Source organism: Streptomyces sp. NRRL F-2664, assembly GCF_000719345.1.
Taxonomy (GTDB): domain Bacteria; phylum Actinomycetota; class Actinomycetes; order Streptomycetales; family Streptomycetaceae; genus Streptomyces.
The window spans coordinates 1-56,281 of the sequence record NZ_JOFX01000017.1; the positions used below are offsets into that span (position 1 = coordinate 1).

49 protein-coding genes, 1 tRNA gene and 2 pseudogenes (1 of these 52 cut by a window edge) are annotated in these 56,281 nt (G+C 74.7%); 25 read left to right on the top strand and 27 right to left on the bottom strand.

Going from position 1 to position 56,281, the window contains the following annotated elements; genetic code table 11:
- Positions 1-138, top strand: a pseudogene (locus IF89_RS44635) (ABC transporter permease); the annotation flags it as partial.
- A gap of 5 nt (positions 139-143) precedes the next feature.
- On the top strand, positions 144-899 hold the full coding sequence (locus IF89_RS0116650; RefSeq protein ID WP_030767825.1) for a sirohydrochlorin chelatase: 756 nt from the start codon (positions 144-146) through the stop codon (positions 897-899).
- Between the two features lie 34 nt (positions 900-933).
- Here the strand turns inward: IF89_RS0116650 and IF89_RS0116655 are convergent, their stop codons facing one another.
- The 4 genes and pseudogenes from IF89_RS0116655 to IF89_RS0116670 form a co-directional block, all read right to left on the bottom strand.
- On the bottom strand, positions 934-1,935 hold the full coding sequence (locus tag IF89_RS0116655; RefSeq protein ID WP_030767828.1) for a ketopantoate reductase family protein: 1,002 nt from the start codon (positions 1,933-1,935) through the stop codon (positions 934-936).
- A 146-nt stretch (positions 1,936-2,081) separates the two neighbouring features.
- Positions 2,082-2,657, bottom strand: a complete 576-nt coding sequence (locus IF89_RS0116660; protein ID WP_030767831.1) for a DUF1697 domain-containing protein — start codon at positions 2,655-2,657, stop codon at positions 2,082-2,084.
- 29 nt (positions 2,658-2,686) lie between these two features.
- Positions 2,687-3,933: pseudogene (gene mgt / locus IF89_RS0116665) on the bottom strand (macrolide-inactivating glycosyltransferase).
- Positions 3,934-6,339, bottom strand: a complete 2,406-nt coding sequence (locus IF89_RS0116670) for an FUSC family protein (protein ID WP_063831307.1) — start codon at positions 6,337-6,339, stop codon at positions 3,934-3,936.
- A gap of 300 nt (positions 6,340-6,639) precedes the next feature.
- Here IF89_RS0116670 and IF89_RS0116675 point away from each other — a divergent pair, with 300 nt between their 5' ends.
- Positions 6,640-7,503 (top strand): aminoglycoside phosphotransferase family protein, encoded by an 864-nt coding sequence (locus IF89_RS0116675; protein WP_030767838.1) that lies wholly within the window; start codon positions 6,640-6,642, stop codon positions 7,501-7,503.
- A 39-nt stretch (positions 7,504-7,542) separates the two neighbouring features.
- Complete coding sequence (locus tag IF89_RS0116680) at positions 7,543-8,328, top strand: alpha/beta fold hydrolase (protein WP_030767841.1); 786 nt, start codon at positions 7,543-7,545, stop codon at positions 8,326-8,328.
- Positions 8,329-8,370: 42 nt separating this feature from the next.
- Here IF89_RS0116680 and IF89_RS0116685 read toward each other — a convergent pair whose 3' ends face one another.
- Together IF89_RS0116685 and IF89_RS0116690 are read right to left on the bottom strand one after the other, a co-directional pair.
- Positions 8,371-9,108, bottom strand: a complete 738-nt coding sequence (locus IF89_RS0116685; protein WP_030767844.1) for a 3'-5' exonuclease — start codon at positions 9,106-9,108, stop codon at positions 8,371-8,373.
- Positions 9,109-9,207: 99 nt separating this feature from the next.
- The gene (locus IF89_RS0116690; RefSeq protein ID WP_030767847.1) at positions 9,208-10,485 is read right to left on the bottom strand and encodes an SAV2148 family HEPN domain-containing protein; all 1,278 of its coding nucleotides are present in this window, start codon (positions 10,483-10,485) and stop codon (positions 9,208-9,210) included.
- A 286-nt stretch (positions 10,486-10,771) separates the two neighbouring features.
- Between IF89_RS0116690 and glgX the strand changes: the two genes are divergently transcribed.
- A complete protein-coding gene (gene glgX, locus IF89_RS0116695) occupies positions 10,772-12,886 on the top strand; it encodes a glycogen debranching protein GlgX (RefSeq protein WP_030767849.1) in 2,115 nt (704 codons plus the stop codon).
- Here the strand turns inward: glgX and IF89_RS0116700 are convergent.
- Complete coding sequence (locus tag IF89_RS0116700; protein ID WP_030767851.1) at positions 12,871-14,139, bottom strand: MFS transporter; 1,269 nt, start codon at positions 14,137-14,139, stop codon at positions 12,871-12,873. The two genes, glgX and IF89_RS0116700, sit on opposite strands and share 16 nt — an antisense overlap.
- 82 nt (positions 14,140-14,221) lie before the next feature.
- Between IF89_RS0116700 and treY the strand changes: the two genes are divergently transcribed.
- Both treY and IF89_RS0116710 read left to right on the top strand, forming a co-directional pair.
- A complete protein-coding gene (gene treY / locus IF89_RS0116705; RefSeq protein ID WP_051807127.1) occupies positions 14,222-16,513 on the top strand; it encodes a malto-oligosyltrehalose synthase in 2,292 nt (763 codons plus the stop codon).
- A gap of 191 nt (positions 16,514-16,704) precedes the next feature.
- Entirely contained in the window at positions 16,705-18,099 is a 1,395-nt protein-coding gene (locus IF89_RS0116710; RefSeq protein WP_063831308.1) for a M14 family zinc carboxypeptidase, read from the top strand.
- Positions 18,100-18,183: 84 nt separating this feature from the next.
- On the opposite strand, the gene IF89_RS0116715 is transcribed toward IF89_RS0116710, so the two are convergent.
- Positions 18,184-18,747, bottom strand: coding sequence for a DUF1707 and FHA domain-containing protein (locus tag IF89_RS0116715; RefSeq protein ID WP_030767859.1), 564 nt, complete (start codon positions 18,745-18,747; stop codon positions 18,184-18,186).
- 111 nt (positions 18,748-18,858) lie between these two features.
- Between IF89_RS0116715 and treZ the strand changes: the two genes are divergently transcribed.
- On the top strand, positions 18,859-20,607 hold the full coding sequence (gene treZ, locus IF89_RS0116720) for a malto-oligosyltrehalose trehalohydrolase (protein ID WP_030767861.1): 1,749 nt from the start codon (positions 18,859-18,861) through the stop codon (positions 20,605-20,607).
- Positions 20,608-20,617: 10 nt separating this feature from the next.
- Here treZ and IF89_RS0116725 read toward each other — a convergent pair whose 3' ends face one another.
- Together IF89_RS0116725 and IF89_RS0116730 are read right to left on the bottom strand one after the other, a co-directional pair.
- Positions 20,618-21,757 (bottom strand): aminopeptidase P family protein, encoded by a 1,140-nt coding sequence (locus tag IF89_RS0116725; protein WP_030767863.1) that lies wholly within the window; start codon positions 21,755-21,757, stop codon positions 20,618-20,620.
- Complete coding sequence (locus tag IF89_RS0116730; RefSeq protein ID WP_030767866.1) at positions 21,754-22,599, bottom strand: LysR family transcriptional regulator; 846 nt, start codon at positions 22,597-22,599, stop codon at positions 21,754-21,756. The genes IF89_RS0116725 and IF89_RS0116730 overlap by 4 nt, the downstream gene beginning before the upstream one ends.
- Before the next feature lie 77 nt (positions 22,600-22,676).
- Between IF89_RS0116730 and IF89_RS0116735 the strand changes: the two genes are divergently transcribed.
- Complete coding sequence (locus IF89_RS0116735; RefSeq protein WP_078628344.1) at positions 22,677-23,522, top strand: glutamine amidotransferase-related protein; 846 nt, start codon at positions 22,677-22,679, stop codon at positions 23,520-23,522.
- A 73-nt stretch (positions 23,523-23,595) separates the two neighbouring features.
- Positions 23,596-23,668: transfer RNA gene (locus tag IF89_RS0116740), tRNA-His, on the top strand.
- An 81-nt stretch (positions 23,669-23,749) separates the two neighbouring features.
- On the opposite strand, the gene IF89_RS0116750 is transcribed toward IF89_RS0116740, so the two are convergent.
- Positions 23,750-24,508, bottom strand: coding sequence for an alpha/beta fold hydrolase (locus IF89_RS0116750; protein ID WP_030767872.1), 759 nt, complete (start codon positions 24,506-24,508; stop codon positions 23,750-23,752).
- Between the two features lie 201 nt (positions 24,509-24,709).
- On the bottom strand, positions 24,710-26,770 hold the full coding sequence (locus IF89_RS0116755; protein WP_030767875.1) for a phosphocholine-specific phospholipase C: 2,061 nt from the start codon (positions 26,768-26,770) through the stop codon (positions 24,710-24,712).
- A 325-nt stretch (positions 26,771-27,095) separates the two neighbouring features.
- Between IF89_RS0116755 and IF89_RS0116760 the strand changes: the two genes are divergently transcribed.
- The 5 genes from IF89_RS0116760 (at position 27,096) to IF89_RS0116780 (ending at position 32,706) form a co-directional block, all read left to right on the top strand.
- Positions 27,096-28,118 (top strand): 3-oxoacyl-ACP synthase III family protein, encoded by a 1,023-nt coding sequence (locus tag IF89_RS0116760; RefSeq protein WP_030767878.1) that lies wholly within the window; start codon positions 27,096-27,098, stop codon positions 28,116-28,118.
- A gap of 5 nt (positions 28,119-28,123) precedes the next feature.
- The gene (locus IF89_RS0116765) at positions 28,124-28,858 is read left to right on the top strand and encodes a glycosyltransferase (RefSeq protein ID WP_030767881.1); all 735 of its coding nucleotides are present in this window, start codon (positions 28,124-28,126) and stop codon (positions 28,856-28,858) included.
- Complete coding sequence (locus IF89_RS0116770; RefSeq protein WP_043194038.1) at positions 28,858-30,336, top strand: class I adenylate-forming enzyme family protein; 1,479 nt, start codon at positions 28,858-28,860, stop codon at positions 30,334-30,336. Before IF89_RS0116765 ends, IF89_RS0116770 begins: the two co-directional genes overlap by 1 nt.
- A 187-nt stretch (positions 30,337-30,523) precedes the next feature.
- Positions 30,524-31,762 (top strand): cytochrome P450, encoded by a 1,239-nt coding sequence (locus IF89_RS0116775; protein ID WP_043194039.1) that lies wholly within the window; start codon positions 30,524-30,526, stop codon positions 31,760-31,762.
- Positions 31,759-32,706 carry an NAD-dependent epimerase/dehydratase family protein gene (locus IF89_RS0116780; protein ID WP_199820517.1) on the top strand — a complete coding sequence of 316 codons (948 nt, stop codon included), beginning with the start codon at positions 31,759-31,761 and terminating at the stop codon, positions 32,704-32,706. The genes IF89_RS0116775 and IF89_RS0116780 overlap by 4 nt, the downstream gene beginning before the upstream one ends.
- Here IF89_RS0116780 and IF89_RS0116785 read toward each other — a convergent pair.
- Genes IF89_RS0116785 through IF89_RS0116800 form a run of 4 tightly spaced genes read right to left on the bottom strand, consistent with a single transcriptional unit; the run spans position 32,663 to position 36,474 of the window.
- Positions 32,663-33,274, bottom strand: coding sequence for a GTP-binding protein (locus IF89_RS0116785; RefSeq protein ID WP_030767893.1), 612 nt, complete (start codon positions 33,272-33,274; stop codon positions 32,663-32,665). The genes IF89_RS0116780 and IF89_RS0116785 overlap by 44 nt on opposite strands.
- The gene (locus IF89_RS38040; protein ID WP_043194040.1) at positions 33,261-33,635 is read right to left on the bottom strand and encodes a DUF742 domain-containing protein; all 375 of its coding nucleotides are present in this window, start codon (positions 33,633-33,635) and stop codon (positions 33,261-33,263) included. The genes IF89_RS0116785 and IF89_RS38040 overlap by 14 nt, the downstream gene beginning before the upstream one ends.
- Positions 33,635-34,054 carry a roadblock/LC7 domain-containing protein gene (locus IF89_RS0116795; RefSeq protein ID WP_030767900.1) on the bottom strand — a complete coding sequence of 140 codons (420 nt, stop codon included), beginning with the start codon at positions 34,052-34,054 and terminating at the stop codon, positions 33,635-33,637. Before IF89_RS0116795 ends, IF89_RS38040 begins: the two co-directional genes overlap by 1 nt.
- Positions 34,051-36,474, bottom strand: a complete 2,424-nt coding sequence (locus IF89_RS0116800; RefSeq protein ID WP_051807128.1) for a sensor histidine kinase — start codon at positions 36,472-36,474, stop codon at positions 34,051-34,053. The genes IF89_RS0116795 and IF89_RS0116800 overlap by 4 nt, the downstream gene beginning before the upstream one ends.
- 367 nt (positions 36,475-36,841) lie before the next feature.
- Between IF89_RS0116800 and IF89_RS0116805 the strand changes: the two genes are divergently transcribed.
- Positions 36,842-37,162 carry a hypothetical protein gene (locus IF89_RS0116805; RefSeq protein ID WP_030767906.1) on the top strand — a complete coding sequence of 107 codons (321 nt, stop codon included), beginning with the start codon at positions 36,842-36,844 and terminating at the stop codon, positions 37,160-37,162.
- A 96-nt stretch (positions 37,163-37,258) separates the two neighbouring features.
- Here IF89_RS0116805 and msrB read toward each other — a convergent pair whose 3' ends face one another.
- From msrB to IF89_RS0116825, 4 genes are all read right to left on the bottom strand, one after another.
- Positions 37,259-37,672, bottom strand: coding sequence for a peptide-methionine (R)-S-oxide reductase MsrB (gene msrB / locus IF89_RS0116810; protein ID WP_030767909.1), 414 nt, complete (start codon positions 37,670-37,672; stop codon positions 37,259-37,261).
- A 23-nt stretch (positions 37,673-37,695) separates the two neighbouring features.
- Positions 37,696-39,093 (bottom strand): UDP-N-acetylmuramate--L-alanine ligase, encoded by a 1,398-nt coding sequence (gene murC, locus IF89_RS0116815; RefSeq protein WP_030767912.1) that lies wholly within the window; start codon positions 39,091-39,093, stop codon positions 37,696-37,698.
- A gap of 58 nt (positions 39,094-39,151) precedes the next feature.
- Positions 39,152-39,619: a hypothetical protein gene (locus tag IF89_RS0116820; protein ID WP_043194042.1), complete on the bottom strand. Its 468-nt coding sequence runs from the start codon at positions 39,617-39,619 to the stop codon at positions 39,152-39,154.
- Between the two features lie 137 nt (positions 39,620-39,756).
- Complete coding sequence (locus IF89_RS0116825; RefSeq protein WP_030767917.1) at positions 39,757-40,539, bottom strand: pyrimidine reductase family protein; 783 nt, start codon at positions 40,537-40,539, stop codon at positions 39,757-39,759.
- Between the two features lie 108 nt (positions 40,540-40,647).
- On the opposite strand from IF89_RS0116825, the gene zapE reads away from it, so the two are divergent.
- Positions 40,648-41,679 (top strand): cell division protein ZapE, encoded by a 1,032-nt coding sequence (zapE, locus tag IF89_RS0116830; RefSeq protein ID WP_420706926.1) that lies wholly within the window; start codon positions 40,648-40,650, stop codon positions 41,677-41,679.
- 65 nt (positions 41,680-41,744) lie between these two features.
- Positions 41,745-42,170, top strand: coding sequence for an OsmC family protein (locus tag IF89_RS0116835; RefSeq protein ID WP_030767923.1), 426 nt, complete (start codon positions 41,745-41,747; stop codon positions 42,168-42,170).
- Positions 42,171-42,224: 54 nt separating this feature from the next.
- Here IF89_RS0116835 and IF89_RS0116840 read toward each other — a convergent pair whose 3' ends face one another.
- Entirely contained in the window at positions 42,225-43,304 is a 1,080-nt protein-coding gene (locus IF89_RS0116840; protein WP_234327781.1) for an amidohydrolase family protein, read from the bottom strand.
- A gap of 39 nt (positions 43,305-43,343) precedes the next feature.
- Entirely contained in the window at positions 43,344-44,663 is a 1,320-nt protein-coding gene (locus tag IF89_RS0116845; RefSeq protein ID WP_051807129.1) for a cytochrome P450 family protein, read from the bottom strand.
- A 304-nt stretch (positions 44,664-44,967) separates the two neighbouring features.
- On the opposite strand from IF89_RS0116845, the gene IF89_RS0116850 reads away from it, so the two are divergent.
- The 3 genes from IF89_RS0116850 to IF89_RS0116860 all read left to right on the top strand — a co-directional run bounded on the left by IF89_RS0116850 (position 44,968) and on the right by IF89_RS0116860 (position 47,911).
- Positions 44,968-45,525 carry a hypothetical protein gene (locus tag IF89_RS0116850; RefSeq protein ID WP_030767929.1) on the top strand — a complete coding sequence of 186 codons (558 nt, stop codon included), beginning with the start codon at positions 44,968-44,970 and terminating at the stop codon, positions 45,523-45,525.
- A 27-nt stretch (positions 45,526-45,552) separates the two neighbouring features.
- Positions 45,553-46,914, top strand: a complete 1,362-nt coding sequence (locus IF89_RS0116855; protein WP_030767931.1) for an alkaline phosphatase PhoX — start codon at positions 45,553-45,555, stop codon at positions 46,912-46,914.
- Positions 46,915-47,002: 88 nt separating this feature from the next.
- Entirely contained in the window at positions 47,003-47,911 is a 909-nt protein-coding gene (locus IF89_RS0116860) for a polysaccharide deacetylase family protein (RefSeq protein ID WP_030767932.1), read from the top strand.
- 55 nt (positions 47,912-47,966) lie between these two features.
- Here the strand turns inward: IF89_RS0116860 and IF89_RS0116865 are convergent, their stop codons facing one another.
- Genes IF89_RS0116865 through IF89_RS0116875 form a run of 3 tightly spaced genes read right to left on the bottom strand, consistent with a single transcriptional unit; the run spans position 47,967 to position 50,118 of the window.
- On the bottom strand, positions 47,967-48,617 hold the full coding sequence (locus tag IF89_RS0116865) for a hypothetical protein (protein ID WP_030767933.1): 651 nt from the start codon (positions 48,615-48,617) through the stop codon (positions 47,967-47,969).
- Complete coding sequence (locus tag IF89_RS0116870) at positions 48,614-49,429, bottom strand: ATP-binding cassette domain-containing protein (protein WP_030767935.1); 816 nt, start codon at positions 49,427-49,429, stop codon at positions 48,614-48,616. The genes IF89_RS0116865 and IF89_RS0116870 overlap by 4 nt, the downstream gene beginning before the upstream one ends.
- 14 nt (positions 49,430-49,443) lie before the next feature.
- The gene (locus IF89_RS0116875) at positions 49,444-50,118 is read right to left on the bottom strand and encodes an AIM24 family protein (protein ID WP_030767937.1); all 675 of its coding nucleotides are present in this window, start codon (positions 50,116-50,118) and stop codon (positions 49,444-49,446) included.
- Positions 50,119-50,189: 71 nt separating this feature from the next.
- Here IF89_RS0116875 and IF89_RS0116880 point away from each other — a divergent pair, with 71 nt between their 5' ends.
- The 4 genes from IF89_RS0116880 (at position 50,190) to IF89_RS0116895 (ending at position 55,269) form a co-directional block, all read left to right on the top strand.
- Positions 50,190-50,939: an aminoacyl-tRNA hydrolase gene (locus IF89_RS0116880; RefSeq protein ID WP_030767939.1), complete on the top strand. Its 750-nt coding sequence runs from the start codon at positions 50,190-50,192 to the stop codon at positions 50,937-50,939.
- A gap of 118 nt (positions 50,940-51,057) precedes the next feature.
- The gene (locus IF89_RS0116885; RefSeq protein WP_030767942.1) at positions 51,058-52,446 is read left to right on the top strand and encodes a DUF692 family multinuclear iron-containing protein; all 1,389 of its coding nucleotides are present in this window, start codon (positions 51,058-51,060) and stop codon (positions 52,444-52,446) included.
- Entirely contained in the window at positions 52,443-53,495 is a 1,053-nt protein-coding gene (locus tag IF89_RS0116890; RefSeq protein ID WP_107047297.1) for a TIGR04222 domain-containing membrane protein, read from the top strand. Before IF89_RS0116885 ends, IF89_RS0116890 begins: the two co-directional genes overlap by 4 nt.
- Before the next feature lie 103 nt (positions 53,496-53,598).
- A complete protein-coding gene (locus IF89_RS0116895; RefSeq protein ID WP_030767946.1) occupies positions 53,599-55,269 on the top strand; it encodes an alpha/beta hydrolase in 1,671 nt (556 codons plus the stop codon).
- Positions 55,270-55,382: 113 nt separating this feature from the next.
- On the opposite strand, the gene hemQ is transcribed toward IF89_RS0116895, so the two are convergent.
- Together hemQ and hemG are read right to left on the bottom strand one after the other, a co-directional pair.
- On the bottom strand, positions 55,383-56,096 hold the full coding sequence (gene hemQ / locus IF89_RS0116900) for a hydrogen peroxide-dependent heme synthase (protein WP_030767948.1): 714 nt from the start codon (positions 56,094-56,096) through the stop codon (positions 55,383-55,385).
- A 4-nt stretch (positions 56,097-56,100) separates the two neighbouring features.
- On the bottom strand, positions 56,101-56,281 hold the final stretch of the coding sequence (gene hemG, locus IF89_RS0116905) for a protoporphyrinogen oxidase (protein WP_051807139.1). 1,304 nt of this gene lie beyond the right edge of the window; only the last 181 of its 1,485 coding nucleotides appear in the window; the start codon falls outside the window, past its right edge; the stop codon is at positions 56,101-56,103.

The window sequence follows — 56,281 nt, forward strand, 5'->3', positions numbered from 1 at the left end:
CGCAACAACATCGACCTCCCCGGCGTCTTCCTCGCCATCATCCTGATCCTCGTCGTCGGCATCGCCATCGACCTGCTGATCTTCAGCCCCGTCGAACGCTATGTGCTGCGCAGCCGCGGCCTGCTGGTGAAGAGCTGACCGGCATGGCGCCCGCACTGCTGGTCATCGCCCACGGCAGCCGCGATCCGCGGCACGCCGCGACCGTGCACGCCCTCACCCGGCGGGTGCGGGCGCTGCGGCCCGGTCTGCGGGTGGAGACGGCCTTCCTGGACTTCAACGCCCCGCGGGTCGAGCAGGTGCTGTCGGCGCTGTACGCCGATGGTGTCCGCGACGTGGTGGCCCTGCCGCTGCTGCTGACGCGGGCCTTCCACGCGAAGGCCGACGTCCCGGCGGCACTGTCGGAGGCGCTCACCCGGCTGCCGGGCCTCTCCGTCTCGGTGGCGGACGTCCTGGGCCCGTCCCCGCTGCTCGTCGACGCGCTGGAACGCCGGCTGTCCGAAGCCGGCCTGACCCCGGCGGACCGCACCACCACCGCGGTGGTGCTCGCGTCCGCCGGCTCCACGGACCCGGAGGCGATCGCAGTGATCGCTGACATCGCGCGGGAGTGGCGGCGCACCGGTTGGTGCGCCGTGCGGCCTGCGTTCGCCTCCGCCGCGCTCCCCCGTACGGAGGACGCCGTACGGGCCCTGCGGGCCGAGGGCTTCGCCCGGGTGGCGGTGGCGCCGTACGTCATCGCCCCCGGCCGGCTCCCGGACCGCATCGCGGCCGGCGCGGAGGCCGCGGGCGCCGATGTGCTGGCCGAAGTCCTGGGCGCCGCTCCGGAGCTGGGCCTCCTGCTGCTGCGCCGCTACGACGCGGCGGCCGCGGCGCCCACCCGGCTCCCGGCACTGACGGCCTGAGCGTCCGGGGAGCCGACGGCGGTGCCGGCGCCGGTCAGGCGCGGGCCGCTGCTTCGTCGGCGAGGGCCGTCAGGTCCGCGACCGACATCGCTCCGGGCGGCAGGCCCTCCCGGGCGAAGATGTTCGCGGCGTGCCGCAGGACGTCGTTGACCGGGGTGGGAACGCCGTGCAGGCGGCCCAGCAGTGAGATCTCGCCGTTGAGGTAGTCCGCTTCCACCGAGCCGGTGCCGCGCGCCAGGCTCTGCCAGGAGGACCCGCCCCGCACGCCCGGCGGCTGGTCGACCTTCCCGTCGCGGGCCTGCGTCTGCTCGGCGTCCGAGGCATGGGCGATGCCGGCCGCCGCGAAGGCGGCCTTGGCCTCGCGTGCGGCGCGGGCCAGCAGCGCCGCCTTCGCGGGATCCGGTTCGGGGCCGGTCGTCGCCTGGATCGCGTTGCCGAGGTTCCCCAGGAGCTTGGCGTACTTCCACCGCATGACGTCGTCGACCACGGGCGCCTCGAAGCCGGCCCGGGCGAGGTCGCCCGAGACGGTCCGGCTGAAGGCGTCGGCGCCGCCCGCGGCCCGGCCCAGGTGCAGGATGCCGGTCAGCGGGGCGCACAGCGCGGTGACGACGCCGGGCTCCAGGAAGGTGGCGGGCAGCCAGACGCACACGCCGTACACGCGCGCGAAGCGCCGCAGCGCGAGCCGCTCGCTCTCCACGCCGTTCTGCGCGCAGAGCACCGGCAGGCGCTGCGCGGCCGTGCCGCCGCCTGCGACCTCCGCGTCGCCCCACGCGTCGAGCGCCGCGATGGCGTCCTGGGTCTTCACGGTCAGCAACAGCACGTCGTCCGGGCGCAGTTCGCCCATCTCGGCCGGTCCGGTGACCACCGGCAGCCGGTGCACGCGGGGGCCGTCCGCCGTGGTGAGCCGCAGCCCGTCGGCCCGCAGGGCCTCCGCGTGTGCGCCGCGTGCGACGAGGACGACCTCGCCGCCGGCCTGCGCGAGGCGTCCGCCGATGGTGGCGCCCACGGCGCCCGCGCCGATGATGATGTACCGCATGCCGACGAGCCTGGCACACCCCGCCGACTCCGTCTCCCCCGGGGCCGGTCGCAGGTCCCCGCCCGCGCCGGGGCAGGACGGGTTCGCGGCGGCGGCCCGGTCGGTCGGGACCGGTCGGTTCGGGTCGGTCGGTCGGTTCGGGTCGGTCAGGTCGGGTCGGTCAGGTCGGGTCGGGTCGGGTCGGTCAGCTCCACCAGTTTGGTGACGGTGTTCCAGTTGCGGGTGGTGGCGTCGATGCCCTTGACGACGGCGGGCCGGGTCAGGGCCTCGGCCAGTTTGGAGCGGCCGAGGCCGTCGGGGACGTGGAGGTAGAGGACGCGGTCGCCGAGCCGGTACTCCTCGGGGAGGAACGCGGCCGCGTCGAGCGCGGCGAACCGCTCGGGACCGGGCTGCTCGGAGAAGAAGGTGGCGTGGAGCTGCTTGCCCTCCAGCTCGGCCGCCGGGAACGGGCAGGCGTCGACGACGGCGCGCAGGTAGGCCCCGTCCATCACCAGGCAGGCGACCCGGAAGCCGAAGTGGGCTTCGATGGCGCCCTCCAGCTCCCGGGCGAGCGCCACCGGGTCGGTGTTCGCGCTGCTGAAGACGGCGTTGCCGCTCTGCAGGTAGGTCTGGACGCTGCCGTGGCCGAGGCCTTCCAGCAGGGAGCGCAGCTCCGCCATCGGGACCTTCTTGCTCCCGCCGACATTGATCCCGCGCAGCAGCGCCGCGTACGTCTTGGTCATGGGGGCACCTTAGGGCGCGGCTGCGACAGTCAGGCGGGTTCGGGCAGTTCGGCCTCGATGAGGTCGGCGGCCTGGCGGGTGCCGCCCTCGGTCGCCATCGCGGCCCGGATCTCCTCGGCGCGGGCGGCGACGGCGGGGTCGGTGACGAGGGAGAGGACCGCCTCGCGGAGGGTTGCCGCGTCGGCGTCGGCCATCGGAACGTGCCGGGCCACGCCCAGGGCGGCCAGCATGTCGGCGTTGCCGAACTGGTCGACGGCCTGGGGGACGGCGACCATCGGGGTGGCGGTGGCGAGTCCTTCCTGGCTGCCGCCCGCACCGGCGTGGGTGATGAAGGCGTCGGCCTGGCGCAGGATGTCCAGCTGGGGCACCCAGCGGTGGACCTCGACGCCGGGGGGCACCTCGCCGAGGTCGGCCTCGTCGGTGAACCTGCCGATCTGGAGGACGACGTACCAGTCGGGCAGGTCCGCGAAGGCTTCGATGCAGGCGCGGTAGAAGACGGGCTGCTTGGTGAAGGTCGAGCCGAGCGAGACCAGGACGATCTTCTTGCCGTAGGCGGCCGCGGGCCGGGTCCAGGTGCCTTGGCCGGCGCTGTGGTCGCCCCGGCAGGCTCCCACGAAGGTGTGCACGCTCTCGTCGACACGGTCGGCGTGGGGCTGGAGGGCCCGGGGGATCAGGACGAGGCTGCGGCGGGGGCGGCCCTGGAAGCGGTCGACCTGGTCGCCGAGGCCGTTCTCGGTGAGCCACGCGGCGAACCTCGCGTAGTAGGCCTGCCCGCGCTCGGAGGCCTTCAGCTCGGCGAGCATCGGCTCGGCCACCTCCTGTTCGTACCCCTCCCAGGCGACGAGGTTCGGGGAGAGGGAGACGGCGGGGACGCCCCAGCGGTGGGCGAGGACGGGGGCCGGGTAGGAGGTGATGTCGTGGATGACGAGGTCCGGTTCGTCCCCGTCGAAGGCGGCGGCGAGCTGCGGGAGGACCTGGACCGCGTCGTCGAGGAACGGCTCCAGATTGTCGATGAGTTCGGTGCCCCACGCCTCGGGATCGTCGTCGGTGGGGAGGGTGGAGGTGTAGACGACGGGCGTGGCGCCGGTCTCGGCGACCTTGTCGGCGAACGAGGCGGGGATGGCGTAGCTGACGCGGTGGCCGCGGGCCACGAGCTCGCGGATCACCTCGATGCTGGGGTTCACGTGGCCGTGGGCGGCGATGGAGAACATGGCGATGTGGGCGGGCTTGGCTGAGGTCATGCCCCGACCATAACGAGACGAGACGTCTCGTGCAACTATTTCCGCGGTGGGGCCGCCCCTGCACGGCACGGTGCCAGCACGCGATCGACGTCGACGGTGAGCGACTCCAGCCACGCAAGGGCCCCGAAGTACCGCGAAGGCGCCACGCTCTCGGGCGTATCGGGATACCCCTGACCGTCGGCCGGCGCCTCCGGGTCGGCCGCTTCCGGATCGGCCGCCTCCGGGTCGGCACCTGCCGTCGGCGCCGGTCCGCCGCCCGCTCCGCCGGAGGCTGCGGCGGCACCCGGCCCGGCGGCCGTGCCGGGCGGGGAACCCCCGGCCCGGGCCGGTTCGGCGGCCGCCGAGGCGGTGTCCGGCTCGGGCGGGGCGCCGGCGCCGGAGGCCGGCGCCGCCGACAGGGACGGCGCCGGGACGGGCGCCGCCGGGGTGGCGGCCCGGGCTCGCTGCGCGGCGGCATAGATCTGCGCGACCAGGGCGGCGGTACGGCCGCCGAGACGGTCTCGGTGGACCAGGTCGAGGACGGGCCCGGAGCGGGCGAGCAGCCGGCGTGAGCCCCACAGCACGTGGTGGCCCGTCATCATCGCCGCCTGCCAGTCCGGAGCCCCCGGCGCCGGCGCCCTCGGCTCGCCCTGGCGTTGCGCGTACGCGCTCTCCGCCAGGGCCAGCGCACGCCGGAGCGCCCGGTCGTCCGGCACCGCCCCCGGCATCCCCGCCACCACCGCGGCCGTGGTGCGCTCGACCGCCTCGGCCTCCCGCTCCAGGAGTTCGGCGACCGCCCGGTGCAGCTCGGCCTGGGCTCCGCGCGGCCATGCCAGCAGTCCGAAGACGACACCGATCATGCTGCCGATGAGCACGTCCATCAGCCGGACCTCGGCGAGCCGCCAGGTCACCGGTGCGAGCTGCGCGAAGACGAAGGACACGACGAGGGTGAACATCCCCTGGGCCCACCCCACGCCGCGGACCGGTCCGACCCGGAACGCGACGACCATGATCACCGGCAGGACGACGGCGTAGACGGTGGTCCGCCCGCCGACCAGGGCCAGTACGCCGGCGGCCGACAGCGCACCGAGCAGCGTCCCGGCCAGTGCCTGGCGCACCGTGGCCCTGGTCTGGGCGGCGGTGGTCCGGGTCAGGCTGAGGACGGCCAGCATCGCCCAGAAGCCGTGCGGCAGGGACTCCACGCCGGCGACGGTCCGTGCGGCGCCGAGCGCGAGGGCGATCCGGACGGCGTTCTGGAAGTACACGGACCGGGGCCCGGCGTGGGCCAGCAGACGGTGCCCCCACAGCTGCGGCGCACTGCGGCCCGCGTACCAGAAGCGGATGGCGTCGACCCCGCCGGGGATGCGTGCGCGTCGGCCGCGTACCGCGATTTCCGAAGCCGTGTCGAAGGCCGCGGCGGCGTCCGCGACCTCCAGCAGCGCGGCCCGGCGCCGGCCGCGGGCGGCCGTCAGGCCGTGCTCCTCGTGCTCGGCGCGGTCGCCGGCCTCCTCGCGCAGCCGCCGCAGCCTCATGGCCTCGCCGTGCGCGCCGCCACCGTGCGCACCGTCACCGGCTCCGCCGCCGACATGACGGCCGTCGCGACCGCCGCCGGTGCCGGTGCCGGCCAGGAGGTCGGCCGTTGCGGCCGCGGCCCGGCCCACCGCATCCAGCAGGTCCGCCCCCGGCTTCAGCGGTGCCTTGCCCGGCGGCGGCGCCGGCAGGTGCTGCATGCGCCCGAGGAGCGTGCGGGCGGCCAGGCCCGCATGGGCCAGGGCCCGGTCGCGCAGGCCCGGCCCCGCCGGACGGTCGGCCTCGTCGACCCGCAGGGGGCGCAGCGCCTCGCCGGCGGCATGCAGGTCCGCCACGGTCGCCGCGGACAGGGTGTACGGCGCGCGGCCCAGCTCGTCCGCGCAGCGCGCGGCCACCCGGCCGGCCTCGGCGGCCCGTTGCCGGTAGGTGGGGCCGCGGGGTTCGGGCAGGACGAAGAGTTCGGCGAGGACCAGCAGGACGAGCCCGAAGGTGACGCCGAGGAGCCGCGCGCCGAGGGTGTCCGGGGCGTAGGGCGGGAAGCTCGGCATGATGTACAGCAGTTGCAGCCCCGGATTCGCGCCCGCCGCGCGGGGGCCGGCCGCCGCCACGAAGGCCAGGGCGAAACCGATCACCAGCATGCCGGCCACGGCGCTCCAGGTCCGTACCGCGAGGAAGGTGCCTGCGGCCACCAGCAGCCACACCGCGGGCATGGTCCGGGCCATGACGGCCGCTCGCTGTCGGCCGGTGCCGGGGATGTGGGAGAGCGCCGCCATCGACACGACGCCGAAGAGGGCGTACGTGGCCGCCACGGGCTGGTCCAGCCCGTAGAGGAACAGGTAGAAGCTGCCGCATGCGGCGAGGGTGGTGCGGATCGCGCGCCGCGCCACCGTCCCCGGGCCACGGCCCGCGCGTCCGTCGCGTTCGGCGCCCACCACTCCAGCATCGGGCCGTCGGCAGGATGCCACCACCCGCCGGGCGGCCGGCGCCCGGACATGCCCCGGGGAGGGGTCGGAGCCGGTTTCCCGGGTGCGGCGGCGCGGGTGCCCGGTCCCCCCGCCTCCTGGGCCGGGCGGTCGCGGCGACGCCCGCCGATCCGCCGTGGATCACGCGCAGTCCGGCCGGACACCGGACCGGGCGCCGCCGGCGCCGGTGCCGGTGCGGCCGCGAAGAAGCCGCAGGCGCGGTACGGCCCGCTCGGCGCCCCCTCCGGCCGGAGTGGTAGAACGGCCCGCATGGACGAAGGGCGGGCGAGGGACGTACTGGCGGCGGCGGGCCTCACCGGGGGCGCGGCCCCGGAACCGGCGCTGCTCGCGCTCGGCGAGAACGCCGTGTTCGCCGTCGGCGACCTGGTCGTCAAGGTGGGCCGGGAGGCCGCGCTGCTGGAACGCGCCGCGCGGGAACTCGCGGTGGCCGACTGGTTCGCCGCGTCGGGTGTCCCCGCGGTCCGGGCGGCCGAACCGGAGCCGCGGCTGGTGGACGGGCATCCGCTGACCCTGTGGCACCGGCTGCCCGACGCGGTGCGGCCGGCGGGTCCCGAGGACCTGGCGGTGCTGCTGCGGGCCGTCCACGCGCTGCCCGCACCGCCGTTCACCCTGCCGGGCCGGGACCTCCTCGGCGGGGTGGAGCGCTGGCTGCGCCTGGCCGGGGACGCCGTCGACCCGGCCGACGCCGCGTACCTGCGCTCCCGCCGGGACGCCTACGCCGACGAGGTGGCGGCCCTGACCCCGCACCTGCCGCCGGGCCCGATCCACGGCGACGCCCTGCCCCGCAACGTCCACGTGGGCCCCGACGGCCCGGCGCTGGTCGACCTGGAGACCGTGTCGGCCGACCTGCGCGAGCACGACCTGGTGGTGATGGCCCTCTCCCACGACCGGTACGGCACTCCCCCGGCCGAGTACGGGGCGTTCGCCGCGGCGTACGGGTGGGACGTCCGCGACTGGGAGGGCTGTGCGGTCCTGCGCGGTGCCCGCGAAACGGCCTCCTGCGCCTGGGTGGCCCAGCGCGCACCCGTCGACGCGGCCGCCCGCACCGAGTTCCGCCGCCGCGTGGCCTCCCTGCGCAGCGGCGACGCACGAGCGCGTTGGCACGCCTTCTGAAGGCTGGTGGGCAGCCCGCCGACCTGCGAACATCTACGGATGATCACACTCTCCGACGACCTCGGGCACCTCTCTTACGTCGTCACCGGCGACGGCCCGCCGGTCGTCCTCGTGCACGCCGGCATCGCAGACCACCACATGTGGGACGCGGTCGTGCCCGCCCTGGCGGAACGGCACACCGTCATCCGCTACGACCTGCGCGGGTTCGGGCAGTCCGCGCCGCCGAGCGGTCCGTTCACCGAGACCGACGACCTGCGCCGGCTCCTGGACCACTTGGGCCACGAGCGCGTCCGGCTCGTCGGCGCGTCCTGGGGCGGGCGCGTGGCCCTGGACTTCGCCCTCACCCACCCGGAGCGCGTCCACTCCCTCGCGGTGCTGGCCGCGCCGTGGCGGGGCTACGACTGGGGCGCGGAGATGATCGCGTACGACGCGGCAGAGACGCAGGCCCTGGCCGCGGGCGACCTGGACGCGGCGGTCGCCGTCAACCTGGACATGTGGGTGCGCGGTCCGGCCCGTTCGTGGGACGACGTCGCCCCCGGACTGGCCGACCGGCTCCGCGGACCGGTCCGCACCTCGCTCGTGAACCAGGACGTCGTCGGGGAGCACTCCCAGGGCGGCGCCCGGGCCGACGTCTCGACGCTCTCCGTCCCGACGCTGGTCGGGATCGGGAAGCTCGACGTCGCCGACTTCCAGGACATCGGCCGGCGCTACGCCGCCGAGATCCCCGGCGCCGTTCTCGTCGAGTTCCCGACGGCCGCCCACCTCATCGCGCTGGACGCCCCCGACGCCCTCACGGCGGCACTGATCCCGTTCCTCGCCCGCTGACAGCCTGCGCCCCGTCAGGGCGGGCCCGTCAGGCCGGGCCCGTCAGGCCGGGAGCAGGGCGCGCAGGGGCCAGGCCGTGTCGATCACCGCGTCCGGGGTGCCCTGGCGGCGCAGGTAGGACTGGAAGTCCCGGGCCCACCGGGCGTGCCAGGTGCTCTGACGGGCGTGCAGGTCGGCCGGGGTCAACCCGGCCACCTGCGGGTGCCGTTGGGCTATGGCGCGGGCCACGTGGACCGCGGCCAGCGCGTCGGCGCCTGCGTCGTGGGCCTCCTCCAGGGTGACCCCGTACACCCCGCAGACCGCCTCCAGGGTCCGCTTGCCGCGCCGGAAGCGGTCCACGGCGCGGTCGATGGTCAGCGGGTCCACCACCGGTCCGGTCTCCTCGCCACCCAGCCGGTCGGCCAGCGACGGCAGCCCGTGCCGGGCCAGTTCGGCACTGAGCAGGGTCAGGTCGAAGGCCGCGTTGTACGCCACGACCACCGCGCCCGTGCGCCAGTGGGCGACCAGCGTCTCCGCGACCTCGTCGGCCACCTCGCGCACCGGACGGCCCTCGGCGACGGCCCGCTCCGTGCTGATCCCGTGGATGGCGGAGGCCCCCTCCGGGATCGGTATCCCGGGATCCGCGAGCCAGCCCCGCCGCTCGTGCACCGTGCCGCCGCGCACCTCGACGACGGCCGCCGTCACGATCCTCGACTCGCCCGGCTCCGTGCCGGTCGTCTCCAGGTCGAACCCGATCAGCACCCGGCCGTGCCATCCCCCCGTACCGCGCTGGTCCTCCACCCCGTGTCCCTCCCCCGTACACCTTCGGTCAACGGGTTTCAGCCTGCCACGGGCCACTGACAAGCCCGCCGACGGGCCCCTCGGCGACGGGCGCGGGGGTCACGACACCGGGCGGGAGTCCTCCCACATCGACTCGAACTCCTCCCGGTAGGTGGTGAACAGGCCGTGGTCGGCGTCCTTGGGCACCCCCCGGCCGCCTCCGCGCAGCACCATCACCGGCGATTCCATGCCCCGTGCCCGCCGCAGGTACGACTGGACCACCGCGATGCCCGAGGACTTCCCCTCCACCAGATAGGCGGTGAAACGCGGCGTCTCGTCGAAGACGTGGATCTCGAACCGCGAGGGGTCCCGCAGCCCTGCCCGGACGCGGCGCACGTGCAGGATGTTCATCTCCACCGAGCGGCTCAGCTCGCCCTTGCGCAGCCCCAGCTCCCGCTCGCGCCGTTTGACCGCGCTGCTCGCCGGGTTCAGGAACAGCAGTCGGACCCGGCAGCCCGCCTCCGTGAGCCGGACGAGTCTTCGCCCCGAGAAGTTCTGCACGAGCAGGTTGAGGCCTATCCCGATGGCGTCGAGCCGCCGCGCGCCCCCGAAGAGGTCCTCCGCGGGGAGGTTGCGCTGGAGCCGCACCCGGTCGGGGTGGACCGAGACGACGTCCGCGTACCGGTCGCCCACCAGGTCCTCGACGGCGTCGATCGGCAGCCGGTCCGCGGCGGGGCTGCCGGAACCCCCGCCCAGTACCTCCAGCAGCCGTGCCGAGGCCCGTTCCGCCTGCTCCAGCACCGGACGCGACAGCGCCCGGTTGCGGGAGACGACGTTGCGGGTGACCTCCAGTTCGTCCAGGGCCAGCTCGATCTCGCGCCGGTCGTCGAAGTACGGCTCGAAGCAGGGCCAGTGCTGGGCCATCAGCTCGCGCAGCTGCGGCAGGGTCAGGAAGCTCAGCACGTTGTCGTCGGCGGAGTCGAGGAGGTAGCCCTTGCGGCGGCTGACCTCGCGTACGGCGACCGCCCGCTGCACCCACTCCTGCCCGGCGGGCCCGGCGGCCGCGACGACCCAGTCGTCCCCGCCGTGCACCGGTTCGTAGATCGGCCGCAGCACCGCCCCGACCACCGACCGCAGCCGCTGCTCGATCAGGTTGAGCCAGATGTACGCCCGGCCGGCCCGCTGCGCCCGCGTACGGACCTCGCTCCAGGCCTCCGCGCCCCAGTCCAGTTCGGCGCCGGCCCGCTCGCTGCCTGCCTCCGCCGCCCCGCCCGCCAGGGAGACCGCCCCCGCCGGGATCCCCGCCGGCGCCCCGCCGGGGACACCCCCAGAGGAGTCCGCCGGGCCACCCTCGTGACTGCTGTCACCAGGGGGCAGCTCCAGACCTCCCGAGCTCACCCGTGCACCGCCTTCTGCGTCTGGACGCCCGTCTCCAGTGATCACGGAAGGGTATCCCGCGCGCGCCGCCCGGTGCAGCCCGATGGCCGGCACACGGACCGTCCATTGACGCATTGTCCGATGCACCGACAGTCCGCTGACCCTACTGTCCGCTCTGCGGGTCACCCGGTAGGACCACTCCCAAGTCCGCGCTTGCGGCCCCTCTTTCGGGGAAGATCTGGCAGTGACGCGGTCCACGCCGGATCATCCGGGAACGTCTTCGACACCGAGGGAAGAGTCGTTGTCTATGCAGGTCTGGCCAGGACAGGCGTATCCCCTCGGGGCCACCTACGACGGCGCCGGCACCAACTTCGCCGTCTACTCGGAGGCAGCCCGGCGCATCGAGCTGTGCCTCCTCCACGACGACGGTTCGGAGACCGCCGTCGAGCTGCGGGAGACGGACGCCTTCGTCCGCCACGCGTACCTGCCCGGCATCATGCCGGGGCAGCGCTACGGCTTCCGCGTGCACGGCCCCTACGAGCCGGAGCGCGGCCGGCGCTGCAACGCGGCCAAGCTGCTGCTGGACCCGTACGCGCGGGCGATCAGCGGCAGCGTGAACTGGAACGAGGCGGTGTACGGGTACCACTTCGGGCGCCCGGACTCCCGAAACGACCTGGACTCCGCCCCGCACACCATGAGCTCGGTGGTGGTGAACCCGTACTTCGACTGGGCCAACGACCGGCCGCCGCGCCACGAGTACCACCACACCGTGCTGTACGAGGCCCACGTCAAGGGACTGACCATGCGTCATCCCGAGCTGCCCGAGGAGCTGCGCGGAACATACGGGGCGCTCGCGCACCCGGCGGTGATCGGCCACCTGACCAAGCTCGGGGTCACGGCGCTGGAGCTGATGCCGGTGCACCAGTTCGTCAACGACCACCGGCTGGTCAACGACGGGCTGAGCAACTACTGGGGCTACAACACCATCGGTTTCTTCGCCCCGCACAACGGCTACGCGTCGGGTGACCGCGGCCAGCAGGTGCTGGAGTTCAAGTCGGCCGTGCGGGCCCTGCACGAGGCGGGCATCGAGGTGATCCTCGACGTCGTCTACAACCACACCGCCGAGGGCAACCACCTGGGTCCGACGCTGTCCTTCCGCGGGCTGGACAACGCCTCCTACTACCGGCTGTCGGACGATCCGCGGCACTACATGGACACCACGGGCACCGGGAACTCGCTGCTGATGCGCTCCCCGCACGTCCTCCAGCTGATCATGGACTCGCTGCGCTACTGGGTCACCGAGATGCACGTGGACGGCTTCCGCTTCGACCTCGCGGCGACGCTGGCCCGGCAGTTCCACGAGGTGGACCGGCTGTCGTCGTTCTTCGACCTGGTCCAGCAGGACCCGGTGGTCAGCCAGGTGAAGCTGATCGCGGAGCCGTGGGACCTGGGCGAGGGCGGCTACCAGGTGGGGAACTTCCCGCCGCTGTGGACGGAGTGGAACGGCAAGTACCGGGACACGGTGCGGGACTTGTGGCGCGGACAGCCGCGTACGCTCGCGGAGTTCGCGGGACGGCTGACGGGATCGTCGGACCTCTACCAGGACGACGGGCGGCGCCCGCTGGCGTCCATCAACTTCACCACCTGCCACGACGGGTTCACCCTGAACGACCTGGTCTCGTACAACGAGAAGCACAACGAGGCCAACCGCGAGGGCAACCGGGACGGCGAGAGCCACAACCGGTCGTGGAACTGCGGGGTGGAGGGCCCGACCGAGGACCCGGAGATCCTGGCGCTGCGCGAGCGGCAGATGCGCAACTTCACGGCGACCCTGCTGCTGTCGCAGGGAGTGCCGATGCTCAGTCACGGCGACGAGTTCGCCCGCACGCAGGACGGCAACAACAACGCCTACTGCCAGGACAACGAACTGTCGTGGGTGAGCTGGCCGGAGCCCGGCAAGCCGGTCCCGCCGCTGCTGGAGTTCACCCGGCGGATGGTGTGGCTGCGGCGCGACCACCCGGTGTTCCGGCGGCGCCGGTTCTTCCACGGGCGGCCGGTGGAGGGCACCCACGACGAGCTGTCCGACATCGCCTGGTTCACACCGCACGGCGAGGAGATGCGGGCCCGCGACTGGCAGGCGCAGCACGCGCGGGCGCTGACGGTGTTCCTCAACGGGGAGGCGATCTCCGAGCCGGGCAGTCGCGGGGAGCGGATCACGGACGACTCGTTTCTGCTGATGTTCAACGCGGACCCGGATCCGCAGGAGTTCACCGTGCCGCCGGGGCACGGGGCGCAGTGGAGGCTGGTGGTGGACACCTCCCGGGCGGAGGTGCTGCCACCCGGTACCGGGCCGCAGTACGCGGCCGGCGACCGGGTGGCGCTGACGGGGCGGTGCCTGGTGGTGCTTCAGCGGCCGGCGTAGGCGGGGCCGGGCTCCTGGCCCGGGACGGCGAGCGGGCCCGCCGCGGCGGGCTCGCGGGCCGTCGGCACGCGGGTGGCGAGTGCGAGGCCCAGGCTCAGTGCGGCCGCCCCCACAGCCACGGCGAAGGCCCCGCCCGGGCCGTACCGCTCCGCGAGGCGCCCGGCGACGACGAGTGCGGCGGCCTGCCCGGCCACCAGGCTGCTCGCCGCGAAGGCCATGGCGGTGCCGAGCCGGGACGGCTCCACGGCCCGCTCGGTCAGGGCGAAGGCGGTGATCAGATGCGGGGCGTAGGCGGCCCCGAGCACGGTGACGACCGCGTACAGCGGCCACAGGCCGTCGGTGACCAGCAGCGGCGCCGAGAACACGAGGGCGGCGCCGGTCGCCACCCGCCAGCGCAGCCGCAGGCCGAAGCGTGCGGGCAGCGCGCCGAGTGCGAGGCCGACGGCGGCGCTGACGACGCCCATCGCGGAGTACACGACGGCGGCCTGGTCCGGGACGCCGAGGCGGATGGTGAGCGCGGTGATGCCGGCCTGGCAGGCGCCGAACATCACGCCCTGCAGTGCGAGGGAGCCGCGTACGGCGTGCACCACGGCGGGCGTCCGCGCCCGGCCGGCCGGCCGCCGCTGGGGTGCCGGGGAGCCGGGGGTGGCGGAGGCGGTGGGGTGCAGGGCGAAGACGCTGCCGAAGACGGCCACGAGTCCGGCGGCGCCGGCCAGCGCGAAGGCGGGGTGTGCGAGCAGCGCGGCGAGCCCGACCAGGGCGGGCCCGAAGACGAAGGAGACCTCGTCCAGGGTGCCTTCGAGCGCGTGGACGGCGCCCACCACGTCCTCGTCGGCGCCGGCACGGTGGGCCAGGGCGACGGAGCGGGTCCGCGCGAGCGGCCCGATCAGCGGTACGGAGGCGCCGGTGAGGGCGCCGACCGCGGCGAGCGGAAGCGTCGCCAGGTGGGTGAGGGCACCGGCGACCAGGGCGGCCGTGGCGACGGCGTTCACCGCGGCCGCGGCCAGCACGACGGGCCGCTGGCCGTGCCGGTCGGCGAGCCGGCCGAGGACGGGTCCGAACAGGACCTGGCCGACGGAGAGAGCCCCTCCGACGATGCCGGCGGTCGCCAGGGAGCCGCTGGTCTGCGCGACCAGCAGGAAGCTCCCGAACTGGGACATCGCGACGGGCAGCCGGGCGAGGAAGGAGACGAGCGGGAGTAGGGGCCCGGTCAGGGCGATGACTCTTCGATAGGTGTCGACGGTTCCAAGCACTTGATCGACACTAACGCGGTGCAGTCACTCGGATGCATTGGGTCATGGCACGGAATCCGGCAGGTTGGGTACGTACGTTCTCATGAGCCAGCCGCATCCGACCCCCGCACCGGCATCCGATGGTCCGACCCCTGTCGCCCCGGCGTCGACCTACCGTCTCCAACTGCGCCCGGACTTCCCCTTCGCGGCGGCCGAGGCGGCCGTGCCGCACCTCGCCTCGCTCGGCGTGTCGCATCTGCACCTGTCCCCCGTCCTGGAGGCGGCGCCCGGGTCGACCCACGGGTACGACGTCACCGACCACTCGCGCGTACGGGCCGAACTCGGCGGAGAGGCCGGCCTGCGGTCGCTGGCCGGGGCCGCCCGCGCGCACGGGCTGGGCCTGGTCCTCGACATCGTGCCCAACCACATGGCGGTGCCGACGCCGCTGCGGCTGAACCGGGCCCTGTGGGAGGTGCTGCGGGACGGGCCCGCCTCGCCGTACGCCCGCTGGTTCGACATCGACTGGGAGGCGGGCGGCGGGCAGGTGGTGCTCCCCCTGCTGCCCGGCCCGCCCGACACCTGCGAGCTGCGGGTCGACGGCGGGGTGCTGCGCCACGGGGAGCAGGAGTTCCCGCTGCGGGAGGGGACCGAGGGGCTGGCGCTGCCGGAACTGCTGTCGGCGCAGTGGTACCGGCCCGTCTGGTGGAGGGAGACCGCTGCCACGCTCAACTACCGGCGCTTCTTCACCATTTCCGAGCTCATCGGGGTGCGGGTTGAGGACCCGGAGGTCTTCACGGCCACCCACGCGAAGGTACTGGAGCTGGTCCGCGACGGGGTCGCGGAGGGGCTGCGGATCGACCACGTGGACGGACTGGCCGATCCGGAGGAGTACCTGCACCGGCTGCGGGCCGCGGCGGGCGACGGCTGCTGGGTGGTGGTGGAGAAGATCCTGGCCCGGCACGAGCGGCTGCCGGCCGGGTGGCCGGTGGCGGGCACCACCGGCTACGACGCGCTGCACCGGGTCGACGGGGTGTTCACCGATCCCGGCGGCGCGGCCGAACTGGCGCGGCAATACGTGGAGTTCACCGGGCTGCCGTCGTGGCGGGAGACCGCCCGGGACTGCGCGCGGGAGGTGCTCACCGGCGACCTGGCCGCCGAGCTGCGGGCGCTGGAGCGCCGTGCCGGGGCGGAGCTGGCCGTGGCCGTGAGGGAGTTGCTGATCGCCTTCCCCGTCTACCGTCCCTACCCGGGCGAACCGGAGCTGCCGCCGCAGGCCCTGGAGCGGGCGGCGCAGGCGGCCGGCCCGGCCGCGGTTGCCGGGGTACGGGAGCTGATGCTGCGCGACCCGGCCTTCGCCGCCCGCTTCGCGCAGACCTCCGCGGCCCTGCGCGCCAAGTCGTTGGAGGACCGCGCGTTCTACCGGTACGCGCCGCTGCTGTCGGCGACGGAGGTGGGCGGGGAGCCGGGGTGTCCGGCGGTGTCGCCGGAGGAGTTCCACGCGTACTGCGCCGCCCTGGAGCGTGACTGGCCCTCGACGGGCACGGTGCTGTCCACGCACGACACCAAGCGCAGCGCGGACGTCAGGGCCCGGATCTCCGTGCTGTCCCAGGCTCCGGAGGCGATGGCCGGGCCGGACGGCCCGGCCGGCGGGGAGGCTGCCCGCGACCCCCACCTGGCCTGGGTGGCCCGGCAGACCGCGCTGGGGCTCGGCCGGGTCCCGGAGGCGGTGCCGCGGATGGCCGACGCCCTGCTGAAGGGGGCCCGGGAGGCGGCCCTGCACACCAGTTGGACCGACCGGAACGAGAAGTACGAGGAGGGCGTCCCGGCCTGTGCGCCGGCCCCGCTCGACCTCCCCGCGGACCTCGCGGAGGCCGCCCGCGCGAACCTGCTGGGCATGGCGCTGCTGCACCTCGCCATGCCCGGCGTCCCGGAGGTCTACCAGGGCGCGGAGACCGAGTACCGGGCCCTGGTCGACCCGGACAACCGGCGCCCGGCACACTTCCCCCGGGAGGCGCTGGCACGGCTGGACGCGGGGGCCGAGCCGGTCGGCCCGGCCGAGGAGAAGCTGGCCCTCACGGCGGCGCTGCTGCGGCTGCGCCGCGACCGCCCGGAACTGTTCCGCGGCTACGCCCCCGTCGCGGCCCGGGGCCCGGCGGCCGGTCACCTGCTGGCCTTCACCCGCGCCCCCGGCCTGCTGGTGGCGGCCACGCGGCTGTCCCACCGGCTGGCGGCGTCGGGCGGCTGGCGCGATACCCGGCTGGACCTGCCGCCCGGCACGTGGACCCCCGTCCTGCCCGCCCGTACCGATGGGGGCACCGGCGCGGCGTACAGCGGTTCGGCCGAGGTGGCGTCCCTGCTGGCCGGCCACCCGGTGGGCCTCTGGCTCCGCCGCTGACGGCCCGCCCGCGGCCGGCCCCGGAACGGCGGGGGCGGCCGGGTCGGCACCAGGGGTGGCGGCGGCGGCCGGAACCCCCGGTGCAGCCTTGGCCAGGGATTTTCCTGGAAATCGGGGGAAATGCGGGGGCCTCACAGCAGTAGGCGGCGGGCCCGGCGGGCATGGCATCCCATGTGAATCTCCTCCGTGACATGTGCTACCCCACTCCGCAGGAACTCGGGCTGGCCGCCCGCGCTCTGGCGGACGAACACCCGAGCGAGGTAGGACTCCGCCAGGCCGGCACCTCGCGGGCCGGGCGGCCGATCTGGGTGCTGTCCGTAGCGGCGACCGCCCGAGCCGTCGCAGCCGTCGAGGACGGTCCCGGCGGCCCGGGCGGATCCCGCGCACCCGGCGCTCCCAGCCGCTCCGGCGGACCCGGTGGCAGCGTCGGCGGCCCGGGGTGCGGAGGCGTCCGTGACGTGCTCGTCGTGGCCGGGGCGCACGCCAACGAGCCCGTCGGCGGCGCCACGGCACTCTCGCTCGTCCGCCGGCTGCTGCGCGACCCGGCGCCCCGGGCCGGCTGCCGCTGGCACTTCCTGCTCTGCGCCGACCCGGACGGCGCGGAGCTGCACCGCACGCCCCGCCCGTACTCGCTCCTGGACTACCACCGGTACTTCTTCCGGCCGCCGGGGCCCGAACAGCCCGAGTGGGCGCCGTCCTTACTGCCCGCGGACCGGCTGCCGCCGGAGACCCTCGCGCTGACCGCGCTCATCGACGAGCTGCGGCCCGTCCTCCAGGTCTCCCTGCACGCCACCGATCTCGGCGGCACCTGGGTGCAGCTCACCCGGGACATACCCGGCCTCGCCGAGCCGTTCGCGAAGTCGGCCGCCGAACTGCGCATCCCGGTGGAGAACGGGGCCTCGGACGCCGCCGGGTGGCCCTCCCCCGGGCCGGGGATCTTCGTCATCCCCCAGCCGGGCAGCGAGGCCGCCGGCGCCTTCCACCCCGAGGACACCCGGCTGAGCACCTGGTACCACGCCCATCGCTACGCCGGCACCACCGCGATCGTCGAAGTCCCCATGTGGGCCTCGGACCTGGTGGACGATCCGGCTCCGCACCCCGACGCGCGCGGCGCCCTGCGGATGCTCGCCGCGCGCCTCACGGCGGACGCCGCGCTGGTCGGCGCGGCCCGGGAGCGGGCCCGCGGCCTGGACCTGCCCGGCCCCGGCGGGCCCGAGGACCCGGCGGCGGCAGCGCTGCTGCGCGCGGTGGACTGGACGCTCGCGCTGATCCCCCGGATCACGGCGGAGTGGACCGGCCCCGGCGCCCCGGCGGAGGCCACGACGGCGTACATCGCCAGCATCGACGCCTTCGGACGGCGGCTGTCGCTGCGCGCAGCGGCGATGCTGCTGCGGGTCCTGCGCGCCGAAGGACATCCTGCGGCCCCGGGGCTGGACCGGCTGGTCACGGGGTGGTGCGAGGAGTTCGCGACGCGGTTCGGCGCCCGCTGGATCCCGGTCGCCACCCAGGTGGAACACCAGTCCCGCACCGTCCTGGCCGCCTACGACAGACTCCTGGCGTCCGCCCGCGCCACGGACAGGACGTAGGGGAACGTCGGGTGCGAGGCTTCTCGTACGGATGTGTTCGGCGGCGGCGGGGCGGGCTCGGTGCGCACCGGCCGCCGGCCGCCGTCAGCCCGCCGACAGTCGGAAGGTCATGTTGCCGAAGCCGACCTGGTCGCCGTCGCGGACCACCGCGGAGCCCGTCACCCGGCGCCCGTTGACGGTGGTGCCGTTGGTGGAGCCGAGGTCCTTGAGCACCCACACCCCGTCGCGCAGACTGAGTTCGGCGTGCATCCGGGAGACGGTCTCGTGGCTGAGCCGCAGCCCGTTCCCCGGGTCGCGGCCGATCCTGAGGGCCGCCGCGCTCGGGTGCGGCAGCAGCAGTTTCGGCAGGCGCTCGGCCGTCCAGGCGCGCCGGACACCGGCGGACACCGCGGAGACCCGGCCGACCCAGCCGAACAACCGCCGTGTCCACGGACTTTCGGCGGCCTCCCTGGTCTGGAGGTCCGCGGTGAGGACGGCGAGGTCCTCGGAACGGCGGGCCACGAGGGCGAGTTCCATGCGGCGCAGGAAGGTGTCGTGGGACAGCTTGCCGAGGGCCGCACCCTCCCTGAGCTGGCCCAGCGCACGGTCTCGCTCGGCGTCCGACAGCCGCGGCGCGGGGAAGGCAGGAAGTTCGAAACTCGACGTCACAGGGTGATTGTCGGCCCGTCGGGGGCGGAGTGTCCAGAACTCCCCCGCGACGCCCGGAATGATGGGCACGATGGGCATGCTGGACACCGCCGACAGACGAGGGGGCCGCCCGTGCAGTTCGAGGTGTGGGCACCGCTGACGGGCCGGGTCGCGCTGCGGCTCGACGACGCGACATACGACATGGCACCCGATCCGGACCGGGACGGCTGGTGGACCGCGCAGGCCCCCGCGGAGGACGGCAGCCGCTACGGCTTCCTCCTGGACGGGGACCCGTCCCCGCGGCCCGACCCGCGCGGCCGGCGGCTGCCCGACGGGCCCGACGGCCTGTCCGCCGTCGTGGACTTCGAGGCCCTCGCCCGGCGGCGCACCCCGTCACCGGGCGTCCCGCTCCAGGACGCGGTCCTGTACGAACTCCACGTCGGCACCTTCACCCCGGAGGGCACCTTCGACGCGGCCGCGGCCCGCCTCGGCCACCTCACTGCCCTCGGTGTCACGCACGTGGAGCTGATGCCGGTGTGCTCCTTCGCCGGCCGGCACGGCTGGGGCTACGACGGGGTCGCGCCGTGGGCGGTCCACGAGCCGTACGGCGGCCCGGCCGGACTGGCCCGGTTCACCGACGCCGCGCACGCGGCCGGACTGGGCGTGATCCTCGACGTGGTGCACAACCACCTCGGCCCGTCGGGCAACCACCTGCCCGCCTTCGGCCCGTACTTCACCGACACCCACCACACCCCGTGGGGTGCCGCGGTGAACCTGGACGCGCCCGGCTCAGACGAGGTCCGCGCCTACCTCACCGGCAGCGCGCTGGCCTGGCTGCGCGACTACGGGATCGACGGACTGCGGCTCGACGCCGTGCACGCGCTGGCGGACGGGCGGGCGCTGACCTTCCTGGAGGAACTGTCCGCGGCGGTCGACGGTCTCGTGGCGGAGACCGGCCGCCCGTTGTTCCTGATCGCCGAGTCCGACCGGTGCGACCCGCGCACCACCACCCCGCGCGCCGCCGGCGGCCTGGGCGTGCAGGCACAGTGGAACGACGACTTCCACCACGCCCTGCACTGCGCGCTGACCGGCGAGTCCCAGGGCTATTACGCCGACTTCGCCGAGGCCCCGCTGACCGCCCTGGCCAAGACGCTGACCCGGGTGTTCTTCCACGACGGGACCTGGTCCTCCTTCCGCGGCCGCACGCACGGCCGGCCGGTGGACCACCGCCGGACTCCCGCGCACCGGTTCGTCGGCTACACCCAGACCCACGACCAGATCGGCAACCGGGCGCTCGGCGACCGGCTCTCCGGCTCCCTCTCCCCCGGCCTGCTGGCCTGCGCGGCGACGGTGGCCCTCACCGGGCCCTTCGTACCGATGCTGTTCATGGGCGAGGAGTGGGGCGCGCGCACCCCGTGGCAGTACTTCACCGACCACCCGGACCCGGAGCTCGCCGAAGCCGTACGCAGTGGCCGGCGCCGGGAGTTCGCGGCGCACGGCTGGAAGGCCGAGGAGATCCCCGACCCGCAGGACCCGGCCACCCGGGACCGCTCCTGCCTGGACTGGTCGGAGCCCGAACTGCTTCTCCACGCACGCCTGCTGGACTGGTACCGCACCCTGGTCGCGCTCCGCCGCACCCACCCGGACCTGCGCGACCCGGACCTGGCGGCGGTCCGGGTCGCGCACGACGAGGAGCGGCGCTGGCTCACCTTCCGGCGGGGCGACGTACGGGTGGCGGTGAACCTCTCCGCCGAGCCGGTGACGATCGCGCTGGGCCGCAACGGGGTGCGGGTGCTGGCGTCCTGGGATCCGCTGGAGCACCCCGGTCCGGACGGGCGGATCCACCTGCCGGGAGAATCGGCGGCGGTCCTCGGCCCCTGACGGCGCCGGCCTATTCGACGACCGCAAGGTCACGCGGGGCGTTGTTGAGGCGGCGCCCGCCGTCCTCGGTGACGGTCACGATGTCCTCGATACGGACGCCGAACCGGCCCGGGAGGTACACGCCCGGCTCCACCGAGAAGCACATGCCGGGCACCAGTGGCTGCTCCTCGCCCTCGACCATGTACGGAGGCTCGTGGGTGGTGACGCCGATGCCGTGGCCGGTGCGGTGGATGAAGCGGTCGCCGTAGCCGAATTCGGTGATCACCGCCCGTGCCGCCCGGTCCACCTCCTGGCAGGCGACGCCCGGCCGGACCGCCGCCACACCGGCCTGCTGGGCCTCGCGGACGATGTCGTGGACGCGCTGCTCCTCGGCGGTGGGCTCGCCGACGTGCACGGTGCGGGAGATGTCGGAGCCGTAGCCGAAGCGCAGGCCGCCGAAGTCCAGGACCACCATGTCGCCGGGGCGGATCACGCGGTCGGCGGCCTCGTGGTGCGGGTTCGCCCCGTTGGGGCCGGAGCCGACCACGGTGAAGTCGACGCGGGAATGGCCGTGCGCCCGCAGCAGGTCGGCCAGGTCTGCGGCGACGTCGCTCTCCCTGCGGCCGGCGAAGGGGAGGTGGAGGACCTGCGCGTAGGCGGCGTCCGCGGCGGCCGCCGCGGCGGCCAGCCGCTCCAGCTCCCGCGGGTCCTTCACGGCGCGGAGCATCGGCAGGCAGTCCGTGAGCGGCGCGCAGGTCGCGCCCGGCAACGCCTGCTGGATGCCGAGGAGATGCAGGGCCCACGTGTTGTCGCTCACCCCGAAGCGACCGCGGAGGTCCAGCAGCGGGGCGGTCAGGGCGTACGGGTCCTGCCCGTCGGCCCAGTCCCGCAGGGTCAGCGCGGCGGCTCCGGGTGCCTGGGCGGCGTCGGGCGCCTCCAGGGCCGGCACGACGAGTACCGGTTCCTTCCCGGCGGTCAGGACGAGGAGGGTGAGGCGTTCGGTCTCGGCGGTGGGGCGGTATCCGGTGAGGTGGGTCAGGTCCGGGCCGGGAGCGATCAGCAGCCCGGCGAGCCCCGCGTCGGCGGCGCTCCGCACGGCCGCGGCCATGCGGGCGGCGTAGTCGGCCGCGGTGAAGGGGGCGGGCCCGGCGGAGCCGGTGTCATCGGTCATACGGGGGATCCTGCCGTGAGCCGGGCGGCGAGGACGGCGGCCGCGCCGGTCGGGGCACCGGGCGAGAGCAGTTCCGTACGGTGCACCAGGCGCGGGGCCGACAGCGGTACGGCGGTGCCCGCCCCGGCGGCTTCGGCGACGCGGCGCGGGAGGAGGGCCAGGCCGTGCCCGGCGGCGGCCAGCGCGCAGAGGGCGTGCAGATCGGTGCCCTCGTAGCGGACGGAGGCGCGGGCGGCGGTGAGGGGCAGGCCGACCCCGGGGGCGTCGATCCAGCGGGCGTCGGCGAGGTCGTCGAGGCGGAGGGCCGTCCGTCCGGCGAAGGGGTGCCCGTCGGGGAGCAGTACGGCCAGCTCCTCCTCGTCGGCTCCGGTGACGGTGAGCGGTGCCACGTCGGGCAGCCGCAGCGGATCGCTGGGGGCGGCCGCACCGTCGACCAGCCCCAGATCGCAGTCGCCGGTGGCGACCGCGGCGGGCACCTCGGCCGGGGGCAGGACGCGCAGGGTGGCCCCGGTGGCGGGGAGGGCGGCGAGGACGCGCGGGCCGACGGCGAGCGGGGACGCGGCGAGCGTGACGCGGCCGGACGGGGCGGCGGCCAGCCGCCGTACGTCGGCGCGCGCGGCGCCGAGCCGCAGGAGCAGCGGGCCGGCGTGCTCCAGGAGCCGCGCCCCGGCCGCGGTCGGGGCGACGGGCCGGCGGGTGAGGAGTTCCGCCCGGAGGTCCCCTTCGAGTGCGGCGATGTGCTGGGAGACGGCCGACTGGGTGTAGCCCAGCTCGCGGGCTGCGCCGGAGAAGGACGCCAGCCGGGCGACGGTGACGAAGGTGCGGAGCAGGTGCGGATCCATGGTCATCAGGATTGCTGATGGCAGGTGCACCGACAGTCGTTGGCGCTGAACCGTGCGACGGCCGCAGGATGATCCGCATGACCACCGCACGCACCACCTCCGCCACAGATGCCGCGCGCACCACCCGCACCGCGCTGTCCGCCGGGGCCCCGGAGGTGGCGCGGATCGCCCTGGTCGGCGACCGCTCCCCGCACGTGGAGTCCCACGCCCGGATCCCGCTCCTCCTCGACGCGCTCGCCACCCGCGACGGCCTCGTCCTCGACGCCTACTGGATCCCCACCGCGGACGCCGCGGCGCAGGCCGCCGCCGGGACCCTGGCCCGCTTCGACGCCGTGTGGGTGCTGCCGGGCAGCCCGTACGCCAGCGAGGCCGGGGCGCTGGCGGCGATCCGGGTGGCCCGCGAGGGGGGCATCCCCTTCCTCGGGACCTGCGGCGGCTTCCAGCACGCCCTGCTGGAGTACGCCCGCACGGTGTGCGGGCTGGCCGACGCGGCCCACGCCGAGAACGATCCCGGGGCACGGGACCTGCTGATCGCCCCGCTCGCCTGCTCGCTCGTCGGCCACGAGGGCATCGTCCGGGCCGCCCCCGGTTCACTCGCCGAGGCCGCGCTCGGCGCGGAGCGGTCGACGGAGCGCTACCACTGCGCCTACGGCCCGGACCCGCGGCACCTGCCGGCGCTCACCGCGCACGGGCTGCGGCTGTCGGGGCACGACGAGGACGGTCAGGTGCGCGTCGCGGAGCTGCCGGGGCACCCGTTCTTCCTGGCCACGCTCTTCCAGCCGGAGCTTCACGGGGACGGGACGAGGCCGCACCCGATCATCAGGGCCCTCGCCGTGGCGGCCGTCGCGCACGCCGCCGGACGCCGCGACGCGGGGGCGTCGGGGCTCGCCGCCGGCCCGGCCGCGAGCAGGTCGGCCGGATAACGCGTCGCAGGACCACCCCGCAGATCGGCTATGCTGTGCATGCACATCGAGGGGCGGTCCTCCGCCCCTCGTGGTGGGTGTAGCTCAGTTGGTAGAGCACCTGGTTGTGGTCCAGGTGGCCGCGGGTTCAAGTCCCGTCACTCACCCTGATCCCCTGGGGTACGAGGTCGCCTCGTGCCCCAGGGGTTTTTTCGTACCCAGGGCTGTCCGGTGCGTCGGCGGCCTCGTCACCAGTCGCGGAGGAAGGCCTCCACCTCCGTGGCGAAGGCCACCGGCGTCTCGTGCGGCGGGTAGTGCCCCGAGCCGGCCAGGGTCACGATCCGGCAGTTCGGATACCACGCCTGCCAGGTGGCGCGCATCACGTCGGCGGTGAGGGCGAGGTCGTACTCCCCGACCAGGACGAGCACCGGGACCGTGTTGCCCTTGACGGCGGCGGACAGGTCCAGGGACTGCCAGCTCGCGAGGTAGGCGGCGAAGGCCTCCGGCCGGGAGGCCTCCAGGGAGTGGGTGACCATCCGGTCGATCCAGTGGCCGCTCGCCCGGTTGCCGGTGACGAGGTCGATGATGGTGCGCCGGTTGCCGGGGCTCTCGGCGGCCCCGAAGAAGAGCGCGTGGGTGGCGTCGTCCATCGCGTACGGCGCGGCCGGGACCGGGGCGACCCCCACGAGCTTCTCGATGCGCTGCGGGGCCCGGACGAGTACCTGCTGGGCGGCCTTGCCGCCCATGGAGTGACCGAGCAGGGAGAAGGTGTCCCAGCCGAGCTGGTCGGCGAGTTCGAGGACGTCGTCGGCGATCTCGGGGAGGGTGTGGCGGCCGGAGACGTCGCGGCGCTCGCCGTAGCCCCGGTAGTCGAGGAAGGCGTACGAGAAGCCGCCGGGGTCGAGATGGTCCAGCACGGAGCCCCAGTTGGCGGACGTACCGAACCAGTCGTGCAGCACGATGACGCGGACGGGTCCGGTACCGATCCGGCGGTGGGTGATGGCCATGCGTTCTCCCTCGGTGACGGAGGTGGTGACAACCGACGCCGTACGTCATGCCCATCGCGCCCACCGTCACACCGCGGGCCGGGCAGCGCGGCACGGACCCGCTGCCCGGCCCGGCCCGGCCCCCGGCGGCACGCCCGCAGCCATCGCCCGGCGGACCTGGCGGCCCCCGAACGGCGGCTGCTGCGCGCACCGGTGACCGGATCAGGCGGTCCTGATCGCCGGGTCGGACACGCCCGGGGCGCCGGTCTCCACGTGTCCGGCGAAGCGCCGCAGGAAGGCGGTGTCGAGGTCGGAGACGACCTGGACGTCGTACCAGCGGCCGGTGGAGGCGAGGTTCACGGTGTGGTTCACGGTGGCGCCGGCCGGCACCCGGAGGGTTTGGGGGGTGCCGCCGTAGGTGTTGGTCACCGTGAGGTTGACGGCGGCCGTGCCCGAGTTGGTCATCGTCAGGGCCAGGTTGCCGGTGGCGGTGACGTGGCGGGCCGTGACCTCCGGACCGGCCTTCTTCGTCGGGCCCTTCCAGGTGCGCAGGAAGCCGTTGGGGCCCCACACCGTCAGGTCGATCCGGTTGCCGGTGGAGCTGCTGGTGGACCAGGTGTCCGAGAGGGTCTTGCCCGCCTCGACCGTGTAGGGCCACGGGCCGTCCGTACGGTTGCCCGACCTGCTGTGGAAGTGGGCGCCCAGGGTCGGGCCGGAGGCGAAGGTGAGGGTGAACCTGCCGGTGGAGACGGTGCGCGCGCCGTCCACGTACGGCACGTAGCCGAGGGCGCGCGTCGGCTTGGACCCGGCCTCCTGCGGCGGCAGGGCGCCCGTCGTGGGCGGCGTCGGGTGGTAGGAGGGGTGGCGGTTCCTGTCCGGCGGTACGTACGCGGCGGTGGACGGCAGCGCGGCGGGCGCGGCGTCGGCGCGGGTGAAGTCGAAGGCCGAGGTCAGGTCGCCGCAGACGGCGCGTCGCCACGGGGAGATGTTCGGCTCGTGCACGCCGAAGCGCTTCTCCATGAAACGGATCACGGAGGTGTGGTCGAAGGTCTCGGAGCAGACGTAGCCGCCCTTGCTCCACGGGGACACCACGATCATCGGGACGCGCGGGCCGAGCCCGTACGCTCCGGCCGCGTATCCGCCGCCGCCCGCGTAGAGGTCCTTCGACACGTCTGCGGTGGACAGGCCCCAGGCGGAGGAGGCGGGCGGGTAGGGCGGGACGACGTGGTCGAAGAAGCCGTCGTTCTCGTCGTAGGTGATGAACAGGGCGGTCTTCGCCCATACCGCCGGATTGGCCGTCAGCGCGTCCAGGACCTTCGAGATGTACCAGGCGCCGAAGTTCGTGGGCCAGTTCGAGTGCTCGCTGAACGCCTCGGGGGCGGCGATCCAGGAGACCTGGGGCAGGGTGCCGGCCACCACGTCGGCCCGCAGCCGGTCGAAGTAGCCGTCGCCGGCCTTGACGTTCGTGCCGGTGCGCGCCTTCTCGTACAGGGCGCTGCCCGGCTGGGCGTTGCGGTAGCTGTTGAAGTACAGCAGCGAGTTGTCGCCGTAGTTGCCGCGGAAGGCGTCGTCGATCCAGCCCCAGTGGCCGGCGGCGTTCAGGCCGTCGCCGATGTCCTGGTAGACCTTCCAGGAGATCCCGGCGGCCTCCAGGCGCTCGGGGTACGTCTTCCAGCCGTAGCCGAGCTCCTGGTTGCCGAGGACCGGGCCGCCGCCCACGCCGTCGTTGCCGGTGTACCCCGTCCACATGTAGTAGCGGTTCGGGTCGGTGGCGCCGATGAAGGAGCAGTGGTACGCGTCGCAGACCGTGAAGGCGTCGGCGAGGGCGTAATGGAACGGGATGTCGTTCCGCGTCATGTACGACATGGTCGTGGCCGTCTTCGCGGGCACCCACTTGTCGTACTTGCCGTTGTTGTAGGCCTGGTGGCCGCCGGCCCAGTCGTGGTCCAGTCCTTCCAGGAACTGCATGCCGAGGTCCGCGACCTGCGGGTGGAAGGGCAGGATGTCCTTGGTGCCGTTCGACTGGTGGAAGATCGTCCTGCCGTTGTCCTGGATCACGGGACGGGGGTCGCCGAAGCCCCGGACACCCTTCATCGCGCCGAAGTAGTGGTCGAAGGACCGGTTCTCCTGCATGAGGACGACGATGTGCTCGATGTCCTGGATCGTTCCGGTGGTGCCCTGCGCGGAGATGGCGGCGGCCCGGGCGATGCTGTCGTTCAGCATCGCGACCGCGGCCGTGCCGCCGGCTATCTGCAGGAACCTGCGCCGGTTGAGTTCTGCCATGGGGTGACGACCTCTGCGGGTGAGGGGGGAGTCGAGGGGCGCCCCAAGGACAGCGGGCCCGGGGTACCGGCCGGAGATGCCTTCGTGACACCGCGCCGTACAGCTGGAGAACGGACGGCGTCCCACCGCCCGTGGCCCCGCGGCCCGGCCGCTGCCGCGCCGTTCCTGCGGGTCCGCTGCGGTCGGCCCCCGCCGCACCGGACGGCGTGAACGGGCCACATGGCCGGAACGCCGTGTTCCTACTCATCCGGGCCGTGCACCGCACCTGCGCTGTTTGAGCATCCGTACTCAGGCCCTGCGCAGCCCTGCTTGCCAGGGTGAGGGCATGTTCATCGAGCCGTGTGACCCGCCGCGGAGCGCCGGGCTGACCGCCGTCGGCAGCTTCCTGCCCCAGGAGGTGCTGTCCTCCGAGGCCCTTCAGGAGGAGGTGGCGCGCCGCAGTGGCCTGGCGCTGCCGCCCAGGCTGCTGACGCAGGCCACCGGGATCCGCTCCCGCCGCGTCGCCGGCGAGGGCGAGTACGCCTCCACGCTCGCTGTGGGTGCCGCCCGCCGGGCGCTGGACTCCCTCTCGCTCTCCCCGCTCGACATCGACCTGCTGCTCTTCGCCTCCGCCTCGCGCGACATGGTCGAGCCGGCGACCGCCCACATCGTGCAGGCGGAACTGGGCTCCCGGGCCCACGCCCTGGACGTCACCAATGCCTGCAACAGCTTCGTGAACGGCATCGACCTCGCCCGGTCGATGGTGCTGGCCGGGCGGGCGCGGCGGGCCCTGGTCGTCACGGGGGAGACCCCGAGCAGGGCGGTGCGCAAGGATCCGTCCGGTCCGGCGGAGCTGCGCGACGGGTTCGCCGGCTACACCTTCGGCGACGCGGGAGCGGCCGTGGTGGTGGAGGGCGTGCAGCGGGGCGGCATCCTCGACGTGGACACCGAGACCCACTCGGAGCACTGGGAGGTCGGCGGCATACCCGGCGGCGGCTCCCGGCACCCGCGCGGGGACGCCCACACCTACTTCCGCGGCGACGGGAACGAACTGCGCGGCGTCTTCGAGAAGGTGGGCACCGCCGTCGTGGACCGGACGCTGCACCGGACGGGGATGTCGTGGGACGGCTTCGCGAAGGTGCTGGTGCACCAGGTGACGGTCCCCTACCTGGAGCGCTTCGCCGAACTGACCGGGGTGCCCGCCGAGAAGCTGGTGGTGACCGTGCCGGAGCTCGGCAACGTGGCGAGCGCGAGCATCGGCGTACAGCTGGACCGAATTTTTCCCGAACTCGTCCCGGGCGACAGGGTGTTGTTCGTCGGCCTGGGCGGCGGCATCAGCATCACGACGATGGTCTGGGAGAAGTCGTGAACCGGATGTGGGTGGTGGTGCCCGCGCACCAGGAGGAGGCCCGGCTCGCGGACACCCTCCGGGCGCTCGCCGCGCAGCGGGACCGGGACTTCACCCTGCTGGTCGTCGACAACGCCTCGGCGGACGGCACGGGAGCCGTCGCCCGCCGGTTCGCGGCCCGCGCGCCCTTCCCGGTGGAGGTGATCGAGGAGCCCGAGAAGGGCGTCGGCTCCGCCGTGGACACCGGCTTCCGGTACGCGATCGCCCGCGGTGCGCGGCTGCTCGCCCGCACCGACGCCGACTGCCTGCCCCGGCCCGGCTGGACGGCGGCCGCACGCGACGCGCTCACCCGCCGCCCCGGCCTCGTGTGCGGGCGGATCACGGCCCGGCGCGACGAGCACGGCCCGCTGGGCCGGGCCGGATTCGCCGCGCTGGTGGCGCTGGCCGCACTGTTCGGCCGGCTGCGGCCGCTGCACGCCCGCCGCCACGGCTACCGGGCCCCGTACCGCATGCACGCCGGGAACAACATGGCCATCACCGCCGAGCTGTACCTGGCCGTCGGCGGCATGCCGCGGCGCCCCTCGCCGACCGACCGGCTCTTCCTCAACGCCGTACGCCGCCACACCGACCGGATCGTCCACTGCCGGGAGATGGTCGTGGAGAACTCGACGCGGCGACTGCGGGCCTACGGGCTCGCCGGGACCGCCCGCTGGTACCTGGACCAGGGCAGCGGCACCCACGGAACGGACGACCCCCGCTGATGCTGGACCGACTCGACCATGCACTGCGCAACCGCCCCGAGCGGCCCGCCGTGCTCACGGCCACCCGCAGCGGCGCACCGCGTGTGCGCGCCACCCGCGGCGAACTCGCCGAACTGTCCGACGCGTTCGCCGCCGCCCTGCACGCGCGCGGGTTGCGTGCCGGGGACACCGTCGGCGTCGCCGTGCGCCCCGGGCCGCGGGCCCTGGCCGTCCTGCTCGCCCTGTGGCGGCTGGGGCTGCGCGGAGCCGTCCTGGACCCGGGCGCCGGTCCTGACGTCCTGCGCGCCCGGCTCGCCCTGGCGCGGCCCTCGCTGGTGCTGGCCGACGCGGCCGCGCAGGCGGTGGCGGGCTGGGCCCGGCCGCTGGCCCGCCGGGCCGGACTGGCGCTGCCCGACCTGGCGGACCTCGGGCCGGTGGCCACGGTCGGGCCCCGGCTGCCGGGGTGCGCGCCCGCGCTGGACCTCCGGGCGCCGCGGCTCGGCGTGCCCGCGCGGGCCGCCGTGAACGGCGACGCCGACGCGGTGATCGTGTTCACCTCCGGGACCACCTCGCGGCCGCGGGCCGTGGTGCACACCCGGGCGAGCCTGTCGGCCGGCATGGAGACGGTCGCCTCCCTCTTCGACGCCCGCGGTGACGCGCCGGTGCTCGGCGGCACCTTCTTCGTCCTCGTGCCCTCCCTCACGCGCGGTGCCGCCGTCGCCCTACCGGCCGGCAACGCCCGCCTGCTGGCTCGGCAGGTGCAGCGGCTGAGGCCTAGTGACACCTATCTGACGCCTCCTCGGCTGCGCGACGTGCTCGGCGCGGGCGCCCGCTTCCACGGCCGGGTGTGGACGGGCTCCGCGCCCGCCGGGGCCGGACTGCTGCACCGCGTACGGGAGGCGGGCGCGGCCGAGGCGTGGGGCGTCTACGCGCTCACCGAGCTGTTTCCCGCCGCGGCGGTCGAGTCCCGGGAGAAGTCCGCGTTCGACGGTGCCGGGGACCTGGTCGGGGCTCCACTGCCCGGCGTACGGGCCGACCGGGACGACGACGGGCAGTTGCTGCTCTCCGGGCCGGCGGCCCGCCACCGCTACCTCGGGGAGGATCCGGACCCGTGGGTGCGTACGGGCGACCGGGCACGGCTGGACGGCGACGGCCGGATCGTGCTGGAGGGCCGGTGCAAGGACATGGTGCTGCGCCGGGCAGAGAACATCTACCCCGGCCTGTACGAGCCCGCCCTGCACGTGCCGGGGGTGGAACTGGCCGTGCTCGTCGGGATTCCGGCGGGCGACGGCGACGAACGCCTCGTCGCCGTGGTGCAGCCGCAGCGCGGCGCGGACGAACCGGCCGTGCGCGCCGCCCTGTCCGAGCCGGTCGCCCGCATGGGAACGGCCCGCCCGGACGAGGTGCTCCTCGCGCGGATCCCGCTGTCCGGACGCTCGCGCAAACCGGACCGGGCGGCGACGGCCGCCCTCGCGGCACGGCACCTGGACCGGTCGTGACACCTGCCGGGGGCCGGGCCGGGACCCGCACCGCCGGGCCGGGTCCGACCATCGGGCAGCGGCCCGGACCGCACGGCCGGGCCCTCGGCCCGGACCCGGTACCCGCGGACCCGTACGACGACGCCGCCGGACCCGTTCACCCCTGCCGCAGCGCCCGGCCGGCCGATCACACGGAGGTACCGCCCCGATGAGCCCCACGTCCCACGCCCGGGCCCGGCGCCGCGACCGCCGGGTGTACCTCGGCGGCCACCCGGTGCTGTTCGGGTTGCTCGCCGCGACGCGCGGGCGCCCCGTGCTCCGGATCGGCGGCACCCTGCTGGTGCACGGCACGGACGCCTACCGCGAGGCCCTGACCCGGCTGCAGCTCGACCGGACCGCCGGCGGCACCACCGGTGCGGCGGCGCGTTCCGCGCTGGGCGGCACCGGGGGTGTGCTCTTCGACCAGGAGGGCGGCGACCACCGGGCGGACCGGGGGCACCTCTCGGACGGCCTCGGCGCGGCCGGTGTGGAGAAGCTGCGGGAGGCGTGGCGGCCGTTGCTCGCACAGCACCTCGCGCCGCTCACCGCCCAGGGAGGCGAGGTGGACGTCGTCGCACTGGCCCGTGAGCTGTCCGGGACGGTGGTGTGCTCCCTGCTGGGCTCCGCCGCCGACCCGGGCGAGGTGGCGCGGGCCGCCTCCGATGCGGCGGCCGCGTCCGTACGCAGCCACCTGCCCGGCCCGCGCCGCCCGCGCGCCGAGGCGGCTGCGGTCCGGTCCACCGACCGGCTGGTCGGCCTCCTCGGGAGGGTCCGCGACCCGGCACCGGCCGGCCGACGCGCAGGCGCGACGGGCGGAAGCCCTGCGGCGGATCGCCGGCCGGGGACGCCGCACGGGCACGTGCCGGACCTCGCGCAGCCGCCGGCCCGACGGGGACACGGCCTGCTCCGGGCCGACGGCGCGCCGGCCGCGATGGTGGCGGTGGCCGCGGTGAACACCACGGTCGCTGCGCTGCCGCGAGCCGTGGCCTGGTGTGCGGACGCCGGGCTGTGGGACCGGGCCGCCGACGAGGCACAGCGCCCGCTCCTGGCTGCCGAGCTGCTGCGGGTCACCGCGGCCTCACCGCTGCTGCCGAGGGCGGCCGCGGCGGACGGCACGGTGGGCGGCTGCCCGGTCCGGGCCGGCGACCGGCTGCTGCTGGTCGCCCGGCACGCGGCGGACGCGCACCGGCGCGACCCGGACGCCCTGCGCCCGGCGGAACCGGCCCTGTCCCGCCTGGTGTTCGGCGCGGGGCCGCACACGTGCCCGGGGGCCCGGCTGGCCACCGCGCAGCTGGCCGACGTACTGGCGGCGCTGGCGCCCTACCGGCCGGTGGTGACACGCGCCCGCGTCGACCGGGGCGCGGCGCTGCCCGGCTGGCGGACCCTGCGTGTACGGGCGGCGTCGTGATCGCGGTCACCGGCGCGAGCGGCTTCTGCGGCGGGCACGTGGCACGCGCCGCCGACGCGGCCGGCGCCCGGGTGGTGGGTCTGGGGCGCAGGCCGGGCCCGGTCGGCGAGCACCGGTTCTGGGACGCCACCGCGGGCGAGCCGGACCTCACCGGCGTGGACGTGGTGGTGCACTGCGCGGCGGCGGTCGGCGACCCCTCCCCCGGATCCGCGGCGGAGGCGCTGATGCACGACGTGAACGTCGTCGGCACCGAGCGGCTGCTGCGGGCCGCCGCCGGCCGGCCGGTGGTGTGGGTGAGCAGTGCCAGCGTCTACGACCCGCGGCTGGACCGCTCGCTCGTCGCCGAGGACCACCCGCGGGCCGGGCAGCTGAACGCCTACGGCCGCACCAAGGCGGCGGGCGAGGAACTGGCCCTGGCCGCCGGAGCGGTGGTGCTGCGCCCGCGGGCCGTCTACGGGCCGGGTGACACCACGCTGCTGCCGCGACTGCTGTCCCGGGTCCGCGCGGGGACCCTGCTGCTGCCGGGCCCGGACGTGCGGCTGAGCCTGACGGCGGTGGAGAACCTGGCGCAGGCCGCTCTCGCGGCCGCGGCCTGGCCGCCGGGGGCGTACAACATCGCCGACGCGCAGCCGTACCAGCGGGACGCCGCCGTCCGCGCGGTCCTGGACGCGCACGGCGTCCGGGCCCGGATCCGGCACCTGCCGCTGCGGCTGGCCCGTACGGCGGCCCGGCTGGCGGAGGCTCTGGCGGCCGCCGAACCGGCCCTGAGCCGCTACGCGGTGGACCAGCTGGCCCACCCGGTGGTCCTGGACCTCTCCCGGGCCCGCGCCCGGGGCTGGCTCCCCCGCCACACCCTGCAGGACCACCTGCGCGGTGTCGGCCCGGACCGGCGCGGACCGGTCAGCCGGGGAGGGCCGCCGGGGCCGGCCGGGCCTTCTCGATGAGGACGTCGAGCAGCGCGAGCAGGGACGCGCGGACGTCCGTGCGGGAGCGGGCGTCGAGCATGAGGACGGGCGTCCGGGGGTCCCGCAGGTGCAGGGCCGCCCCGATCTCCTCGGCGGTGTAGAGCTGTTCGCCGTGGAAGCAGTTCGCGCCGATGACGAACGGCAGGCCGCGGCTCTCGAAGAAGTCGACGGCCGGGAAACTGCGGTCGAGGCGTCGCGTGTCGACCAGCACGATCGCCCCGAGGGCGCCGCCCAGGAGGTCGTCCCACATGAACCAGAAGCGTTCCTGCCCCGGGGTGCCGAACAGGTAAAGGACGATTCCGGCGTCGGTGAGGGTGATGCGGCCGAAGTCCATCGCCACGGTGGTCAGGTTCTTGGACTCGATGCCTTCGAGGTCGTCGACGCCGACGCCCGCGGCGGTCAGGCGCTCCTCCGTCCGCAGCGGCTCGATCTCGGAGATCGTCTCCACCAGGGTGGTCTTGCCGACTCCGAAGCCACCGGCGACGAGGATCTTGACCGGGGCGGGTTGCCCCGGGGCGGGTGCGGCGGGCGTGTCATATCCGGGCAAGGCTGTCCCTGATTCTCATGAGCAGGTTGACGTCGGTGGTGTCGGACGCCGCGAGGGGCGGCCGGTGGTGGATCAGCCCGCGGTCGGCGAGTTCACCGAGGAGCAGCGTCATGGGGGTGAGGCGGATGTGCATCCGGGCCGCTATCTCGGCGACCGCGCGCCCGCCCGGCGGCGCGCACATGCCGAGGATCTCCTGCCACTCGGTGGGCAGCCCCCCGTGCGCGTCGCCGGTCACCGCCGCCGTGATGGTGGTGTCCATGGTCAGGACGGTGTGCGCAGCGGCCGTACGACCGTCGGTCAGTGCGTACAGCCGCGTACGGCGGCGGCTTGCGGGCTGCGGCTGCGGCTCGTCCTGCGGCATTACGGGTTCGGCACCTGGCCGCGCTCGGGGGTGCCCAGCCATTCTCCGAGCGCCTGCGCGGTGCGTACGGCCTCGCCGCCCAGTTCGCCGAGGCGGGCCTTGCGGGAGGTCACCACGATGAGGGTGCTGCCCTCCCCGCACCCGACGATGCAGAGGTAGCGGTCGTCCATCTCGACGAGCTGGCGGATGACGCGGCCGCCGTCGATCTCCCGGGATATCGCCTTCATGGTGGAGGCGATGCCGGAGGCGGCGGCCGCCATCCGCTCGGCCTGGGGCTGGTCGAGCAGGTAGGCGCTGAGCCGGATGCCGTCGTTGGACAGGAGCACGGCTCCCTGGATGCCGGCGATCCTGCTCAGGTTGTTGTCGAGGACGCTGTAGATGGCGTCGTTGGATGCCGCGGTGTTCGGTGAGGTGGTCATGGCTGATCCCGTCGGAGCTCTTCTTCCACTGTCTGGGTCCCCTGTTCGTAGTCCGCCCAGGCGTCGGCGACCTCTTCGGGGGTCGCCGTGTCCTGGGGGGCCTGCGTGTCCGGCGCGCGGGGCGCGCGCAGTTGGTCGGCGAGGTGCGTCTGCGGGACGCGTTCGGGGAGCGCGGGGCGTGCCGGCCCGGTCGCCCCGGCCTGGCCCGGCACGGCTACGGCCGCGGCTGTGGCGACCGGCACGGACGCCGCGGGCGCGGTCCGGGGCGTCTTCGTACGGCGGCTGGGCAGTCCGGCGCTCGTGTGCAGCACCGGCTCGGGCTCGTGGTCCTCGGCAGGGACGGGCCCCCCGGGCGCCGACGGAGCGTCGCCGGCCGGAGCGGAGTCGGCCGGGAGGGAGTCGGGCTGTGCGGAGCCGGGCTGCACGGCGGGCCGTACGGAGCCGGGCGCCGGGGCCGCCGGCCCGCGCCGGGCGGGTTCGCGCGGACTCTCCTCCTGGGTCGGCAGCAGCAGCCCGGCGGGCAGGACCACCACCGCGCACGTGCCCCCGTACACCGAGCGGCGCAGGGTGACGGTGGCGCCGAGCTGGTCGGCAAGGTGGCCGACGACGAAGAGGCCGAGCCGGTGCGCGTTCTGGGCGAGCACCGAGTACGGCGGGGCCTGGTGCAGGCGCCCGTTCATCTCCTCGTACCGCTCGGGGCTGACCCGCGGCCCGCGGTCCTCGATCTCCACCGTCAGTCCGTCGGCGACCAGTTCGGCGCGGATGACCACCTTGGACTTGGGAGGGGAGAAGCGGGTGGCGTTGTCCAGCAGCTCCGCCAGCAGGTGGCTGATCCGGCTGATCGCACTCGGCTCGACGCTGGTCTCGTCGAGGGCCTGCCGCTCGATGCGCCGGAAGTCCTCGACCTCCGCGGCGGCTTCTCGCAGCAGGTCGGCGACGCGCATGGGCTCGGTGTGCGGGTCGGGCACCTCACCGCCCGCGAGGATGAGGAGGTTCTCGATCTGCCGTCGCATGCCGACCGTGAGCTGGTCGGACCGCATCAACTGGGCGAGCAGCGCCTCGTCGTGGCCGAAGGTGTCCTGGAGGTCCTCGGTGAGGCTCAGCTGGCGGCTGACGAGGTTCCCGGTGCGCGAGGCGATGCCCGAGGCGAACAGGCCGAACCCGTGGCGTTCGGCGGCCAGTCGGCGGTGTCCGTCGACCGACACGGAGACGGCCCGGGCGAAGGCGTCGCTGATGCGTCCGACCTCGTCCCGGTCCCCGCTGACGGCCGGCAGGGCGCCGGGGTCCACGGTCTGGCCGCGCTGGAGCCGGGCGACGACCTCGGGGAGGGTCTCCTCGGCCACGGTGACCGTGCGTTCGTGCAGGTCCCGCAGGCGGCGCAGGACGGACCGGGTGGTGAACACGACCACGACCACGACGGCCAGCAGCCCGCCGCCGCTCCCGGCTATCAGCCAGGCGACCTCGGCCTGCAGCTGTGCGGCCTTGGCCTCGCCGCGGGACAGCACCGAGCGGGCCAGGTCGATGTTGAGGGTGGTCATCTGCACGGAGAAGTTGGCGTGCGCGGACTTCCAGTCGCCGACCTCGGCGGGCACCTTGATGCCCGTGTCGGTGTCCTTGTGCCCGGAGAGGACCGCGTTCTCGATGCGCGTCTTCGCCTGCCAGTCCGCCGAGCCGACGACCCGTTCGTAGAACCGGGCGTCCCGCTCCGTCAGGTGCGGGACGATCAGCGCCTCGTGGAGGTAGCGCTGGGCGCCCAGGGAGCTGACGAACTGGTCGTAGCCGACGAAGCCGAGTTCTCCGGACGGCCCGGCGAGGGCCAGGACGGTGTCCTCGCGCGCCACCATCTCCGTGGCCTGGAGCATCGACACGACGGGGCGGCTGGCCTGGGCGAGTTCGGCGTCGTCCGCGTGGCTGAACTCCTGCTGGTAGACCTGGAGGACCTTGCCGATCACGTCGGAGTAGTAGGCCAGGGTGCTGTCGGCGGCGCCGCTGCGGGTGTCCGCGCGCTGGCGGTACGCGGGCAGTCGGTCGAGCTGCCGGGTCACTTCGGCGAAGGACCTCGACGGATCGTCCGCGAGCCGGCGGAACTCGGCCGCGGCCGAGTCCGTGGCGGCGCGGCGTGCCCGCAGTTCGGCATCGGCCCCGTTGGTGCCGGCCCACTGGGCCGCGGTCGCCGTCCGCTCCTCCTGCATGTCGACCAGGAGGGTGTAGAGGGGAGCGCCGACCCGCTCGGCGGCCTCCACGTCGGCCCGCAGCCGCGCCGACTGCTCCAGCAAGCGGTCCGCGCTCACGGCGACTTGCGTACCCATCGCCACGGTGGGCACGACCGCCAGCCAGATGAGGAGGGTGCGCAGGCGTACGCGGCGCCACCGACGCGTCGTCGACTGCCCTCGTATGCCTTCGGGTTCTGTGGGAGACATCGGTCCTCGGGAGCGGGGGCGACTGGGGACGTCAGGGGGTGGCCGAACAGCCTGACCGGGCAGGGCACTGCTGAGGGACGGTCACAACCGGCGGGGTTGTGACGGGATGTGAGGGGGCGATCATAACCAGACAGACGGAAGAAGCGGATAGGTGTCTTCACAGGCCGACCGTGCTATCTCCGTCGGATCACCCCAGGCCAGAGACCGGATCGGAATCGAACCGCGACGTCATCGACACCATCCCCGTCCGGTTTCGGCCGGTCGGCCCTCCGGTCGCACCGGGCGGCGGGCGGGGTGACGATGGAGGGGCGGCCCCGTCCGCGAGTGCGGCCGGCGGCCTTCCGATTCCTCCCGGTAAGGAAGACTCATGAACCGGCGCACTCGGCTCCTCGTCCTCGGTCCTCTCGTGGCCGCCTCGTTCGCGGCCGCTCCTGCCGCCCTGGCGGCGGTCCCGCACTCCCCGGCGGCCGTCCCGGCCGCGACGTGTTCGACCTCGGGGGTCCTGGAGAACGGGAAGGTGCACCTGTCCGGCGGCGGCTTCACACCGGGCCCGGCCTACGTGTACGGGTCGGCCGGCTTCGGCGGGACGGTCGAGATCGCGCAGAACGGCGGCTTCCAGGTCATGAACGTGCCGCCCGGGCAGTACAGCGTCCGCCAGGGCGGCGAACTGACCCAGTGCAGCGGCTGAGCCCCGCTGCCGTCCGGCCGCGCGGAAGCGGTCGGGCCCTCCCGGCCCCGTGCGGGGCCGGGAGGGCCCGGCGGTGCTCGTGCTGCGCCCCCGGGGTCAGCCCGCGTCCGCGGTGGGAGTCAGGCGCAGCGAGATGCTGTTGATGCAGTAGCGCTGGTCGGTGGGCGTCGGGTAGCCCTCGCCCTCGAAGACGTGGCCCAGGTGGGAGCCGCACTTCGCGCAGCGGACCTCGGTGCGCACCATGCCGTGCGAGGTGTCGGCGAGCAGTTCGACGGCGTCGGTGTCCTTCGGGTCGAAGAAGGACGGCCAGCCGCAGTGCGAGTCGAACTTCTCCGAGGAGCGGAACAGCTCGGCGCCGCAGCCTCGGCAGGAGTAGACGCCCTCCGTCTTGGTGTCGGTGTACTCACCGCGGAAGGCCGGCTCGGTGCCCGCGAGGCGCAGCACCTGGTACTCGGACGGGGTCAGCTCCGCCTGCCACTGCTCGTCCGTCTTGTGGACCTCGTACGACATGACTCTCCCGCTCCCTCGTTCCCTCAGCTCGACAGGCGCGCGAGGATCGCCGGACCGAGGTCCGTGACGTCGCCCGCGCCCATGGTGAGAACGAGATCACCGGGCTTGGCCATTCCCGCGACGACGTCGGCGACGGCCGTCTTGTCGTGCTCGGCGGTGACGTCGGCGCCCGCCGCCCGGGCGGCGGCGATGATGATCTCGCTGGTGACGCCGGGGACCGGGTCCTCGCGGGCGGGGTAGATGTCCAGGACCACGGAGGCGTCGGCGAGGGCGAGGGCCTGGCCCATCTCCTTGCCGAGTTCCTGGGTGCGGGAGAACAGGTGCGGCTGGAAGACGACCAGGACCCGGGAGTCCCCGGCGGCCCCGCGGATGGCCTCCAGGTCGGCGGTCATCTCGGTGGGGTGGTGCGCGTAGGAGTCGATGACCTGGACGCCCGCGGCCTCGCCCTTGAGCTGGAGGCGGCGCTTGACGCCGGTGTACTTGCCGAGGGCGGAGGCCAGGTTGTGCGCGGGGATGCCGAGGGCGACGCCCGCGGCGAGGGCGGCGACCGCGTTGTGGGCGTAGTGGCGGCCCGGGACGGAGACGGTGAAGGTGAGCATCCGGCCGTCCAGGACCACGGTGACCTCGCTGGCCAGGCCGCGCGGGGTGATCCTGGTGATGCGGACGTCGGCGTCCTCCTCCTCGCCGTACGTGACGACGGTGAGGCCCTCGCGGTCCGCGACGCGGCGGGCGATCTCGGCGGCGCCCTCCTGGCCGTGGGCGACGACGAGCGTGCCGCCGGGCACGACCTTGCCGACGAAGGTCTCGAAGGACTCGTAGATCTCCTCGATGGACGCGTAGTTCGCGTGGTGGTCCAGTTCGGCGTTGAGGATGATCGCGACCTGCGGGGAGTACTTGTGGAAGGTGCGGTCGCTCTCGTCGGCCTCGGCCACGAAGATGTCGCCCTCGCCGTGGTGGGCGTTGGAGCCGGGCGCGTCCAGGTCGCCGCCGATGGCGTAGGAGGGGTCCAGGCCGAGGGCCGACAGGGAGACCGCCAGCATGGAGGTGGTGGTGGTCTTGCCGTGCGTGCCGGCGACGGCGATCGGGCGCAGGCCGTCCATCAGAGCGGCGAGGGCGTCGGAGCGGTGCACGACGGGGATGCCGAGCTCGGCGGCGCGGGCCAGCTCGGGGTTGTCGGCGCGGATGGCGCTGGAGACGACGACGCAGGTGGAGTCGTCGGCGAGGTTCCCGGCGGCGTGCCCGCCGTGGACCGTGACGCCGTGGGCGCGCAGCGCGTCGGCGGTCTCGGAGTCGCCGCGGGCGTCGCTGCCGGCTACCTGGCCGCCGCGCTGGGCCAGGATCTTCGCGATGCCGGACATGCCGGCGCCGCCGATGCCGATGAAGTGGGGCCGTTCCATGGCGGTCGGCAGGCCGGGCTTCATTCAGGTCGCTCCAGGATCGAGTGCGGTGCTTGGGTGCGTCGGGCGCTGGGGCCCAAGCCTATTCGTTGTGGGCGAAGAGCTTGAGCACGGGAACGCCGACCTTGTGCCGTGCCCGGGAAGCCCAGTCCCGGTGGAAGAACTCCTCCACGAAGTGCGGGGAGGTCAGGACGATCACCTCGTCCGCGCCCGTCTCGTCCACGACGGCCTGCAGTTTGTCGAGCGGATGCTTCTCGACGATCTGCCCGACGGCCTTGGCGCCCTTGTGCCGCAGGGCGTTCAGGGAGTGCGCGAGGGCGTGCGCGGCGGGGCCGAGCGCGTCCTCGCCCTCGGGTTCGTCACCCTCGCGGATGGCTTCGGGCAGTTCGCCGAGCGCTACGTCGTCGATGGCGCGCAGCAGTCGGTCCTGGTCGCCCCGCGGTTGCATGAGGACGACGAAGGAGACCGGGTCGTCTCCGTGGAGGCTGGTGACGAAGTCCACGTCCACCGTGGTCAGCGGCTGCTCGATCATCAATACGCTCGTGAACACGGACGCCCTCTCCTTCATGGGCCGAGGCCGGCCGCGGCCGGCCCCTGCGGAAACCATCCTGCCCCGCTGTCGCACGGGGCCTGCGCAGGTATATGTGCCCAGCGGAAGCAAAGCGGAACGGGAAATTCCGCCCCTTGTCAGATCCGACGGTAGCTCGTGAAGAGGAACCCGGCCTCCTCCAGTACGCAGGCGGGCGCGAGCCGGTGCGGAACCGTGACGGACGGGCCGCCGGCGATCCGCTGGGCGCCGCCCGCCGTGAGCGTCGGGGAGATCGTCAGGCACAGTTCGTCCAGCACGTCGGCGGCCACGAACTGGCCCAGCAGCCGGGGCCCGCCCTCGGTGAGCTGGCGGCGCAGCCCCCGCGCGGCGAGCTCCCGTACGGCCCGGGCCGCGTCCACGGCGGCGCCCTCGCCGGCCACCACCACCTCGGCCCCGGCGTGCACCGCCTCGGCCACCCGGTCGGACGGCGCGGCAGCACCGGTGACCACCAGGGTCGGCACCAGCGGAGAGGTGAACAGCGGCAGCGAGAAGTCCAGGTCCAGCCCGGCGGTGACCACCGCGATGGCCGGGGCGGGACCCTGTCCGGCGGCCGCGCGGCGCGCCGCGAAGGCGTCCCGGGCGCGGGCCGGGCGGTAACCCTCCTGGCGAACCGTTTCCGCGCCCACGACCACCACATCGGCCAGTGCCCGCAGGGTGCCGAAGATCCGCATGTCGGTCTCGCCGGAGATGGGCTGCGAGCGGCCTTCGTGCTGGGCGGCGCCGTCCAGGGTGGAGACCATGTTGGCCCGGAGCCAGTGGCCGTCGGCCGCCAGGGCGGGGTACGCGTAGGCGTCCGCGAGCTCGTCGAGCGACCACTCGCGGTCGGCCTCGTCCCGGGTCCGGGCTGGTGTCTGATCGGTCACAGGGAACAGGCGTCGCATCGGTGCAGTCTGACACGCCCCGTAGAGTTAAGGGCTGTGTCGACCTCACTCCCCACCTCCGGTTACACCCCCGGCCGGCCCCCGGCGGCCGACGCCGGGCCGCAGGCGCTGTGCGCGCGCGAGCCGCGGGTGCCCGCCGAACGGCTGGTGGCCGAGATGGTGCCGCCGCCGCGGTTCGACTCCGTCCGCTTCGACACCTACAACCCGGACCCGGCCCAGCCCAGCCAGGCCGAGGCCGTCACCGTGCTGAGCGGCTTCGCCGCCGGCCTGGGCGGGGCGCACGCGAGCGGCGCCGGCCGCAAGCGCTGGTTCTCCAAGAAGCCGGCCGCCCCCGCCGGCCCGCGCGGGGTCTACCTCGACGGCGGCTACGGCGTCGGCAAGACGCACCTGCTCGCCTCCCTGTGGCACGCGACCCCGGCCGAACCCGCGCTCAAGGCCTTCGGCACCTTCGTCGAGCTCACGAACCTGGTGGGAGCGCTCGGCTTCCAGCAGACCGTGCAGACCCTCGGCGGGCACCGGCTGCTGTGCATCGACGAGTTCGAACTGGACGACCCGGGCGACACCGTGCTGGTGTCCTCATTGCTCAGCCGCCTCGTCGAGCAGGGCGTGGCGCTGGCCGCCACCTCGAACACGCTGCCCGGCAAGCTCGGCGAGGGCCGCTTCGCCGCCGCGGACTTCCTGCGGGAGATCCAGGGGTTGTCGGCGCACTTCCGGCCGCTGCGCATCGACGGCCAGGACTACCGCCACCGCGGCCTGCCGCAGGCGCCGGCGCCCTTCTCCGACGAGCAGGTCACCAAGGCCGCGTACGCGACCGAGGGCGCGAGCCTGGACGACTTCCCCGGCCTGCTGGAGCACCTGGCCCGGGTGCACCCGAGCCGATACGGTGCGCTGACCGACGGCATCACGGCCGTCTGCCTGACCGGCGTCGGCCCGGTGCCGGACCAGTCGACGGCGCTGCGGCTGGTGGTCCTGGCCGACCGGCTGTACGACCGGGAGGTGCCGGTGCTGGCCTCCGGTGTCCCCTTCGACCGGCTGTTCAGTGAGGACATGCTGAACGGCGGCTATCGGAAGAAGTACTTCCGCGCCATATCGCGGCTCACCGCGCTGGCGCGCGACGCGAAACCCCTGGTGTCCCAGTAGGTTTGGAGCGCCGGGAGCCTTCCGGAGGAACCCGGCCGTTTCCCACCATCTGCGAAGGGACCACCATGGCCACCACGCGTCACGCGCACACCGTCTGGGAAGGCGACCTGCTCAAGGGCAAGGGCGTCGTCAGCCTCGACTCCTCGGGCATCGGTTCGTACGACGTCTCCTGGCCCGCCCGTTCCGAGGCCCCGAACGGCAAGACCAGCCCGGAGGAGCTGATCGCGGCCGCGCACTCCAGCTGCTTCTCGATGGCCCTCTCCCACGGCCTCGCGGGCGCGGGCACCCCGCCCACCCGGCTGGAGACCAAGGCGGACGTCACCTTCCAGCCCGGTGAGGGCATCACCGGCATCCACCTCACCGTGGAGGGCGAGGTCCCGGGCCTGGACGACGACGCCTTCGTCGCCGCCGCCGAGGACGCCAAGAAGAACTGCCCCGTCAGCCAGGCCCTGACCGGTACCACGATCACCCTGAGCGCCAAGCTCGCCTGATCGCGCACGGGGGTGCGGGCCGCGGGCATGCGGCCCGCACCCCCGGTCCGGCCGTCAGGCCGTCGCCAGCTGCGGGATCAGGCGCAGGGCGTTGCCGTGGTAGATCCCCCGCAGCTGCTCCGGGGTGAAGGCCGGGTCCGCTTCGAGGGCCGGCAGCGCCAGGTCGAGGACCGTGTCGGCAGGAGCGGCGGGCCAGTCGGTGCCGAAGAGGACGTGGTCGGCCGGGACGTGCTCCAGCAGGGTCGCCGCAGGCGCCATGGGGCCCGCGGTGTCGTAGTAGAAGCGGCCCAGGTGGTCGCGGACGGCGGCGGGCTCGACGCTCGGTTCGCAGAACCGGCCGAGGGCCTGCAACCGCGTGGCGATGTACGGCAGGAAGCCGCCGGCGTGCGGCAGGACCACCGAGACGTCCGGGAAGCGGTCCAGCGTCCGCCTGCTGATCATGTTCACGGCGGCGCGGGTGGTGTCCAGCAGGAAGTCGCACATGAAGTTCGGGATGCCCGGGACGGCCGGCGCGCCGGGCGGGCCGCCCGGGAGGTTGTGCGGGTGGGTGTCCACCACGGCACGGTGTTCGTTCAGTTCGTGGAAGAGCCGGTCGTAGGCGGGGTCCCCGAGGTAGACGCCCCCGTAGTTGGCGGTGACGTTGACGCCGACGGCGCCGAGCTGCCCGAGCCCGCGGCGCACGGCCCAGGACGACGCCTCCTGGTCGTCCAGGAAGAGCGGCACGTAGTAGGAGAACCGGCCCGGGTGCGAGGTCGCCACCTCGATCATCGACCGCAGGGTGATGGTGACGGCCTCGCGCAGCTGCGCGGACGAGCGGTAGCGCGCCGGCAGCATCGGCTTGAGGACGGCGGTGGTGATGCCGGCGTCGTCCATGAACCGGATCGCCGCCTCGGTTCCGAGGCGGGCCCACGGGGGCAGCTGCTCCGGGGTGATGAGCCCGTGGTGCACGGCCCACTCGCGCCATTCCGGCGCACAGTAGTGGTGGTGCATGTCGATCTTCGAGTGGACCGCGCCCGCCGTGTCCGCGACCGGCGCGGACGGGCCCCGGGCGATCCGGATGACCTCGCTGGTGCCCACCGCCGCGATGCGCAGTTCGTCCGCCGGCGTGCCCAGGAGCCGCACGGGGGTACTCACAGAATCCGTCATGCCAATCCACCGCCCATCGGGTCTGGGTTACTTTCCGGAGGCCACGGAGGCCAGGGTCGGCTCGCCGGGGTCCCCGTCCGGGCGGGCGGGCTCCAGGACGAGCCGGAGGTGCTCCAGCCCCCGGAAGGCCGGCACCGGCCCCTTGAGCCACGCGCCCCGCGTCTCCTGGAGGTCCACCGCCCGCATGTCGGGGAACTCCCGCAGCAGGCACGTGAGCGCGATCTCGAGTTCGAGCCGGGCCAGCGGCGCCCCGAGGCAGTAGTGGGTGCCGTGGCCGAAGCCCAGGTGCGTGCCCTGCAGCCCTTCGCGCGTCACGTCCAGCTCGTCGGGTGCGTCGAAGCGCTCCGGATCCCGGTTGGCCGAGGAGATCGCGATCTGCACCAGCGAGCCCTCGGGGATGACCGTGTCCCGGATCCGGGCGTCCTCGGCCGCGTACCGGAAGGTGGAGGTCTCCACCGACCCCTCGAAGCGCAGCATCTCCTCGACCGCCCCCGGAACGAGCCGCGGGTCCTCACGCAGCCGGGCCGCCTGGTCGGGGTGGAGCAGCAGGTTGAGGACGCAGTTGCCGATCTGGTAGGCGGTGGTCTTGTGGCCGGCGAAGAACAGCACCCACAGCGACGCGACCAGTTCGGGGTCGTCCAGGCGTTCCTCCCCCCGGACCAGGTCGCTGAGGAAGCTGTCCGACGGGTGGTCGCGGGTGTCGCGGATGAGCCGCTCCAGCCGGTGCTGGAGCCGCTCCTCGGCCGCCTTCAGCTCCGCCCTGCGGCTGGGGTCGAACCGGGAGCGGGTGACCACCGCGAACTGCTCCAGGATCTCCGGGCGGTCCTCCTGCGGGATCCCCATCAGCTCGCACAGGACCGCGACGGGCAGCGGGAACGCGAACGAGGCCATCAGGTCGACCGTGCCCGCCCTGCGGCACTCGCCGAGGATCGCCTCGGCGATCTCGGTGATCCGCGGGCGCATCTGCTCCACCCGGCGCGGGGTGAACGCACTGCGCAGGATGCGGCGCAGCCGCGTGTGCCGCGGCGGGTCGGAGAAGAGCACGTTGTCGTCGAGCGCGTCGAAGAAGCTGCCGTACACCGCGTGGTAGGTGTCGATGGCTCCGTGCATGTCCTTGCTGAACCGGGGGTCCGAAAGGGCGTCGCGGGCGTCGTCGTACCGGGTGATCAGATAGGTGTCGACCCCGTGGGGCGGGGTCAGCCGGCACACCGGGGCCTGCTCGCGCAGGACGGCGTACAGGGGGTGGGGGCACTGCCGGTACTCCGGCGCGCCCCGGGAGACGGCCGACACGATGTCCTGCAGTCCTCCGTCGCCGTTCGGTGCCGCGTCCGCGTCCCGCTGCGCCATGTTCCGCACCTTCCGTCGCATCCGCCGCCCTGGCGGTGGCCGTGGCCGTCACAGCGGCCGTCTGCGGACTCACCGGTTCCCTGTGCCGGTGCGCCGCGAAACGGCCCGGGTCCCGTTCGGGTGAGCCGCCGGCGCCGGCGGCGGGCGGATGCCCCGCGACCGGTCGGGCGGGGGAGGGCGGATCGGCCGTCGGCCGATCGGCGGTCGTCCGTCCGTGCCGTCCGGGGGCCGGCGCGGGGCGGGCGCGGTGGCGTGCGGGAAGGGCTGCTGTGCCACCAGCCAGCCCGTCACGAGGAGCACGCGCATGGTCCGACGTCCCGCCCCCGCCCTCACCGCAGCCGCCGCGCTCGTCCTGGCCGCCGTCGCGGCGCCGCCGGCCGCCGCCGGACACGGCCCGGACACCGGCCGGGCCCTGGCCGACCGGGCGGCCGTGTACAGCGCGACCGCCAAGTATCAGGTGCACGCCAACGCGGTGGCGGCGGGTTATGTGCCCGACAAGTACTGCGTCTTCGACCGGGTCGGCCGGACCGGTGCGCTCGGCTACCCGCACTTCAACCACGCCTACGACAACTCCGTCGACCCGGCGAAGCCGGCCGCGCTGTACTACGAGGACGACGGGCGCGGCGGCAAGCGCCTCGTCGGGGTCCAGTGGCTGGTCTACGACCGCGACCAGAAGCTGAGCACGGACGACGACCGCCCGAGCATGCTGGGCACCGCCTTCAAGGGGCCCAAGCCCGGCAACTTCCCCGGCCAGCCCGTCCACTACGCCCTGCACCTGTGGCTGTGGAAGAAGAACCCCCGCGGCCTGCACGAGACGTTCAACCCGGCGGTGACCTGCCTGCCCGGCACCACCCGCCCCTGACGTCCCCCGTCCTGACCGGAGCCGCCGATGTCCGTCTCCCGACGCAGCCTGGTCGCCGCCGGCGCGATCGCCTTCAGCGGAGCCCTGGGCGCGTTGTTCGCCGGCGGCTCCCCCGCCTCGGCCGGGGCCGCCGCCCGGGCCGGCGGCGGGTACGGGCCGCTGCTGCCCGACCCGCGCGGCCTGCTCGACCTGCCCGCCGGATTCGCCTACCGGTTGCTCTCGCGCGCGGGGGACCCGCTGCGCTCCGGCGAGGGCGCCGTCCCCTCCCACTGCGACGGCATGGCCGCCTTCGACGCCGGGGGCGGCCGGGTGCGGCTGGTGCGCAACCACGAGAACCGCGCCACCGCCGCCCTGCGGGTGCCCGCCGTGGCCGGGCTGACCTACGACCCCGGGGCGCTCGGCGGCTGTACGGCCCTGGACCTCGCCCCGGACGGGCGGGTCACCGGCGAACGGGTCGCCCTGGCGGGCACCGCCGTCAACTGCGCCGGCGGGCGCACCCCGTGGCACACCTGGCTGAGCTGCGAGGAGACCGAGGACCGCGCGGGCACCTCCGGCTACGCCCGCGACCACGGCTACGTCTTCGAGGTGGATCCCGCCCGGCCGCACCGCTCGGGCGCGGTCCCGCTCACCGCGATGGGCCGCTTCGCGCACGAGGCCGTCGCCGTGGACCCGTACCGCGGGGTGGTGTACGAGACCGAGGACGCCTTCGTCCGGCCCTTCGGGCTGTTCTACCGGTTCCTGCCGGAGCGGCCGCTCGGCGGCGCCGGTTCGCTGCGGGCGGGCGGGGCGCTGGAGGCTCTGCGGGTCCCGGGTCTGGCGGACCTGGCGGCCGTGGACGAGCCCGGGGCGGAGTTCCCGGTGGAGTGGGTGCCCGTACCGGACCCGTCGGCCGCGGGCACGGCGATCCGGCACCAGGACTTCGGCCGGGGCGGCATCACCCACGCGCAGAAGCTGGAGGGCTGCTATTGGGGCGGCGGAGGCGTGTACTTCGTGTCCAGCTACGCCCGCAGGGGCGAGGGCGCGCCGGCGGACCACCACGGTCAGGTGTGGTTCTACGATCCGCGCCGTGCCCGGCTCCGGCTCGACTTGCTCTTCGGACCGGCCGCCGACGTACAGCTGCCCGGGGACTGCCCCGACAACATTTGCCTGGCCCCGGACGGGGGGCTGATGGTGTGCGAGGACGGCGGCGGCGCGCAGTACGTGCTGGGGGTGACGGCGGGCGGCGAGGTGTACCCGGTGGCCCGCAACGCGCAGGACATCGGCGGGCCGGGAGCGCCGGAGTGGGGTGAGTTCGCCGGAGTGGCCTTCTCCCCCGACGGGCGGACCATGTACGTCAACGCCTACGTGCCGGGCACCACCTTCGCCGTGACGGGCCCCTGGCGGCGCTGACCGGGGGGCGTGCGGCACGTCGGGAGTGCCGCAGCCACCCACTTGTCACATAGTCATATATTTTGCGTGCGTGACCATTTCTGTGCGCATGCGCAAGGTGACGGCCGCGGCCGCACTGACTGCCGCCCTCACCGGCTCCCTGGCGGGCTGCGGGGACGGCCCCGCCACCACGGACGCCGGCCGGCAGGCCCGTCCGGGCACGCCGCCCGCGCCGACCCCCACGGCCTCCGCGCCCGCCGCCGGGGCCACCTCCCCCGGCCCCGCCGCGGGGGCGCCCCTCGCCGGTGCTCCCGGCAGGGTCCCGACCCTTGCGCCCCGCGCCGACGGCCTGACGCCCGTCTTCGAGCGGGCGCAGCAGCACACGGACAAGACCGTGGCGCTGACCTTCGACGCCGACATGACCTCCGACCAGGGGCCGCGCGCCGCGGGCGGTGAGCGTTTCGACAACCCCCAGCTGATCGCGACGCTGCGCGCCCTCAAGGTGCCGTCGACGATCTTCATGACGGGCCGCTGGGCCGAGGAGTACCCGGACCAGGCCAAGTCGATCGGGACCGACCCGAACTTCGAGGTCGCCAACCACTCGTACGGCCACCACGCCTTCACGTCCCCCTGCTACGGACTGCCCGCGCTCGACGGCGCCGCCGCCCGGGCCGACGTGGACCGGGCCTTCTCCGCCTTCCGGCAGGCCGGCGCCGTCAACACCGTCCCGTACTTCCGCTTCCCCGGCGGCTGCTACGACGACCCGGCGCTGCGCGCCCTGTCCACGGCGAAGGTCACGGCGGTGCAGTGGGACGTGGTCAGCGGGGACGCCTTCGCGAAGGACCCGGCCGCGGTGGCCGAACAGGTCCTCGCCGGCGTCAAGCCCGGCTCGGTGGTCGTGATGCACTGCACGCGCAGCGCCGCCCCCGTGACCGAGGAGGCCGTCCGCACGATCGTCCCGGAGCTGCGCAAGCGCGGCTACCGCTTCGTGAAGGTGTCCGACCTGATCGGAACGTAGCCCTCGTTCGGCTCGGCCGGAGGAATGGCGCGCCGGGCACCCGCCCGGCCCTTCCTCAGCAGCGCCGGGCGGCGGCCAGACAGGCCGCCGTGCCCGCCGCGGCGGCCAGCGCGAGCGCGGCCGCCAAGGCCGTGAACGGCACCGGTGCCGTGCCCGAGCGCGCCGCCGTGACCAGGGCGGACACCGCGGCGCGGGCCGGGGAGGCGGCGAGGACCACCGCGAGAAGGGAGCCGAGGGCCGCGGCGAGGATCCCGTAGCCCCGGCTGCGCACCAGCGGCCTGGCGGACAGCGCCCCGACGGACGCCCCCGTCAGGGCGCACACCACCGCCGCCAGTGCGCCCGCCACGACTGCCGCGGCGGGGTGCGTTCCGGCCCGGTCGCAGACCAGGAGCGCCGCGGCGGCTCCCAGGGCTCCGGCGAGCAGCGCCCCGGCGAGGCCGGTGAGCAGAGCCGCCGCGTGGACTCGTACCGGACCCGCCGCGGCGACCGTGCAGTCGCGGGCCGCGCCGGGCTCGTTCGTGACGCAGACCCGGACCAGCCAGGCGGCGAGCGGCACGAGGCCCGCGGCCGCATAGCCGAGGGAGTCCAGCACCGGGTCGCCCGACCGGATCCCCACGGCCATGCAGGCGGCGTACGCGACGAAGGGGGCGAGCCAGCGCTGGGAGCGCAGGAGCAGCGCGCCCTGGTAGCGGAGCAGGGCGGTCACGTCACTTCCTCCACGGTGCGCACGTGCCACGGCGGCCGAGCCCCGAGGAGGATCCGCAGCACCTCGTCGGAGCGGGCGGCGTCCACGGTCAGCACCACCGAGCCGTCGGGGCCCGGCCGCCCCGCCAGGCTTGGTGGCAGGACGCTGCCGGGCGGGGCGGCGGCCCGGATCCGTACGCGGGGCACCGGCGCCGCGGTCGGCACCAGCGGCACCAGCGCGGTTCCCTGGAGCCGGTAGTGCGCGTCGGGCAGGCCCGCGAGCCGCTTCGGGTCGTGGTCGACGAACACGACGGCGGCTCCGGCGGCGGTGTGCTCGGCCACAGCGAGGTCCAACTCGCTGCGGGCCGCGGCGTCCAGCCCGGTCCACGCCTCGTCGAGGACGAGCAACTCCGGTCCGGCGAGCAGCGCCTGGGCGACGGCCACCTTCTGGCTCGTGCCCTTGGAGAGTTGGGCCATGGGCGTGTGGGCATGCCCGGCGGCCCCGAACCGCTCCAGCCAGTGCTCCGCCCGCCGGGCCGCCTCGGCCCGCCCGAGCCCGTGGACCCGTCCCAGGTGCGTCAGGTAGGACAGGGCCGTCAGCGGTAGCGCCGCCGGGAAGCGCTCGGGTACATAGGCGGTGCGCGGCGGCCGTCCCCTCACGCGCCCCTCGGTGGGGGCGTCGATCCCGGCGACCAGCCGCATCAGGGTGGACTTCCCGCCGCCGTTGCCGCCCTCGATCCGTACGAGGGCACCGGAAGGCACCTGGAGCGAGATCCCGCGCAGCACCCAGGGCCGGCGCGGCCCGTAGCGGCGGCCGACGGCGGTCAGGGTCAGTGCGGTGGGACCGGTCAATGCCCTGCCGCCGGCTCGGTGGACTCGCTCGGGCGGACGATGACGAAGCCCTCGCCGCTCAGCTTCAGCTGGACGGCCTCGCCGGAGCCGCCGCGGATCATCGAGCCGACCGACTGGGAGCGGTGCAGGCCGGTCTCCAACCGGGCACTCCAGCCGACCACCGCGTCGGTGTCGACGAAGACCGGGGACTGCGCGGTGACAGGGATGATGATCGGGTGGCCGTCGCAGACCACGGCGAGCTTACCGGTCCCGGTGAAGACGCTGTTGAAGAGACCGCCGCCGGTCATGCCCGCGCCCTTCACCATCTTGATCTCGTAGGACAGGGTCGGGTCGAAGCAGAGCACGTTGCGCCCGTTGACGGTGAGGGCGTCGCCCGGCTCGAAGTCGACGATGAAGCAGTTGCCCGCCCGGTGGGCGAACCAGGCCTCGCCCCGGCCGCGCACGGACATGAGCGCGAGGCCCTCGCCCGTGACGGCGCGCTTGAGCAGGCTGCCCATGCCCTGTCCCTTGCGCTCGAACTGCAGGTCGCCGCGGAAGGCGACCATCGAACCCTGACGGGCCAGCATCTCCCCGTCGACCTCGTACTTCACGGACTTGGCGTTCTGCAGGCTCATGCCCGGGACGCCGCCGGCCCGGGCCAGGTTCTCGGACGCGAAAAGATCACTCTTCATGGCATCGATCCTCGCCCCGGCCGGCCACCCGGGGCATCCTCCTGGAGGGGGAGGCTGGCATCCTTGGCGGGATGAGCAGCCAGCACACGAACGCCGCCTCCGACGTACCCGCGGTCGGGGCCGACAGCGCCTTCCGGCGGGAGCACGCACTGCGCGACGAGGCCCCGCAGTTCGTCCTGCCGCTGGTGGTGCGCATCGAGAAGGCGGAGCCGCCCGCCCGGACCGACGCCCTGGAGACCGCCGCCCGGGCGGTGCTGGTGCTGCTCACCGACGAGCGGGCGCAAGGTGAGGGTGAGTGGGCGCAGGCGGTGCGCGACTGGCAGGACGCCCGGATCCGCAAGGTGGTCCGGCGGGCGCGCGGTGCGGAGTGGCGCAAGGCGCAGACGCTGCCCGGCGTCACGGTCCACGGCGATGCCGCGCAGGTACGGGTCTTCCCGCCGGTCCCCCTCGACGGCTGGCCCAAGGAACTGGCCAAGCTCCAGGTGTCCGGCACCGACCTCGACGACCCCGGACCGGTCGCGGCCACCGGCGCGGGTCTGCCGGTGCTGTGGCTCAACCCCGGCCTGGACATGTCGGCCGGCAAGGCCATGGCGCAGGCAGGACACGCGGCCCAGTTGGCCTGGTGGGAGCTGACGCCCGCGGAGCGGGCGGCCTGGCGGGAGTCGGGCTTCGGCCTGGCCGTGCGGACCGCCGCGCACGAGCGGTGGGCGGAGCTGAGCGGGAGCGGGCTGCCGATGGTCCGCGACGCCGGCTTCACCGAGATCGCGCCCGGCAGCGCGACCGTCGTCGCCGACCATCCGGCGCTGCGCGCACGGCTCTGACGGCCCCCCGCCCCCGGGAACCTCAAATGTTGCTCTGAACGTCCCCCCGTGCGGATTGGCGCGACGGCGCCGGGGCGATGACATCCGCACACGGTACGAAGAGAGGGGGCGGGGGGACATGAAGCCCATGGCACACCTGGGGGTGGGCATCGGCTGGCGGCCGGAGATCGCGGACGCCGTCGAACGGCTGGACGGCCTGGACTGGGTCGAGGTGGTGGCCGAGAACATCTGCCCGGGCCACCTGCCCGAGGCCCTCGTACGGCTGCGCGAGCGGGGCACGCGGATCGTGCCGCACGGGGTCTCGCTCGGCCTCGGCGGCGCCGACCGCCCCGACCCCGAGAAGCTGGCGGCACTCGGCGAGCGGGCGGTGGCGCTGGGGGCGCCGCTCGTCACCGAGCACATCGCCTTCGTACGGACCTCCTCGCCGCTGCTGGAGGCCGGACACCTGCTGCCGGTACCGCGCACCCGCGACGCGCTGGACGTGCTGTGCGAGAACGTGCGGATCGCCCAGGACGCGCTGCCGGTGCCGCTCGCGCTGGAGAACATCGCCGCGCTGTTCTCGTGGCCGGGCGAGGAGCTCGACGAGGGGCAGTTCCTGACGGAACTGGTCGAGCGGACCGGGGTGCGGCTGCTCATCGACGTGGCCAACCTGCACACCAACCGGGTCAACCGGGGCGAGGACCCGGCGGCCGTGCTCGACGCGATCCCGCTGGAGGCGCTGGCGTACGTGCACGTCGCGGGCGGCGTCGAGCGCGACGGTGTCTGGCACGACACCCACGCCCACCCCGTACCGCCGGTGGTGCTCGACCTGCTGGCAGAGCTGCGCTCCCGTACGGAGCCGGCGGGCGTCCTGCTGGAGCGCGACGACGACTTCCCGCCCGAGGCGGAGCTGGCGGGCGAACTGGCCGCGATCCGCGCGGTGGTGACGGCCGGCCGGCCGGCTTCCCCGGCGCGGACGGCGGTCCGGCCCGGGACGGACGCGGTGGACACCGTGCGCGGGCCCGCCGATGCCCACACCGCGCCCGGCGCGGGGTACGAGGCGGCGCCGGCGCCCGGCGACACCGCACAGCCCCGGCCGGAGCCGGCCACGGCCTGCGAGGCCGCCCGGACCCGGGTGGCGCTCGGTCAGGCTGCCCTCCTGTCCGCGCTCGTGGCCGGGACACCCGTACCCGAGGGCTTCGACCGGGCGCGCATACGGGTGCAGGTGCGGGCGCTGGCCGCCAAGCGGGCCGACGTGGTCGCCAAGGTGGCACCGGAGCTGCCCGGGATCCTCGGCGGCCGCGACCCGTACCGCGAGGCCTTCCTGGCGTACGCCAAGCGCCGCCCCATGACGGCCGGGTACCGTCGGGACGCGCTGGACTTCGCCGAGCACCTGCTGATCCAGGACCTGCCGGCCGATCCGGCCGCACGGCGCCGGCTCACCGCCTGGTGGCGGGACCGGGCCGGGGCCAGGCCGCCGCACCGCATCGTGCGCTGGGCCCGCGCGCTCGCGGGGAGGGCCGCGTGAACATCCTCGCCGCCGCGATCTGGATCGCCGTCCTCGTCTCCTCCGCCCTGCTCGTGCGCGGTCTGCGCCGCGCCCGGCCGGCGCCGGCGGCCCCGGCCGCAGGCCTCCACGACCTGTCCGAGGCCGCGTTCGTGGTCGGCGGCCCCGGCACGGTCGTGGACGCCGCGCTCGTCTCGATGCTCGGGGACGGCCGACTGGTCGTCGGCGGTCCCGGCATCGTCCAGGTCCGGCCCGGGGCGCGGGCCGGCGACCCCGCCGAACGCGCCGTGCTCCAGGCCCACGCCGCGGCTCCCTCGGGGTGGCTCTACCAGGTGCGCTACGGCGCCATGCGCGACCCGGCCGTCCAGGAGATCGGGGACGCGCTGGCCGCCCGCGGGCTGCTCGCCCCGCCCGGCGCCGAGCGGACCTGGCGCCGCTGGGGGCTGGTGCAGGCCGTCGTGTGCGCGGTGTGGCTGGTGGCCTCGATCCCGTTGACGGTCGTCGAGTTCGTCCTCGATCCCGACCCCGGCGTGCCGTTCGTCGTGACGGTGGCGCCCGCATTGTTCGCGGGCCTCGTCCTCGGTCTGCTCTGCAGGGCGCGGGCCGGGAACCGGGTCACCCGCGCCGGGCTGCAGGCGCTGCTCGCGCTGCGCGCCGCGTACGGCAACGATCCCGCCCCGCACGTGCAGACCGCGCTGTTCGGCCTGCGCGGCCTGCGGGACCCGTTCCTGCGCCAGCAGCTGGTGCCCGCCGCGCGCGGCACCCGGCTGGCGGCGGCCCAGGCCGGTGCCCGCCACCACCACTCGCGTTCGTCGTCGTCCGACTCCTCCGCCGTACTGCTGCCGGTGCTCTGGTGCGCCGCGGGCGACGGGGGCGGCGGGAGCGGCGGTTCGGGCTGCGGCTCCTCGGGCGGGGGCTGCGGGTCCTCCGGCGGCTGCGCAGGCGGTGGCTCCGGCTGCTCCGGCAGCAGCGGTGCCGGCTGCGGGGGGAGCTCCTCCAGTTGCAGCAGCTCCTCCGGTTCCAGCTGTTCGAGTTCGAGCGGTTCGAGCTGTTCCAGCAGCAGTTCCTGATACGGCAAGCGGGTCACGCCCGGGGAACACCGGCCGGTGATCCTTTACACGGGCGGCACGACAGGCCTCTCATCGGTTCATCCGATGAGAGGCCTGGTTCGTCATGCGCACGAGAACCGCACGCCACGGAGCCGCCGCGGCCGCGCTCTTCCTCGCCCTCGGCCCGCCCACGGCGGCGGCCGCGCCCGTGCCGCGGGCACCGGCCGCGGCAGACCGGCCGGGCGGCGACCCCGCGAGCGCCGGCGCCGCACTCGTCGCCCGCCGGGCGGCCCTCGCAGCGGCCTCCCGCGGCGGCGCCGCCGGTCTCGACTTCCATACCTGCCCCGACGCCGAGGCACTGCCGTCGACCGTCCGGTGCGCCACCCTGAGCGTCCCCCTCGACTACGCCCGCCCCGACGGCCCGCAGATCTCCCTCACCGTCAGCCGGGCCGCCGCCACCGGCGCGCGCGGCGCAGCCCGCCAGGGGGCGCTCGTGCAGAACCCGGGCGGCCCCGGCGCCTCCGGGATGCACTTCCCGCTCGTGGCCGAACTGCCCGGCTGGGAGCGGATCGCCGCCGCCTACGACCTCGTCGGCTACGCCCCGCGCGGTGTCGGCCGCTCCGCACCGCTGTCCTGCCGGGACCCGGCGGACCGCGCACAGGGCCCCACCCGGGAGCCGGTCCGCCCGTCCCCCGCGTACAAGATGCGGCGCCTCGCGCAGGCCCGGGAGTACGCCCGCGGCTGTGCGCGCCGGGCGGGCGCGGCCCTTCCGTACTACAACACCGCGAACAACGCCCGTGACCTGCACGTGCTGCGCGCCGCGCTGGGCGAGGAGCGGCTGACCTTCCTGGGCGCCTCGTACGGCACCTACCTGGGAGCCGTCTACGCCACCCTCTACCCGCGCCACGTCCGCCGGATGGTCCTCGACTCGGCGGTCGATCCCGATCCCCGCCGCATCTGGTACCGGGGCCAACTCGACCAGTCGCGCGGCTTCGAGGCCCGCTGGCACGACTTCCGCGAATGGGTGGCGCGGCACCACGCCGCCTACGGCCTCGGCACCACCCCGGCGGCGGTCCAGGCCGGCTACGAGCGGGTCCGCGACGCGGTGGCCCGCACCCCCGCGGGCGGGCGCGTCGGGACGGGGGAACTGCGGGCCGCCTACCTCCAGGCCGCGTACTACGACGACGTCTGGCCGGCCAGGGCCGCGGCCCTGGCCGCGTTCCTGCGCGGCGATCCCTCGGTGCTGGCCGCCCAGGCCGCCCCCGACCCGGCGGCGGCCGCGGGGGCCGAGAACGCGACGGCCGTCTACACGGCGGTGCTGTGCAACGACGCCCCCTGGCCCGCGGACTGGCAGACCTGGGACCGCGACCACACCGAGCTGGCCCGGACGGCGCCGTTCGTGACGTGGGCCAATGCCTTCCTCAACCTGCCGTGCGCCTCCTGGCCCGTACGGGACCGGCCGTCGCCGGTGGCGGTCGGGGCCCGGTCCGAACGGCTGCCCGGGACCCTCGTGGTCGCGGCGGAACGGGACGGCGTCACCCCGTACCCGGGGGCGCTGGAGCTGCAGCGGCGGCTCGGCCCGGGGGTGTCGCTGGTGACGGAGAGCGGGGCCGGCTCCCACGGCGTGGTCGGCGGACGCAACGGCTGCGTGGACCGGCACGTGGAGCGGTATCTGCTGACGGGCGCCACCCCGGGGTGGCGCGCGCGGTGCGCGCCGCATCCGGAGCCCGCGCCGGTGTCGCTGGACGACCGGGCAGCGAGCGCCCCCAGGGCACTGCTGCGGCCTGTCGTCTGAACTTCCGGGCGGGATCTCCGGCTGCGTCGTTTCGGGGGCTGTGCCTCCCGATCCACCGGAGGCACTCACCTGGCGGTGTGGTCGTCCTCCGGTCCTTCCCCCCAGGGGAGGTCTCAGGCGAGTCCGGCCACCAGGTCGGCGACGGACTTGCGGCGTCCGGTGAAGAAGGGCACCTCTTCCCGGACGTGCATGCGGGCCTCGGAGGCGCGCAGGTGACGCATGAGGTCGACGATGCGGTAGAGCTCGTCCGCCTCGAAGGCCAGCAGCCATTCGTAGTCGCCCAGCGAGAAGGAGGCGACGGTGTTGGCGCGCACGTCCGGGTAGCCGCGGGCCATCTTGCCGTGGTCGGCGAGCATGCGGCGGCGGTCCTCGTCGGGCAGCAGGTACCAGTCGTAGCTGCGGACGAAGGGGTAGACGCTGACGTAGTCGCGGGCGACCTCGTCGGCGAGGAAGGCCGGGATGTGCGACTTGTTGAACTCGGCCGGGCGGTGCAGGGCCATGTTCGACCACACCGGCTCCAGCGCGCGGCCCAGCCGGGTGCGGCGGAACAGGTTGTACGCGCTCTGCAGCTCGTCCGCGGTCTCGGCGTGCCACCAGATCATGACGTCGGCGTCGGCGCGCAGGCCGGAGACGTCGTAGGTGCCGCGGACGGTGATGTCCTTGGCGGCCAGCTGGTCGAACAGCTCCTGGACCTCGTCGGCGAAACCGGCGCGGTCCTCCGGCAGGACGTCCTTCAGCTTGAAGACGGACCACAGGGTGTAGCGGATGACCTCGTTGAGGTCCTTCGCCTTCTTCCCCGCGTTGGGAATCTTCTCTGGTGCAGTCATGTGCCTATTGTCCCGTGCGCTGATCAGTGGTCGGTGCCAGGGGTGCCGTACGCCTGCCGAGCGCGGTGATCACCGTGTCCGCGGCCCGACCGGCGCTCGCGATGCAGGCCGGGATGCCCACTCCGTCGTAGAGCGCGCCGCACACCGCGAGGCCCGGCAGGGCCTCGACGGCGCCGCGGATCCGG

Bases quoted from the DNA above. Each gene is read 5' to 3' on its own strand.
- IF89_RS0116750 (WP_030767872.1), bottom strand. From the start codon at position 24,508: ATGGCCATCACCCACCGCCGGATCGGTACCGGACCCGTCCGCGTCATC.
- IF89_RS0116680 (WP_030767841.1), top strand. From the start codon at position 7,543: ATGATCACACTCTCCGACGACCTCGGGCACCTCTCTTACGTCGTCACC.
- IF89_RS38040 (WP_043194040.1), bottom strand. From the start codon at position 33,635: ATGCCGCAGGACGAGCCGCAGCCGCAGCCCGCAAGCCGCCGCCGTACG.
- IF89_RS0116730 (WP_030767866.1), bottom strand. From the start codon at position 22,599: ATGGATCCGCACCTGCTCCGCACCTTCGTCACCGTCGCCCGGCTGGCG.
- IF89_RS0116765 (WP_030767881.1), top strand. From the start codon at position 28,124: ATGTGGGTGGTGGTGCCCGCGCACCAGGAGGAGGCCCGGCTCGCGGAC.
- IF89_RS0116725 (WP_030767863.1), bottom strand. From the start codon at position 21,757: ATGACCGATGACACCGGCTCCGCCGGGCCCGCCCCCTTCACCGCGGCC.
- IF89_RS0116855 (WP_030767931.1), top strand. From the start codon at position 45,553: ATGTCCGTCTCCCGACGCAGCCTGGTCGCCGCCGGCGCGATCGCCTTC.
- murC (WP_030767912.1), bottom strand. From the start codon at position 39,093: ATGAAGCCCGGCCTGCCGACCGCCATGGAACGGCCCCACTTCATCGGC.
- IF89_RS0116850 (WP_030767929.1), top strand. From the start codon at position 44,968: ATGGTCCGACGTCCCGCCCCCGCCCTCACCGCAGCCGCCGCGCTCGTC.
- IF89_RS0116860 (WP_030767932.1), top strand. From the start codon at position 47,003: ATGCGCAAGGTGACGGCCGCGGCCGCACTGACTGCCGCCCTCACCGGC.
- IF89_RS0116885 (WP_030767942.1), top strand. From the start codon at position 51,058: ATGAAGCCCATGGCACACCTGGGGGTGGGCATCGGCTGGCGGCCGGAG.
- IF89_RS0116755 (WP_030767875.1), bottom strand. From the start codon at position 26,770: ATGGCAGAACTCAACCGGCGCAGGTTCCTGCAGATAGCCGGCGGCACG.
- glgX (WP_030767849.1), top strand. From the start codon at position 10,772: ATGCAGGTCTGGCCAGGACAGGCGTATCCCCTCGGGGCCACCTACGAC.
- IF89_RS0116835 (WP_030767923.1), top strand. From the start codon at position 41,745: ATGGCCACCACGCGTCACGCGCACACCGTCTGGGAAGGCGACCTGCTC.
- hemQ (WP_030767948.1), bottom strand. From the start codon at position 56,096: ATGACTGCACCAGAGAAGATTCCCAACGCGGGGAAGAAGGCGAAGGAC.
- IF89_RS0116845 (WP_051807129.1), bottom strand. From the start codon at position 44,663: ATGGCGCAGCGGGACGCGGACGCGGCACCGAACGGCGACGGAGGACTG.
- IF89_RS0116710 (WP_063831308.1), top strand. From the start codon at position 16,705: ATGTGCTACCCCACTCCGCAGGAACTCGGGCTGGCCGCCCGCGCTCTG.
- IF89_RS0116805 (WP_030767906.1), top strand. From the start codon at position 36,842: ATGAACCGGCGCACTCGGCTCCTCGTCCTCGGTCCTCTCGTGGCCGCC.
- treY (WP_051807127.1), top strand. From the start codon at position 14,222: ATGAGCCAGCCGCATCCGACCCCCGCACCGGCATCCGATGGTCCGACC.
- IF89_RS0116795 (WP_030767900.1), bottom strand. From the start codon at position 34,054: ATGACCACCTCACCGAACACCGCGGCATCCAACGACGCCATCTACAGC.
- IF89_RS0116875 (WP_030767937.1), bottom strand. From the start codon at position 50,118: ATGAAGAGTGATCTTTTCGCGTCCGAGAACCTGGCCCGGGCCGGCGGC.
- IF89_RS0116735 (WP_078628344.1), top strand. From the start codon at position 22,677: ATGACCACCGCACGCACCACCTCCGCCACAGATGCCGCGCGCACCACC.
- IF89_RS0116655 (WP_030767828.1), bottom strand. From the start codon at position 1,935: ATGCGGTACATCATCATCGGCGCGGGCGCCGTGGGCGCCACCATCGGC.
- IF89_RS0116760 (WP_030767878.1), top strand. From the start codon at position 27,096: ATGTTCATCGAGCCGTGTGACCCGCCGCGGAGCGCCGGGCTGACCGCC.
- IF89_RS0116650 (WP_030767825.1), top strand. From the start codon at position 144: ATGGCGCCCGCACTGCTGGTCATCGCCCACGGCAGCCGCGATCCGCGG.
- IF89_RS0116660 (WP_030767831.1), bottom strand. From the start codon at position 2,657: ATGACCAAGACGTACGCGGCGCTGCTGCGCGGGATCAATGTCGGCGGG.
- IF89_RS0116675 (WP_030767838.1), top strand. From the start codon at position 6,640: ATGGACGAAGGGCGGGCGAGGGACGTACTGGCGGCGGCGGGCCTCACC.
- IF89_RS0116825 (WP_030767917.1), bottom strand. From the start codon at position 40,539: ATGCGACGCCTGTTCCCTGTGACCGATCAGACACCAGCCCGGACCCGG.
- IF89_RS0116770 (WP_043194038.1), top strand. From the start codon at position 28,858: ATGCTGGACCGACTCGACCATGCACTGCGCAACCGCCCCGAGCGGCCC.
- IF89_RS0116775 (WP_043194039.1), top strand. From the start codon at position 30,524: ATGAGCCCCACGTCCCACGCCCGGGCCCGGCGCCGCGACCGCCGGGTG.
- IF89_RS0116895 (WP_030767946.1), top strand. From the start codon at position 53,599: ATGCGCACGAGAACCGCACGCCACGGAGCCGCCGCGGCCGCGCTCTTC.
- IF89_RS0116800 (WP_051807128.1), bottom strand. From the start codon at position 36,474: ATGTCTCCCACAGAACCCGAAGGCATACGAGGGCAGTCGACGACGCGT.
- IF89_RS0116880 (WP_030767939.1), top strand. From the start codon at position 50,190: ATGAGCAGCCAGCACACGAACGCCGCCTCCGACGTACCCGCGGTCGGG.
- msrB (WP_030767909.1), bottom strand. From the start codon at position 37,672: ATGTCGTACGAGGTCCACAAGACGGACGAGCAGTGGCAGGCGGAGCTG.